The following is a 55245-nucleotide window of genomic DNA, read 5'->3' on the forward strand; positions in this document are numbered from 1 at the left end:
CGGATTACCTAAAGTTTCCTGCAAAGCGGATCATTCATGGTTGTCGTCCTCGATACTGTTTCCGCCAATCCCGTCAGGCCGCGCCATCCGGAAAAGGTCAACCGGCCCGATGCGGTGTCGCCGCCGAAGCCGGACTGGATTCGCGTGCGTGCGCCGAACACGCGCGGCTATGCGGATACGCGCCGGATCGTCAAGGAGAATGGCCTTGTCACGGTCTGCGAGGAGGCGGGCTGTCCGAATATCGGCGAGTGCTGGGACAAGAAGCACGCCACCTTCATGATCATGGGCGACACCTGCACGCGCGCCTGCGCTTTCTGCAACGTCAAGACCGGAATGCCCGGTGCGCTCGAATCGTCCGAACCCGAATATGTGGCCGAAGCGACGCGAAAGCTTGGGCTGGCGCACGTCGTCGTCACATCGGTCGATCGCGACGACCTCGATGACGGCGGCGCGGAACATTTCGCGCAGACCATTCGCGCGATCCGCGAGCGCTGCCCTGCGACGACCATCGAAATCCTGACGCCGGATTTTTTGCGCAAGGACGGAGCGCTTGAGAAAGTCGTGGCGGCGAAGCCGGACGTCTTCAACCACAACCTCGAAACCGTGCCGTCGCGCTACCTGACGGTGCGGCCGGGAGCGCGCTATTTTCACTCCATCCGCCTCTTGCAGCGGGTGAAGGAGATCGATCCGACGATCTTCACCAAGTCGGGAATCATGGTCGGGCTCGGCGAGGAGCGTCACGAAGTCTTGCAGGTGATGGACGATCTGCGCTCGGCCGATGTCGATTTTCTCACCGTCGGGCAGTACCTGCAGCCGACCCGCAAACATCATGCCGTGATGCGCTATGTGACGCCGGAAGAGTTTTCCGGCTACGAGACCGTCGCTTACACCAAGGGCTTCCTGATGGTGTCGGCGAGCCCGCTGACGCGCTCGTCGCATCACGCCGGCGAGGATTTCGCCAAGCTGCAGGCCGCGCGCGCCGCGCTGGTGCGCTAGTCGCGCGTTTTATGCAGCGCATCCTCGTCATGGGATCGTCAGGGGCCGGCAAATCCACGTTCGCGCGCAAACTCGCGGCGATCACGGGTATTCCCGCGATCTCTCTGGACGCCCTGTACTGGAAGCCCGGATGGATGCCGTCCGAGGCCGCCGAATTCGATGCGCGCGTGACCGATGCGGCGAATGCGCCGCGCTGGATCATGGACGGCAACTATCTCTCGCATGCCGGCAGCTTGCGGCGGGATCTCGCCGACACGACGATCTGGTTCGATCTGCCGTGCAGGACCTGTATGATTGGCGTCATGATCAGAATCACGACCAGCTACGGACGAGGGAGGCCGGAGATGGCGCCGGCATGTCCGGAAAGATTTGATGCCAGATTCCTCCATTATGTCTGGACCTTTCGTCGGAAACAGCGGCCGCGGCTGGCAGATTTTCTTGAAGGCTTACGCTCCGATCAGACTCTGATGCGATTCACGCACCGGTCTGATGCGGATCGTTATCTGCATGATCTTTCCGCATCAGGGAGCGTTCACTGATGCCGACGTTCTCCAGCAAGCGCCGTGTGGGATACAGTTCGGAACAGATGTTCGATCTTGTCGCCGATGTCGAACGCTATCCGGAGTTCGTGCCGCTGTGTCAGTCGCTGAAGGTGCGGCAGCGCACGCCCGCGGCCGACGGCACGGAAGTTGTGGTTGCCGATATGACCGTATCGTTCAAGCTGGTGCGCGAGACTTTCACAAGCAAGGTGACGCTCGATCGGCCGAACCTCAAAATCCTTGTCGAATATCTCCGGGGGCCGTTCAGCCATATGGAAAACCGCTGGACCTTCGATCCGAAGGCGGATCAGGCCTGTGACGTCGGGTTCTTCATCAGCTACGATTTCAAAAGCCGGATGCTGGCGATGCTGATGGGTGCGATGTTCGATGCTGCGTTCCAGCGCTTCGCGTCGGCATTTGAAAAGCGTGCGCATGTCATTTACGGCGCACCGCATGTCGCGAAATAAAGGGCGTCGTCTCAGGTTTTCTTTGGAGAAGGCTTCAGCGGCCGTGTAGTCCGGCGCCGCTCGGCCGCGCGACGCAGCGGCGCTCGCGCCGCCCGCGGCCGCAAGCGGCTCGCGCTTTCGCGCCGGACTTTTGTGGGTGGCTTCGGACCACGCGCCAGTTCCATCAACATCCGCAGAGCTTCAACGACTGAACGTTGCCGCACCGAACTGCGGCCGATCGCGCCGAAGCGGCATTCGCGATGAGTCAGGCGACCGTCCCGTGCCGCGGCCGCGAAATGAACAAGGCCCACGGGCTTGCCCGGCGTCGCGCCTCCTGGCCCTGCAATTCCGGTGATGGCGACGGCGAGATCGGTGCCGGCGCGCTCAAGCGCGCCGATCGCCATGGCGGTTGCGGTTTCCTTGCTGACCGCGCCAAAACTGTCGAGCGTGCTGGCCTTGACGCCCAGCATCGCGCGCTTGGCGTCGTTGGAATAAGTGACGAAACCTCGATCGATCACGTCGGAGGAGCCGGGAATCTCGGTCAGCGCGCCGGAAACCAATCCGCCGGTGCAGGATTCGGCCGTTGCGATGGTGAGCTTGCGCATCCGGCAAAGATCAAGCAGCGAACGCGACATGGCGCGAATGTCGCTGCCGCTCATGTCAGGCGCTCCCGCTTTTTTCGTTCCAGGGCAGGCGAATGGTCGCGCTGGCGGTCGCAGCGATTCCTTCTTCGCGACCGGTGAAACCAAGACGTTCGCTGGTGGTCGCCTTCACGGCGACTCGCGACATCGCCACACCTGTAATTTCCGAAATGCGCGCGCGCATCGTCTCGCGCAAGGGGCCGATCTTGGGTCGCTCGCAGATCATCGTGACTTCGAGATGAGCGACGCGGCCGCCGCGCGCCACGACGCGCTCGATGGCGTACTTGAGAAATTTGTCGGAAGCTGCGCCTTTCCACTGCGGATCGCTCGGAGGGAAATGCGAGCCGATGTCGCCATCCGCGAGCGCGCCGAGAATGGCATCGACCAACGCGTGCAGGCCGACGTCGCCATCGGAGTGAGCGAGAAAGCCGCGATTATGCGGCACCTTCACACCGCACAGCATGAGATGGTCGCCGTCGCCGAAGGCGTGGACGTCGTAGCCGGTGCCGGTCCTGATGTCGCCGAGCGCCGCTGCGAGGCGCGCTTCCTCGCGCACGAAATCTTCCGGAGTCGTCAGTTTCATGTTGGCAGCATCACCTTCAAATGTCGCAACCGTCAATCCCACCCATTCTGCCAGCGCGGCGTCGTCGGTGAAATCGTCGCGACCATCGCGCGCCGCGCGGCGATGCGCGTCGAGAATCACATCGAAACGGAACGCCTGCGGCGTCTGCGCTATCCGCAACATTGCGCGATCCGGCGTCGCGTTGACGGCGCCGGACGCGTCGACCTGCTTGATGGTGTCGGTCACGGGAATGACGGGCACCGCCGCGCCGGTGATGTTGGCGGCGTCGATCGCGCGCCTGATAAGCGCCTGCGTCGCGAATGGCCGGGCGGCATCGTGAATCAGCACGATGTCCGGCGCGTCGGCGGCCAGCGCCTCGAGGCCGGCATGGACGGACGCCTGGCGCGTGGCGCCGCCATTCGCCGGGGGCCGGTAGCGAAACCCGGCGACGGCCTGATTGAACATTTCGATATCATCGGGGTTCAGCACCGGCTGGACCGCGAAGACGTCCGGGTGATCGCAGAACGCCTCCATGGCTCGCGAAATCACGGTCCGTCCGCCGACGGTCCGGTATTGCTTGGGGCCGCCGGCACCGGCGCGAAGTCCGCGCCCTGCTGCAACAATGATGGCGGCCGTTCGTTGTGAGGTCGGCATTGAATTGACGAGCACGAAGAGGGTTATGAGGAGGACAGGAATCCGTTCAAGGTCACTGCCCTTACCATGCTCGGAACAAAATCAGCAGATTCCTCAAGGGGTCGTCACCGAATATTTGTGTTGCATTGCACTTGCAACATGCGAGGAATTGGCTAAACTGTAGGCATTAGATATCTTTGCCCAAATAATCGACAGTTTGAGGGCGGCTGCGACGGCTCCAAGAGCTTATGACATCCAACCCGACCCGCCCCGCACCAGATCAAAAGCCGCTCAGGATCGGAACTATCCCGATCGCAACCCGGGTTCTTCTCGCGCCGATGTCGGGCATTACCGACCGGCCGTTTCGACGTCTTGCGGAATCGCTCGGAGCGGGCCTCGTCGTCTCCGAGATGACCGCCAGCGACGATCTCGTTCGCGGGCGCCCCATGTCTGTGCTCCGCTGCGAAGCAACCGGCGGCGGACCGCACGTCGTTCAGCTCGCGGGCTGCGAGACGCACTGGATGGCGGAAGGCGCGCGGATCGCCGAGGCGGCGGGCGCCGATATCATCGACATCAACATGGGTTGTCCCGCCCGCCACGTAACAGGCGGCCAGTCGGGTTCGGCGCTGATGCGCGATCTCGATCATGCCTTGCGGTTGATCGAGGCGACGGTCGGCGCTGTGAAAGTGCCGGTCACGCTCAAGATGCGGCTCGGGTGGGACGATCGCTCGCTCAATGCGCCGGCGCTCGCACACCGCGCCGAATCCGCCGGCGTGCAGATGATTACGGTTCACGGCCGCACGCGGTGCCAGTTCTACAAGGGTTGCGCCGACTGGCAGGCGGTGCGGGCGGTGAAACAGGCGGTTCGCATTCCCGTCGTGGTCAACGGTGACATTACCTCGTTCGAAGCAGCCGTCGCAGCGCTGGAGGAATCGAGCGCCGATGCCGTGATGGTGGGGCGCGGCGCGCAGGGCCAGCCATGGATGCCGGGCCAGATCGGACGCCGGCTCGAAACAGGTATCGCCGAACCGCAGCCGTCGCTCGCCAACCAGTTGGCGTATATCCGCGCGCTTTATGACGATCTGCTTCGGCACTACGGCCTTCGCATCGGGCTTCGTCATGCGCGAAAACATCTCGGCTGGGCGCTCGGGATCGCGGCCGCAAGTGGAAACGTTTCCACATCCGTCCTCAAGACGTGGCGCGGAAAAATTTTAACGGCCGACGATCCGGCTGGCGTGCAACGCTCTCTTGTGGATGCATTCGAGGATTTTGCATGGAGCGCCGCAGCATGACGTCGCTTGCGGAACGCGCGCGGACGGCGCCATCCGACGGCGAGGCTGTTCTCAACGCGCTCCCAAATCCGGTGCTGCTGGTCGCGCCTGACGACCGGATCGTCGAAGCCAACGCGGCCGCGGAGTCTTTCTTCGAAATGTCGGCGCAGTTCCTGCAGCGGCAGCCGCTGAAGGAGGTCGTCCCGTTCGGCAGTCCGCTGCTTCCGCTGATCGATCAGGTGCGGAACGCCGGTTCGCCAGTGAACGAATTCAGGGTCGATCTCGGCACGCCGCGGATCGGCCGCGACCGCCAGGTCGACCTGCACGTCGCGCCGCTGACGGAACGGCCCGGCTACGTCGTGGTGATGATTCAGGAACGCACCATGGCCGACAAGATGGATCGGCAGTTGACCCATCGCAGCGCGGCGCGTTCGGTGACGGCGCTCGCGGCCATGCTCGCGCACGAAATCAAGAATCCACTGTCCGGCATTCGCGGAGCTGCGCAGCTTCTCGAGCAGGGAGCATCGTCGGAAGACCGGATGCTGACCCGCCTGATCTGCGACGAAGCCGACCGCATCGTGACGCTCGTCGACAGCATGGAAGTGTTCGGCGACGAACGGCCGGTGACGCGAGGTCCGGTCAACATCCACTCGGTGCTGGATCATGTCAAACGGCTCGCGCAGTCCGGGTTTGCGCGGAACGTCAGGTTTATCGTGGACTACGATCCGTCGCTGCCGCCGGTTCTCGCCGATCGGGATCAACTGATTCAGGTCTTTCTGAATCTCGTCAAGAATGCCGCCGAAGCCGTCGCCGATCTCGGAGGCGATGGAGAGATCCAGTTCACGACCGCGTTCCGTCCCGGCCTCCGTCTGTCGGTGCCCGGCAACAAGTCACGTGTGTCGCTTCCGTTGGAGTTTTGTGTCAAGGACAACGGCGTCGGCGTAGCCGAGGACCTGTTGCCCAACCTGTTTGATCCATTTGTAACCACGAAGCCGGCCGGCAGCGGGCTCGGACTCGCGCTGGTCGCCAAGATCGTCCGCGATCACGGTGGCATCGTCGAGTGCGATTCCCAGCCTCGCAAAACCACCTTCCGCATCCTGCTTCCGATGTTCGACAAAAGCCCAAAACACCGGCCAGTCGCCGCCGACGCGCCGGAAATGCCATCAAACGCCTCACGCGATCCAGGATGAGGACGAAACATGCCCGCAGCCCACATACTGGTGGCAGACGATGACGCGGCCATCCGCACCGTGCTCAATCAGGCCTTGTCGCGCGCTGGATATGAAGTGCGCCTCACGGGCAACGCGGCGACGCTGTGGCGGTGGGTCAGCCAGGGCGAGGGGGATATCGTCATCACTGACGTCGTGATGCCGGACGAGAACGCCTTCGACCTGCTTCCGCGCATCAAGAAGATGCGGCCGAACCTGCCGGTCATTGTGATGAGCGCGCAAAACACGTTCATGACTGCGATCCGTGCCTCCGAGCGTGGTGCCTATGAATATCTTCCGAAGCCTTTCGACCTCAAGGAACTGGTCGCGATCGTCGGCCGCGCGCTCGCCGAGCCCAAGGAGCGCGCCGCCAGCCGCAGCAGCGAGAATGAATTCGAATCCATTCCGCTGATCGGACGTTCGCCGGCCATGCAGGAGATCTATCGCGTGCTGGCGAGGCTAATGCAGACCGACCTGACGGTCATGATTTCCGGCGAGTCCGGCACCGGCAAGGAACTGGTGGCGCGCGCGCTTCACGAATACGGCAAGCGGCGCAATGGTCCGTTCGTCGCCGTCAACATGGCGGCGATTCCCCGCGACCTCATCGAATCGGAGTTGTTCGGCCACGAGCGCGGCGCCTTCACGGGCGCCAATACCCGCGCCTCCGGTCGTTTCGAACAGGCCGAAGGAGGGACCCTGTTCCTGGATGAAATCGGCGATATGCCGATGGAGGCGCAGACGCGTCTACTGCGCGTGCTGCAGCAGGGAGAATACACCGCTGTCGGCGGACGCACTGCGATCAAGACCGATGTCCGCATCGTCGCAGCCAGCAACAAGGATCTTCGTGTCCTGATCCAGCAGGGCCTGTTTCGCGAGGACCTGTTCTTCCGCCTCAATGTGGTGCCGCTGCGCTTGCCTCCATTGCGCGAACGCATCGATGACCTGCCGGATCTGATCCGGCACTTCTTCGCCCTGGCCGAAAAGGATGGCCTGCCGCCCAAGAAGCTCGATGCCCTTGCGCTGGAGCGCCTGAAGCGCCATCGCTGGCCCGGCAACGTCCGCGAACTGGAAAATCTGGCGCGCAGGCTCGCGGCGCTCTATCCGCAGGATGTCATTACCGGCGCCGTGATCGATGGCGAACTTGCGTCGCCTCCCGTTGTCTCGGGAAGCAGTGGGCGACAGGGCGTCGACAGCCTCGGCGGGGCCGTCGAGATGTACTTGTCATCCCATTTCTCGGGTTTCCCGAACGGCGTTCCGCCGCCGGGCCTGTATCATCGCGTCTTGCGGGAAATCGAGGTCCCGCTCCTCACTGCGGCTCTGGCGGCGACCCGCGGCAATCAGATTCGGGCGGCCGACCTTTTGGGTTTGAACCGCAATACGCTGCGCAAGAAAATCCGCGATCTGGATATCCAAGTTTACCGGACCGGCGGGTAGCAGCGCCCGCATTCGGCCGATTTTCGCTTATGATTCAGGTCGAATCGGCGCTTATCCAAAGCTTATCCACCCGGCGCGAAGAAATGCGCCGCGGAAATGTCTCAATTGCGCAACATTGTTGTAGGATTGCATCAGGTTCGCTCTCGGGTATCGGCCGGATTAGCCAGCGATCCTTCGAACGCTCAAACCTTTTCCCAGGATGACTAGCGCAGACACGCGGGGCCCATCCCACGATCCGTCATTTGCCGAGCCGCGCGGCTGGACCCCGCGTCGGCTGCTGGCCGCGGTTGCGATCGGCCTCGCGCTATTGTCTGCTTTCCTGACCTTCGTGGTTCTGGTCGGCCTCACGCCGATCGAGCCGACCCACCGGGTCGTCGTCACCTTTCTGCTGATCGACGCCGGCGCCATTCTTCTGCTCGTCGTCATCATCGCCCGCGAAGTCTGGCAGGTGGTTCAGGCGCGCCGGCGCGGTCGCGCCGCAGCGAAGCTTCATATCCAGATTGTCAGCCTGTTCTCGGTGATCGCCGTGTTGCCGGCGGTCCTGGTCTCGGTGGTGGCCAACATCACCATCGATCGCGGCCTCGATCGTCTGTTTTCGGGTCCGACCAAGGAGGTCATCCAGAACTCGCTGATTGTCGCCAATGCCTATCTGCACGAGCACGCTCAGCTCATCCGTGGCGATATCATCGGCATGGCCAACGATATCTCGAACGCGCGGCCGTTGTACGATCAGGACCGAGCGACATTCATGCAGCTCCTGACCTCGAACGCGAAGGCCCGCAACCTGCCGGGCGCGATGCTCATTGACAAGGACGGGAATGCGCTGGTGTCTGCGCAAACCGGCATCGAGCGGACCTACACCACGCCCAATCCGGATTTCCTCAAGGACGTCGGGGAGGACGAACCGCAGATCGCGGTCTTTCCGGAGGCGAACTATGTCGCCGCCGTCATCCGGCTTCGTGCGTTCGACGATAAATTTCTTTATGTGGCGCGCCTGCTCGATCCTCATGTCGTCGCGCAGCTGAAACAGACCGAGGCGAGCGTGGCCGAATACGCCACGATCGAGGCCCGGCGCCTCGGCATCCAGGTGGCGTTCGCACTGATGTTCGCGGTGATCGCGCTGACGATCCTGATGGCGTCGGTTCTGCTGGGCCTGAATTTTGCCGACCGCTTCGTCGCGCCCGTCCGTCGCTTGATGAATGCAGCCAATGTCGTGTCCACCGGCGACCTGAACGTACAGGTGCCCGTCCTCAAATCTGAAGGAGATCTCGCCCGGCTCGGCGAAACCTTCAACAAGATGACGGCCGAGCTGCGCACTCAACGCGACGAACTCGTCAGTGCGAGCGGCCTGATCGACAGCCGGCGGCGCTTCATAGAGGCCGTGCTGTCGTCGGCAAGCGCTGGCATCATCGGCGTTGACGGCGCCAACACCATTGGCGTCCTCAACCGTTCGGCGGAGAAATTGATCGGCCATTCCGAATCGGAAACGCTGGGGCACCCGCTGTCCGAAGTGATTCCGGAGCTGAACGATCTCATGCGCTCGGCGAGGGAAGGGACCCAGCAGCTGGTGCAGGGCCAGATCACCATCAACCGGGACGGTAACGAGCGCAACATTTCGGTGCGTGTCAGCGCCGAGCAAACCGGTCAATCGCGCGACAGCTATATCGTCACGCTGGACGACATCACCGAACTCGTGACCGCGCAGCGCACGTCAGCATGGGGCGACGTGGCCCGCCGGATCGCGCATGAGATCAAGAATCCGTTGACCCCGATCCAGCTTTCCGCCGAGCGCATCCGCCGCAAATTCGGCAAGGTGATCACCGACGACAAGCCGATCTTCGAGCAGTGCACCGATACGATCGTGCGCCAGGTCGAGGACATCAGGCGGATGGTCGACGAGTTCTCGCGTTTTGCGCGGATGCCGAAACCGGTGATGGAAGGAGAAGACGTCGCCGATACGGTACGTCAGGCGGTGTTCCTCATGCGAGTCGGGCATCCCGAAATCGACATCGAGGCCGACATCAAACACGATCCGATGCGCGCCCAGTTTGACCGGCGACTGATCTCTCAGGCGCTGACCAACATCATCAAGAACGCGGCCGAGGCCATCGACGCGGTCCCCCCGGAAATACTGGGAAAAGGACGGATCGACGTTATTGCCGCGCAGGAGGGCGATGACGTCGTTATCGACGTCATCGATAACGGCATCGGCCTGCCGAAAGTTGCACGCGCGCGGTTGCTGGAGCCCTACGTCACCACGCGCGAGAAGGGCACCGGTCTCGGCCTCGCGATCGTGGGGCGCGTGCTGGAAGATCACGGTGGAAAACTCGAACTCAACGACGCCTCCGCCATAAGACCGGGAGCACGCGGAGCCTGGATGCGATTGCGGTTTGCGGTGTCCGGACGCGCGAAAGGTGAAACCAACGAGGGCGACGGAGCGACTAGCGCCGATACGTCGACCGGCGATGAAACGAAAGCAGAGGTTGCAAGCGGCAACTGACGAGGCGGATCCAATCCATGGCACACGATATTCTGATAGTGGACGACGAGGCGGATATTCGCGATCTCGTTGCAGGCATCCTGGAAGACGAGGGTTTCACGACCCGAACCGCGCGCAACAGCGATGAGGCGCTTGCAGAGGTTTCAAGCCGGCGTCCGCACATGGTGTTCCTCGATATCTGGCTGCAAGGAAGCAAGCTCGACGGACTGCAACTGCTCGAAATGATCAAGCAGGACAGTCCCGACATGCCGGTGGTCATGATCTCCGGCCACGGCAACATTGAAACGGCCGTCGCGGCGATCAAGCGCGGCGCCTATGATTTTATCGAAAAGCCGTTCAAGTCCGATCGTTTGATTCTGGTGGCGACGCGTGCGCTCGAAACCTCGCGCCTCAAGCGCGAGGTCAGGGAATTGAAGCAGCTCGCACCGGCGGCCGGTACGCTTATCGGCCGTTCGCCTTGCATGAACCAGCTTCGGCAGACTATCGAGCGTGCAGCGAAGGCCAACAGCCGGATCTTGATCGTCGGTCCCTCTGGGTCCGGCAAGGAACTGGCTGCGCGAACGCTTCACAATCAGTCGAGCCGCTCGGAGGGACCGTTCGTCGTCATCAACGCGGCGGCGATTACGCCGGAGCGAATGGAATTCGAACTGTTCGGCATCGAACAGACCGACGGCCAGCAGCCTCGCAAGACAGGAGCGCTGGAAGAAGCGCACGGCGGGACGCTGTTCATCGACGAAATCGGCGATATGCCGCGCGAGACTCAAAACAAGATCATGCGCGTTCTGGTCGATCAGACTTTCCAGCGCTCCGGTGGGGTGAACAAGATCAAGGTCGATGTCCGCATCATTTCGTCGACGGCGCGAAATCTGGAGGAGGAGATCGCCGCGGGACATTTCCGCGAGGATCTCTATCATCGTCTGTCGGTCGTGCCGATCCGGGTTCCGCCGCTCTCCGAGCGTCGCGAGGACATTCCCGAGCTGATCGAATTTTTCATGGATCATATCTCTACCGCGAGCGGGCTGCCCAAGCGCAGGATCGGCGACGACGCGATGGCCGTACTGCAATCCCACATCTGGCCTGGCAATGTCCGGCAGCTTCGGAACAACGTCGAGCGCGTGATGATCCTGGCCGGCGGCGGACCGGAAGTGATCATCACCGCGGATATGCTGCCTCAGGATGTCGGCTCGATGGTTCCGGCGATGCCGACCGGCATCAACGGCGAGCACATCATGGGTCTGCCGCTGCGGGAGGCTCGCGAGGTGTTCGAGCGCGACTATCTGATCGCCCAGATCAGCCGCTTCTCCAACAATATCTCGCGGACAGCGGAGTTCGTCGGCATGGAGCGCTCGGCGCTGCATCGCAAGCTCAAGGCGCTCGGCGTCAGCTAGATGTCGCGAATTGCTTACGTCAACGGCCGCTATCGCAATCTGCGCGACGCCTGCGTCAACGTCGAGGATCGCGGCTATCAGTTCGCGGATGGCGTTTATGAAGTCTGCGAAGTGCGCGGACGAAAGCTGGTGGATTTTCCCCGGCACATGGCGCGGTTGCAGCGATCGTTGCGCGAATTGCGGATCGCCGAGCCGATGCCCCTGTCGGCGCTCGGCATCGTCATGCGCGAGGTCGTGCGACGCAACCGCGTGATCTACGGGCTGGTCTATCTGCAGGTGACCCGTGGCGTGGCGCGGCGCGATCATGCGTTTCCGCCGACTACGGTAAAGCCGAGCATCGTCGTAACGGCGCGGCCGCTCAACTACGCGAAGAACCAGCAAACCGCTGCTAACGGCATCAAGGTCGTCACCGTGCCCGAAAATCGCTGGCCCCGGGTGGACATCAAATCGGTATCGCTGCTGCCCAATGTGCTGGCAAAGCAGGAAGCGCGTGAAAAGGGGGCTTACGAGGCCTGGTACGTCGGGAGCGACGGATTCATCACCGAGGGCGCCTCGAGCAACGCCTGGATCGTGACGAAAGATGGCCGGGTCGTCACCCGTTCCGCCGAGAGCGGCATTCTGGCGGGCATCACCCGGGCCGTCCTCATGGAGGTCATGGAAGCACTTCAGATCAGGCTGGAGGAGCGTCCGTTCACGCCGGCGGAAGCGCGCGAGGCCGCGGAGGCCTTCGTCACCTCGGCCTCACAGATCGTCATGCCCGTCGTGGCGATCGACGGTCAGATCGTGGGAAATGGCCGCCCGGGCGCCGTTGCCAGGCGGCTGCGGGAAGAATTTCACCGCTTTTCAGCATTTTCCTGATTGTTTTTGCCCATCCGGGCGAACCCGCGGCCCGAACCGGCTTGCCTAACCTCATGCTCTGCCTTCTAATCAAAAGCGCCGGGTCTCACGAGGAGGATCTCAGAGGGGTCCTGGCGGCCAGGAGACGCTCCGGGGAGAGCTGTGTCCGGTTCCAAAAGAACAAAACGAAACTGCGGGATAATAAAAATGGCGATAGACCGCGCACAAAACCTTCAGGACACCTTCCTCAACCACGTTCGAAAGACCAAGACGCCCTTGACCATCTTTCTGGTGAACGGAGTCAAGCTGCAGGGAATTGTCACCTGGTTCGACAATTTCTGCCTGTTGCTCAGGCGGGACGGTCATTCGCAGCTTGTTTACAAACACGCAATTTCGACCATCATGCCGGGCGCTCCGATCCAGTTATTCGAAGGCGGCGAGGACGCTCCGCTTTGAGCAATATGAAAGTTTCCTGATTGGAACCCCGGCATCCCGAGGGGGGCATCGACCGTTCAGGGCCGATGCAGGGCAAACCGACCGGGCGGGCGATTGTTATCGGCCCTTATCTGCGGATGCGGCGCACTGATGCCGACGTGCCGCAGGGAGGACATGCCCTGCGCGATACCGCTGCCCGGCTGGATGAGGCTGCCGGCCTCGCGCGCGCGATCGATCTCGAGGTTGCCAAGGCGATCATCGCGCCGGTCAACCAGATCAGACCCGCGACATATCTCGGCAAGGGCAAGGTCGAGGAATTCACCGGCCTGATCACCGCCGAAGGCGCCGATCTCGTGGTGATGGATTGCGCGCTGTCGCCGATCCAGCAGCGCAATCTGGAAAAAGCCTGGAGCACGAAGGTGCTCGACCGGACCGGCCTGATCCTCGAAATTTTCGGGCGCCGAGCCAAGACGAAGGAGGGCGCGCTGCAGGTCGAACTTGCCCACCTCAATTACCAGCGCAGCCGCCTGGTGCGGTCCTGGACCCATCTCGAACGGCAGCGCGGCGGTTTCGGCTTCATGGGGGGACCCGGCGAAACCCAGATCGAGGCCGACCGCCGCCTGATCGGCGACCGCATCACGCGGCTGGAGAACGAACTGAAGAAGGTGCAGGCGACGCGGCGGCTGCATCGCGCCGGGCGGAAGCGCGTGCCTTATCGCGTGGTCGCGCTGGTCGGTTATACCAATGCCGGGAAGTCGACGCTGTTCAACCGGATGACGCGCGCAGACGTCCAGGCCGCCGACATGCTGTTCGCGACCCTCGATCCGACGCTACGTGCGCTGACGCTGCCGCATGGCGGCAAGGCCATGCTGTCGGACACCGTCGGCTTCATATCCAATCTGCCGACCCAGCTTGTCGCTGCGTTTCGCGCGACGCTGGAAGAGGTGATGGAGGCGGATGTTATTCTCCATGTTCGCGACATTTCGCACGAAGACGCGGAGGCGCAGCAGCACGATGTCGAGGCTGTGCTGCGTCAGCTCGGCATCGATCCGGAACACGGAGTCCGTATTCTCGAAGTCTGGAACAAGATCGATCGCTTCGACGCGGATCAGCGCAAAAATCTGCAAAACATCGTGGCGCGCCGCTCGACCGAAGTGCCGTGCTTCCTCGTCTCCGCCGCAACCGGCGAGGGACTCGATAAGCTGCTGGCGGCGATCGAGGACCGTCTCGCGGCGACCCGAACCACGCTGGACCTGTCGGTCGATGCTTCCGACGGTGCGGCGATCAGTTGGCTGCACCGCAATTCCGAGGTACTCGCCAAGGAACTGCGCGACGGCCGTTACGACATGACCGTCCGCGTCGATGAGACCAAGCGCGACATTCTCGTCAACCGCTACGCCGCGATACCGCACCCGCTTGGATGAGATGCGTAGTCCCGCCGCTCCCGCAAGGCCGGCCCGCGCTGGACGGACTTGACCGGCAAGGTGGCGCATTATTCGATGCGATCTAAATCATCGCAGGAAACTCCCAGGAGATGCCCGTGAGCTATCAGAACACATCGCTGCTGATCGACGGCAAATGGCGTCCCGGTGCATCCGGAAAAACCCTCGCCGTGCTCAACCCTGCTACCGAGGAACAGATCGGCACGGTAGCTCACGCCGATCGCTCTGATCTCGATGAGGCTCTCGCCGCAGCCGAGAAGGGCTTCAAGGTCTGGCGAGCGGTCGCGCCTTTCGAGCGCGGCAAGATCATGCGAAAGGCGGCCGGCTTGCTGCGCGAGCGCGCCGACAGCATCGCAACGCTGATGACGATGGAACAGGGCAAGGTTTTCGCCGAGGCCAGAATCGAGACGCTGGTGGCGGCCGACGTTATCGAATGGTTCGCAGAAGAGTCCCGTCGTGCCTATGGCCGGGTGATTCCGGCGCGCGGTCCCGGCATCTACCAGATCGCGATCAAGGAGCCGGTCGGACCGGTTGCTGCCTTCACGCCGTGGAATTTCCCGATCAATCAGGTCTGCCGCAAGCTGTCGGCCGCGCTTGCTGCCGGCTGCTCGATCATCGTCAAGGCTCCAGAGGAGACGCCGGCGTCTCCGGCCGAACTGCTGCGGGCGTTCGTCGATGCAGGCGTGCCTGATGGAGTCATCAATCTCGTGTTCGGCGTGCCAGCCGAAATCTCCGAATATCTGATCCCGCATCCGGTCATCAGGAAGATGTCCTTCACCGGCTCGACAGCGGTCGGCAAGCAACTCGCCGCGCTCGCCGGTCAGCACATGAAGCGCGCGACGATGGAGCTTGGCGGCCATGCGCCGGCCATCGTGTTCAACGATGCCGATATCGCAGGCGCGGTGAAGATCATCGCCGGTGCCAAGTTCCGCAACGCCGGCCAGGTCTGCATCGCGCCGACACGGCTTCTGGTGCAGGACAAGGTCTACAAGGATTTTGTCGGCAAGTTCACGGAGGCCGCCAAGGCGATCAAGGTCGGCAACGGACTCGACGCCGATTCAAAGATGGGCTCGTTGGCGAACGCGCGTCGCGTCGCCGCAGTCGAGGGCTTTGTGCAGGACGCGATCGGCAAGGGCGGCCAACTCGCTGCCGGCGGACATCGCATCGGCAACAAGGGTTACTTTTTCGAGCCGACGGTCGTGACCGACGTGCCAAAGGATGCCCGCGCCATGAACGAGGAGCCCTTCGGCCCGCTGGCGTTGATCTCGCCCTTCTCGACCTTCGACGAAGCCGCAGAGGAGGCGAACCGCCTGCCGTATGGGCTCGCGTCCTACGCCTTCACAAGTTCGACCAGGACCGCGACCGCGATTGGCGCAGAGATCGAGAGCGGCATGGTGGCTATAAATAACGTCGGTCTGGCTTTGCCGGAAAACCCGTTCGGAGGCGTCAAGGATTCCGGCTACGGCTCCGAGGGTGGCATCGAGGCCATGGAGGCTTACCTCATCACCAAGTTCATCAGCCAGACGGGAGTGTGAGCGAGGCCCGTCACTCTGAATGCTTAAACCTGTTCCCGGGCTTTGGCCTCATTCCATAATGCGTCCATCTCGGCGAGAGACGCATCCTCCAGCGAGCGGCCCTTCGCGATAAGGGTCTGTTCGATATAGGCGAAGCGCCGCTCGAATTTCGTGTTCGCTCCGCGCAGCGCCATTTCAGGATCGGCGTCGACATGACGCGCGAGATTGACCAGCGCGAACATCAGATCGCCGGTCTCAGACGCGATGTCGGCTTTGTCGCCGCGATCCAGCGCAGCTTCGATCTCGTCGGCTTCCTCGCGGATTTTGGCGAGCACGGCGCGGGGATCGTTCCAGTCGAACCCGACGGTTGAAGCCTTCCACTGCAAGGCTATTGCGCGCGCCAACGCGGGCTGTCCGGCCTTGATGCCCGCGAGCAGGCCAGAGGCGAGCGCTTCTTTCATCGGTTTGCGCGCGGCGCGTTCAGCCTTTTCTTCCGCCTTGATGCGTTCCCATGTTCCCTTCACGTCCGATGGTGCGATGACGCCTGAACTGTCGGGAAAGACATGCGGGTGCCGCCGGATCATCTTGCGTGTGATGGCTTCGACCACATCGCCGAATGAAAAAGCATCCTGCTCCTCCGCCATGCGCGCGTGAAAGACCACCTGCAACAGCAGATCGCCGAGTTCGTCGCAGAGATCGACCAGATCATTACGCGCGATCGCCTCCGCGACCTCATAGGATTCTTCGATGGTGTAGGGCGCGATGGTTGCGAACGTCTGTTCCAGATCCCACGGGCAGCCGGTGCCGGGCGTTCTCAGTTGCGCCATGATTTCGATCAGGCGTGAAATATCGCGGGAAGGGGACATCGGCTCACCGGTATCGAGGAGGTTCGCTTTCTCTATGCCGCAAGCCGCGGCGCGCTCCCAGCAAAAATCGTATTATGAGGCAGGCAATCCCCACTGATTGGCGCGTAAAGGCGATGGGTGCTATTGACGTCGTCATGATCCAACAGTCGGACTCTCGAACCGCATTAGTGCTGTTTTCCGGAGGACAGGACTCCGCGACCTGCCTCGCCTGGGCGCTGCGCCGTTTCGCGCGGGTCGAGACGCTGGGTTTCGACTACGGCCAGCGCCACGTCATCGAACTCCAGTGCCGCGATAACCTGCTCGCGGGCATAAGGTCGTTGCATCCGGACTGGACCGGGAAGCTCGGCGAAAACCATACGCTTGCCGTTCCGACGCTCGCGGAGATTTCCGACACGGCGCTGACCCGCAACGTCGCGATCGAAATGGGCGAGGACGGACTGCCCAATACATTCGTGCCCGGCCGCAATCTCGTGTTCCTGACTTTCGCGGCGGCGCTGGCCTACCGGCGCGGTATCTCCGATATCGTCGGCGGCATGTGCGAGACCGATTACTCCGGCTATCCGGATTGCCGCGACGACACCATCAAGGCGCTGCAAACCGCGCTTAATCTCGGGATGGGCAAACAGTTCGAACTGCACACACCCCTGATGTGGCTCGACAAGGCAGCGACCTGGTCGCTTGCGCATGAACTTGGCGGTTCAGGACTTATTGATCTGATCCGCGAGCACTCGCATACCTGTTATCTCGGCGAACGCGGCGTGCGACACGACTGGGGCTATGGCTGCGGCGAGTGCCCGGCGTGCCGCCTGCGCGCAAAAGGCTGGCGCGAATATGCGGCGCGGACGGCTTGAGAAAACTCTTCTGGCGGACATGGCGGCAGCTCATTTTCCCGCGCAGCGACCAGCCTATCCTCCTCGCGACCCGTCGGACGTGTTATAGTGTTGCAGTCGACTCGAGAGGCGCGGGCGTGTTAGACAAACATCGCTGGCTTGGGACGAAGTAGGCCATTGACCTTCACTTCTATCAACGATCGATCTGTTCGCCTGTGCGCCGCGCGCAGCAGGATCGCGGTCATGTTTCTGATCGTGGCTTATTTGTTGTCCGGCGCCCTGCATCGATGCTTCGACATCGACGTGACCGCTCCCGGGGGCCGGATCGTCGTCGCGATGACGCCGGACCATACGGATACGAGTGGCCCCGGAATGGTCGCGGAACACCACTGTCACGGTTGCTTTCCTGTTTCGTTACCCAGTCCGCCGTTGCTCGCCGTCACAATTGCACCTGAGGTTGCTGGGCTTCCACGGGTTCTTTCTCGTGCCTCCGATCTCGTGCCCGGCATCGACACTCCGCCACCAAAACGCCTGACCTGAACGTGTTCGCGGGCGCATTGACGCCCTGATTCCGCCGTTCGTCAGGATCTTCCATGCTATCGAAATCCGCCGCGCGTCTTGCGGGAGCGATTGCACTGCTGGTCAGCCCGTGGCTGACGGCAACGTCGCACTCGCAAACGCTCACATTGAAGACCGCGCTTCAACGCGCGCTCGCCGCCAACCCGCGTCTGACCGCCGCCGAGCGCGATGTCGGAATCGCAACCGGCCAGCGCATTCAGGCGGGCGCGCTGATCAATCCCGAACTGTCCTATGAGCAGGACAATTCGTTCGGCTCCGGGCGTTATCGCGGGACGAAATCGGCAGAAACAACGCTGCAGATCAGCCAGCTCTTCGAGCTTTTCGGAAAGCGCGATGCACGAATTGCCGTCGGGCAGGCCGGCGTCGAGGCCGCCGCCATCCAGCGCAAGGCGGTGCGCCTCGAGGTTCTGTCGGAGACGGCCGTCGCCTTTCTGAATGTCCTTGGCGCGCAACGCCGGATCCGAATTCTGGACGAGCAGATCGCCGCGATCGACAAGCTGGCGCCATTGCTGCACCGGCGGGTGGACGCCGGCGCTTCGTCACCGGCCGAAATCGGCCGGGCGGAAGTCGCGTCCGCACTGGTGAAAGCGGATCGCGAGCGAGTCAGTTCGACGCTCGCCAGCGCACGGCGCGAACTGGCGGTGCTGATGGGTGACGCCGCTGCGAAATTTTCGGCGGTTGCAGGGCGACTGGATGATCTGGGGAGACCTCCATCTTTTCGAGCTGTCGTGACGGCGATCGATTCAAATCCGCAACTGATGCGCTGGACTGCCGTCTACGCGCAGCGCAACGCCGAACTGCTGATCGCCCGGTTGAAGCCCTATCCGGACGTTCGCGTTAGCGCCGGCTGGCGTCATTACGACGCGACCGGCGATGACGCGGTCAGGCTCTCATTGTCCGTTCCCATTCCGGTTTTCGACCAGAACCAGGGCAACATCCTGTCCGCTCAGGAAAGCCTCGCGAAAACGAGGGCGGAGCGCGAAACCAATCGCAACACGCTGATCGTGCTTGCCGGCCGCGCCTACGATTCGCTGCAGGGCTCGTTGCGCGAGTTGAAAGTGCTGCGCGATGTGGCGATCCCGAAATCGCGGCAGGCAGCCGACGCCATCTTCGAGGGATACGGGCAGGGACGCTTCACGCTGCTCGAAGTGCTCGATGCGCAGGCAAGCGTCGCGCAGGCGCGCCTGCGCGAACAGGAGGCCCAGCAGAATTTTCATGTTGCCGTCGCCACCATCGAGGGATTGGTGGGGAATCCGTTTGCGCTGGCGCGGGAGAGCGCAAGATGAGAACGCTTCCGATCGTTATTGCGGTTGCCGCGGCTCTCGCGATCACAGCCATCGTCTATTGCACGATGGGATCGACGAAACCTACTGCGCCGGTTGCGCGAATAAACCATCAGAGCGAGAGAGCTGCAAATGGCCATGTCGAACAGGACGAGCATGGCGCCGACCGCATTCTGATCAGCGACGTCAAGCTCGCGGCCGCCGGTGCGGTGCTCGCCGAAGCGGGTAAGGCAACGCTCAGCGACACACTGTCCTTCAACGGCGTGCTGCGCGCCAACCAGGAGGCGGTGGTTCAGGTGACGCCGCGTTTTCCGGGCATCGTCCGCTCGATCAGCAAACGGATCGGTGACACCGTCGCCAAGAATGATCAGCTTGCATCGATCGAAAGCAACCAGAGCCTTACCGTCTACGATCTGAAGGCGCCGATCAGCGGCACCGTGATCGACCGCCAGATCTCGCTCGGCGAATATGCTTCGGAACAGAAGCCGTCCTTCGTCGTCGCTGACCTGTCGACGATCTGGGTCGATCTGTCGATCTATCGTCAGGATCTGAATCGCGTCCGGACCAGCGACGAAGTGTTGATCGATCCGGACGACGGTGGCGCTGACATCAAGGGCCGCATCTCTTACGTCGCGCCGGTCGGATCGAGCGACACTCAGACGGCGATCGCCCGGATCGTTCTGACAAATTCCGATGGACGCCTGCGCCCAGGACTGTTCGTCACCGCACGGCTTGTGCTGGCGAAACGCGACGTGCCGGTTGCCGTTCGCGTGGGTGCGATACAGACGCTGGAAAACAAGACCGTCGTGTTTGTGCGGGAAGGCGGGGACAAGATCGAGGCTCGTCCGGTCGAACTTGGAGAATCCGATGCGAAGTTCGTAGAGATCCGTGCGGGGCTTTCGGCGGGAGAACCCTATGTCGCGGAAAACAGCTTCGTCGTGAAAGCGGAGATGGGTAAAGGCGAGGCCCAGCATGATTGATGCCGTCCTTGGCTTTTCAATCCGTCAACGCTGGCTGGTGATCCTGTTTGCCCTGGGCGTCGGAGCGGTCGGAGCCTGGAATTTCACCCGGCTGCCGATCGATGCCGTGCCGGACATCACCAACGTCCAGGTGCAGATCAATACGCGCGCGCCGGGCTACTCCCCGTTGGAAACCGAACAGCGCATCACGTTTCCGGTCGAGACGGCGATGGCCGGTCTTCCGAAGCTTGATTATACGCGATCGAGTTCGCGCTACGGCTTGAGCCAGGTCACGGTCGTCTTTCTCGATGGCACCGACATCTATTTCGCACGGCAGCTTGTCAACGAGCGCATCCAGCAGGTGAAGGACCAGTTGCCTCCCGGCGTCGAGGTCGCGATGGGGCCGGTGTCGACCGGGCTCGGTGAGATATTCATGTACACCGTTGAGGCTCGGCAGGGTGCGAGAGCGCCCGGCGGTAGTGAATACACGCCGAGCGAGCTGCGCACGATTCAGGACTGGATCATCAAGCCGCAGCTGCGCACCGTTCCCGGCATAATCGAGGTCAACACCATCGGCGGATACGAACGCCAGTTTCATGTGTTGCCGGATCCGGGTCGGCTGATGGCCTACAATCTGGGATTCCGCGACGTGATGACGGCTCTCGCGGCCAATAACGCTAACGTTGGCGCGGGCTATATCGAGCGCAACGGCGAACAATATCTCGTTCGCACGCCGGGGCAGGTCGCCAATATCACCGAGATCCAGGACATCGTCATCGGTTCGCGCGCAGGCATTCCCGTCCGCATCCGCGACGTGGCCGACGTGCGGGAGGGCAAGGACCTGCGGACAGGAGCCGCCACGCTGGACGGCAAGGAGACCGTCTTAGGCACGGCGATGCTGCTGATTGGCGAGAACAGCCGTGCGGTTGCAAACCGCGTCGCGGCCAAGCTCGGCGAGATCGCACGATCACTTCCCGACGGTGTGATCGCGCGAACCGTTTATGACCGGACCGACCTGGTCGATGCGACCATTAGAACCGTGCAGAAGAACCTGATCGAGGGGGCGCTTCTCGTCATTGCCGTGCTGTTTCTCATCCTCGGCAACATCCGAGCGGCAATCGTGACGGCGTGCGTGATTCCTCTTGCCATGCTTTTCACCATCACCGGGATGGTCGAGGCGAGAGTCAGCGCAAACCTGATGAGTCTCGGCGCTATCGATTTCGGCATCATCGTCGACGGCGCTGTCATCATCGTCGAGAATTGCCTGCGGCTTCTTGCCGAGGAGCAGCGCAGGGCGGGGCGGGGTCTGTCGCTCAACGAACGTCTGCGGACGATTCTCGACGGGTCCCGCGAGGTGATCAAGCCGAGCCTGTTCGGCACCATGATCATCGCGGTCGTGTACCTGCCGGTGCTGACGCTCACCGGCGTCGAAGGCAAGATGTTCACGCCGATGGCGCTGACCGTGCTGATGGCATTGCTGGGCGCCGCAATTTTCTCCGTCACTTTCGTTCCCGCGGCCGTTGCGATTGTGATGACCGGCAAAGTCTCGGGGAAGGAAAACCTCTTCATGCGCGGGGCGAAGCGAGCCTACGTGCCGCTGCTCGATGGTGCGATCCGGCATCGGAGTCTGGTCGTATCGGGCGCTGTCGTCATCGTGCTGGCAAGCGGCATGGCCGCGATGCGCATGGGCGGCGAATTCATTCCGTCGCTTGACGAGGGAGATATCGCCATTGCGGCGATCCGGATACCCGGGACCAGCCTGACCCAGTCGCTCGACCTCCAGATGGCGCTGGAAAACCGGATCAGGAAAATTCCGGAAGTGAAGGATTTTTTCACGCGGACAGGTACCGCGGAGATCGCTACCGATGCGATGCCGCCATCGATGTCCGACGGCTACGTCATGCTGAAGCCACGCGAGGAGTGGCCCAACCCGTCGAAGCCTAAATCCGAACTGGTGGAGGAAATCGAGAAAGCCGCGAACGAGATTCCCGGGAGCGCCTACGAAATCTCGCAGCCGATCCAGCTACGGGTCAATGAACTGATTTCGGGTGTACGCAGCGATGTCGGCATTAAGATCTTCGGTGACGATTTGGATATTCTCCAGGGCGCGGCGAAACAGGTGCAATCCGCGATCACGAGCGTTCCCGGCGCAACCGACGTCAAGGTCGAGCAAGTAGCCGGGCTTCCAATTCTGACGGTCAGGCTCGACCGCCGTGCATTGTCGCGCTACGGCCTCAGCACTGCCGATGTCCAGAACGTCGTGGAGATTGCGATCGGCGGCAAAAGCGTCGGCAAGCTGTTCGAGGGCGACCGACGTTTCGACATCGTGGTCCGTCTTCCCGAAAATCTTCGAGGCCGTCTGGAGTCGATCCGCGCCATCTCCATTCCCTTGCCTCCGGCCGAGAATCCAGCGGTGAAGAGATCGAAGGTCGCATTGGCGGCATCGTCTGCGCTTCAGATGCGGTACGTGCCGCTGTCATCGGTGGCAACCGTCGAGGTCACGCCGGGCCCGAACCAGATCAGCCGTGAAAACGGCAAGCGTCGCATCGTTGTCACCGCCAACGTTCGCGAACGCGACCTCGGATCGTTCGTGGCCGATGCGCAGCGGGCGGTTGCGGAGAAAGTCAAGCTGCCGCCGGGCTATTGGATCGGCTGGGGAGGGCAGTTCGAACAACTCGTGTCAGCAACCAAACGCTTGACGATTGTGGTGCCGGTCGCGCTGACGCTCGTGCTGCTGCTGTTGTTCATGAGCTTCGGATCGCTCGCCGATGCGCTGCTGGTATTCAGCGGCGTGCCGTTGGCCCTTACGGGTGGCGTTCTGGCGCTGCTGCTGCGCGGCATCCCGCTGTCCATCAGCGCCGGCATCGGCTTCATCGCGCTGTCCGGCGTTGCAGTGCTGAACGGCATCGTCATCATCGCTTTCATCGAACGGTTGCGGCGGGAGGGACTGCCGGTGTTCGATGCGGTCCATCAGGGCGCCTCGACCCGGCTGCGGCCGGTCCTGATGACGGCGCTGGTCGCATCCCTTGGGTTCGTTCCAATGGCCATCGCGACCGGTGCTGGCGCCGAAGTACAGCGACCCTTGGCGACCGTCGTGATCGGCGGCATCATCTCATCGACGATCCTGACGCTGCTGGTGTTGCCCGCGCTGTATGTTCTGTTCCGCAAAGACCCTGAGCCGGCGCCGGCGTCCGATCTGTCCGCAGCCGCGCCATCGTCAGGGGTTGCAGGCTAGTCGGTTGGAGTACAACTGAAACAATGCGTCGTCCTCGAAATGTCCAACAAAGGGAACCGTCGGCAATCGGACCGCTAACTGGCTTTCTGTCCTGCAGCCAAACTCGCCTGTAATTCGCATAAGGTATAGTATGGAATATCTATTGTATAAGAGATCGCAGTGACTTAGCTGACTTTTATACGAACTGCGCTGAGATCAACGTTTCAATTCGGTGCTGGAAATGAGCCCTTGCAGAATAAGCGCCGCACGGAGATCTTGGCCTGCGATTGCGCGAAGAGCTTGACCTAAAAACCGCGAAGTGATGACCAAGCGCGGCACGTCGTATCGTGAGTTGGGTGCTGGCCAACAACAAACATCAGGAGACGGTTCAGATGGGCCTTTCGCGTCGTACAATGCTGAAGGCGTCGGCGGCGACGATTATCCAGGGCGGCGTCGGAGCGCCATTCGTGGCGCGCGCCCAGAAAGCCGAGTTTTCTTACAAGTACGCCAACAATCTGCCGGAGTCGCATCCGCTGAACATCCGCGCCAAGGAAATGGCGGCGGCGATCAGGACCGAGACCGACGGACGGGTCGATTTGCAGATTTTTCCCAGCAACCAGCTCGGTTCCGATACCGACGCGCTCAGCCAGATCCGTTCCGGCGGCGTTGAGTTTTTCACCTTGTCGGGCCTGATCCTGGCGGCGCTGGTGCCGGCAGCGTCGATCAACGGCATCGGCTTCGCGTTTCCAGATTATGCGACGGTCTGGAAGGCGATGGATGGCGAACTCGGCACATATATCCGCGGCGAAATCACCAAGTCCAATCTCGTCGTGATGGAGAAGATCTGGGACAACGGATTCCGGCAGACCACGTCGTCGATCAGGCCGATCAACGGGCCGGGCGACTTCAAGGGATTCAAGATACGCGTGCCGGTTTCGCCGCTCTGGACCTCGATGTTCAAGGCGTTCGATGCTTCGCCCGCCTCGATCAATTTCAACGAGGTCTATTCGGCCTTGCAGACAAAGATCGTCGAAGGTCAGGAAAATCCGCTCGCGCTGATCGCGGCCGCCAAGCTGTATGAGGTGCAAAAATACTGCTCGCTGACCAATCATATGTGGGACGGCTTCTGGTTCCTGGCCAATCGCCGCGCCTGGGAAGCGCTGCCGGTCGACATCCGCGCTATCGTCGCGAGGAACATCAATGCAGCGGCGGTCAAGGAACGCGAGGACATCGAGAAGCTGAATACGACGGTCCGTGCCGACCTCACCGCCAAGGGGCTGATCTTCAATCAGCCTGAACTCGGCCCGTTCCGCGACAAGCTGCAATCCGCCGGTTTCTATTCCGAATGGAAGGGAAAATACGGCGAACAGGCGTGGTCGCTGCTGGAAAAATCGGTAGGCAAGCTCGTATAAAGCCGGCCTCGGACGCAAAGGAGTCGCGATGGCTCGCGCCGAAGGCACGGAAGCGACGGCGGACCTGGAAACACCGAATTTCGCGCGCCTGCGCTCGCTGGCCGCGTCGCTCGACGCATGTCTCGGATATCTCGTCGAAGTGCCGGTCGCCGCGCTTGTCGTTACGGAAATCGTCGTATTGTTCGCGGGCGTGGTTTCTCGTTACCTGCTTCACCGGCCCCTGATCTGGTCCGATGAACTGGCGTCGATCCTGTTCCTGTGGCTGGCGATGCTGGGCGCGGTCACCGCATTCCGTCGTGGCGAGCACATGCGCATGACGGCGCTGGTCGCGCAGGCTCGCCCCGCACAACGCGCCTTCCTTGATACGGTCGGGATCTGCGCGGCCCTCGCCTTTTTGATCCTTATAGTCGGGCCATCGTGGAATTATGCCTATGAGGAAAGCTTCATCACCACGCCGGCGTTACAGATTTCCAACGTGTGGCGCGCGGCGGCGCTGCCGGTGGGCATCGGCCTGATGGCCGTCTTTGCACTGCTGCGGCTCGTGCGCAGCGGCAATATGCGGACCGTGCTGGGCGCCGCCGCGACTGTTGCAGTTGTAATTTTCGCATTCCGGCTGATGCAGCCGTGGCTGCTGCCGTTGGGCAACGTGAACCTCGTGATCTTTTTCGTCGGCGTGGCCGGACTCTGCGTATTCGCGGGCGTGCCGATCGCTTTCGGATTTGGCCTTGCGATCTACGGATATCTGGCGCTGACCACGCGGACGCCGCTGATGGTGCTGGTCGGGCGGATGGACGAGGGCATGAGCCATCTCATCCTGCTCGCCGTTCCGCTGTTCGTTTTCCTCGGCCTGCTGATCGAAATGACCGGGATGGCACGCGCCATGGTGGCCTTCCTTGCCAGCCTGCTCGGCCACGTTCGCGGCGGTCTGCATTACGTGCTGGTGGGTGCGATGTATCTGGTGTCAGGTATTTCCGGGGCCAAGGCGGCCGACATGGCGGCCGTGGCTCCCGTGCTGTTTCCGGAGATGAAGAAGCGCGGAGCCGAACCTGGCGATCTTGTCGCCCTGCTCGCGGCGACCGGAGCCCAGACGGAAACCATTCCGCCGAGCCTGGTGCTGATCACGATCGGCTCGGTGACCGGCGTATCGATCGCGGCCCTGTTCACCGGCGGATTGCTTCCGGGCGCCGTGCTGGCGATTGCGTTGTCCGCGCTGGTGTGGTGGCGGCACCGCGGCGACGACCTGAGCCACATCGAAAAGGCCGGGGCCGGCGAGATCGCCCGGACGTTCGTCGTCGCCCTGCCCGCGCTGGCGCTGCCGTTCGTGATCCGCGCTGCCGTCGTCGAGGGAATTGCGACCGCGACGGAGGTGTCGACCATCGGCATCGTCTATGCCGTTCTCGCCGGCCTGTTGCTCTATCGTCGTTTCGACTGGCGCAGGTTGCTGCCGATGCTGATCGAAACCGCCTCGCTGTCGGGTGCGATCCTGCTCATCATCGGAACGGCAACCGGCATGGCCTGGGGACTGACCCAGTCCGGCTTTGCCCGGACGCTGGCGGCCACGATGACCGACCTGCCCGGCGGCGGCGTCACCTTCATCGCCGTTTCGATCGTCGCCTTCACCGTTCTGGGCAGCGTGCTCGAAGGTATTCCGGCGGTCGTGCTGTTCGGCCCGCTGCTGTTTCCCATCGCCAGGGCTGTCGGGATTCACGAGGTCCACTACGCAATGGTCATTATCCTGGCCATGGGCATGGGGCTGTTCGCGCCGCCTTTCGGCGTAGGTTATTATGCCGCCTGCGCCATCGGTCGCGTCGATCCTGCCGAGGGGATCAGGCCGATCTGGAATTACATGCTGGCGCTGTTGATCGGCTTGATCGCCGTGGCGGCGTTCCCATGGATTTCGATTGGATTTCTGAAATAAATAACAGAGAGTTGGTCAGCCTTTCGTCTCCATTTTTTGATATAGATAGAGCGGAAAATAAAAAATCCTTCGCAAGATATTGAAGGGTAAAAGATATGGTCGAAAATCAATACGATACTGGTCTGGACAAAAATCCCGCCAACTTCGTGCCGCTGTCGCCGCTGAGCTTCCTTGAGCGAAGCGCGGCGGTATATCCCGGCCTGCCGAGCACGGTCTACGAGGGACGCACCTTCACCTGGGCTGAGACCTATGCCCGCTGCCGGCGCTTTGCATCGTATCTCGCAGGACGTGGAATCGGGCGCGGCGATACCGTGGCGGTGATGTTGCCGAACATCCCCGCGATGAACGAGGTCCATTTCGCGGTGCCGATGACCGGCGCCATACTCAACACGCTCAACATTCGCCTCGAGGCGGCCTCCCTCGCCTTCATGCTGGACCATGGCGGCGCCAAGGTCATTCTGGTCGATCCGGAGTTCTCCGCCGTCATCGCCGCGGCGCTGGCGCTGATGACCGGCCCAAAACCCTTCGTCATTGACGTCGACGACGCGGCTTTTTCGGGCGGCGAGCGCATTGGCGAAATCGAATATGAGGCGGCGGTCGCCGCGGGCGATCCGGGTTTCGTCACCGTGCCGCCGCATGACGAGTGGGACGCGATCGCGCTGAGCTACACCTCCGGCACCACGGGCAATCCGAAAGGCGTGGTTACGCACCATCGCGGCGCATACCTCAATGCCGTCAGCAATATTCTGGCTGGCGGACTGGGGCAGCACCCGTCCTATCTCTGGACCCTGCCCATGTTCCACTGCAATGGCTGGTGCTTCACGTGGAGCGTTGCCGCAGCGGCTGGCGTGAACGTCTGCTTGCGCAAGGTTGACCCCGCCAGGATTTTCGAACTGATTCCGAAGCACGGCGTCACCCACATGTGCGGCGCGCCGATCGTCTACAACACCCTGATCAACGCGCCCGGCGCGCCCAAGGGCAAAGCCGCCCGGCCGGTCGTCGGCCTGATCGCCGGCGCTGCGCCGCCGGTCGCCGTGCTCGAGGGCGCGGAAAGCATCGGTATCAAACTCACTCATGTCTACGGGCTGACGGAGACCTACGGTCCCGCCGCGGTCTGCGCCGAACAGCCCGGTTGGGACGACCTCCCCGGCGATCAGCGCGCCCAACTCAAGCGACGGCAGGGTGTTCCTTACCCGCTCGAGGAAGCCATCACCGTCCTTGACCCGGAGACGATGCGCGAGGTGCCGCGCGACGGCGAAACCGTCGGCGAGGTCATGTTCCGCGGCAACATCGTGATGAAGGGGTACCTCAAGAACGAGAAGGCAACGAGAGAAGCTTTCGCCGGCGGATGGTTTCATACCGGCGATCTCGGGGTGCTCGATGAGGACGGCTACGTCATCATCAAGGATCGCTCCAAGGACATCATCATTTCCGGCGGCGAGAACGTCTCCTCGCTCGAGGTCGAGGACGTTCTCTACAAGCACCCTGCCGTGCTGTTCGCCGCCGTGGTCGCCAAACCGGATGCCAAGTGGGGCGAAGTGCCTTGCGCTTTCATCGAACTGAAGGACGGCGCGCGCGCGACCGAAGCGGAGATCATCGCCTTTTGCCGCGAGCACATACCGGGGTTCAAGACGCCGAAGGCCGTGGTGTTCGGGACGATTCCGAAGACCTCGACCGGAAAGATCCAGAAGTTCCTGCTGAGAAGTCAGGTCAATTCGGCGAAGGCGATCTCGGCTTAAGCCGTTTCCTGTCCGCCCCGCTATTCGAGCGTCGAGATAGGGCCGGGATCGCCGATCTGAAGCCGCATCCCGTCATAGGCCGGCACGACATTTGCCGGCAGCTCGTGGCGCAGCACCTCGTAATCCAGATCGGCGTGCATGTTGGTGATGACGGCGCGCTTCGGCTTGAAGCGGTCGATCCACGATAGCGCGTCTGCGACGCTGAAATGGCTGGGATGCTGCGCGTATCGCAGTGCATCGATGATCCACAGATCGAGACCTTGCAGCGCCTGCCAGCTTTCATGCGGAATGTCATGCACGTCCGGGGTATAGGCAGCGTTGCCGATCCGGTAACCGAGCGACGGAATGTTGCCGTGCTGCACGAGAAAGGCCAACAGCGTGAGGGGACCGCCCTTACCATCGATTTCCTGGCTTTCGCCCGCTTCGATGGAGAGGCTGTCCAGGATCGGCGGATAGCCGCTGCCCTCGGGTGATACGAAACAGTAAGAGAAGCGCGCCAGTATTTCCTTGGATGTCGACTGATTGAGATACACCGGAATCCGCTGGCCTTGATGCAGCACGATGGAACGCAGGTCGTCGATTCCGTGCGTCTGGTCGGCGTGTTCGTGCGTGAGAAACACCGCATCGATGCGATCGACGTTGACGTCGATCAACTGCTCCCGCAGGTCCGGCGACGTATCGATCAGGACACGTGTGGTCCCCTGCTCCGACGCGCGCTCCACCAACAGCGAGCAGCGGCGGCGGCGGTTCCTCGGATTGGTGGGATCGCAGGCACCCCAGCCCAGCGCAGGACGCGGTACGCCGGCCGACGATCCGCAGCCGAGAATGGTCAGCGTCACCGTCATGCGATTACCTCCCCGCGCGGCACTTTGGAGAACAGCCGGAAGAAATTCTCCGTGGTCTGCCGCGACATTTCCTCGAGCGAAACGCCGCGCACATCGGCCAGCACCCTGGCGGTCTCCACGACATAGGAGGGTTCGTTGCGCTTGCCGCGAAACTTGCCGGGCGCAAGATATGGCGCATCGGTCTCGACCAGAATGCGATCTTCGGGCAATTCGGCAGCGAGCGCACGCAGCGTATCGGATTTCTTGAACGTCAGAATTCCGGTGAAACCGATATATAGCCCGAGCGCGACAGCCTTCATCGCGAGTTCGCGGCCGCCAGTATAGCAATGCAGCACGGCGCGAAACGACCCCTTCGCCATTTCATCATCGAGAATGCGTCCGCAATCCTCATCCGCCTCGCGGGTGTGAATCACCAACGGCAGACCGGTGGTGCGGGCAGCGGCGATGTGAGCGCGGAATCCCCGCGCTTGCGCCTTGGGCGAGCCGTTTTCGTAGAAATAATCGAGCCCCGCCTCCCCCAGCGCCACGACTTTCGGATGCCGCGTCTGCGCGGCGAGTTCGTCCGACGTGATGCCGTCCTCTTCATCGGCGTGATGCGGATGTGTGCCGACCGAGCAGTAGACATTTGAAAACCGCTCGGCGATCGCGAGCAGTTTGGTTTGCTCCCTCACGCGAGTGGAAATAGTCACCATGCGCTCCACCCCCGCCGCCTCCGCACGCGCAACAACGGCGTCGAGTTCATCGGCGAAATCGGGAAAATCAAGATGGCAATGGCTGTCGACAAGCATCTGATTTTGCGGTCAGGTCACGGATGGTTCGACATAGCGCGGAAACACAGGGGCCGGCGGAGGCAAAGTCATGCCCGGCTTGATGCGGACGTGACCGCCAAGCATTGCGAAATTCCGTTCGTCCGGGGGAACGCCAAGAATGTCGAGCATCTTGGCGCATGCGGCCGGCATCGCGGGCTGCGCTAGGATCGCGATCTGGCGCACCACCTCGGCGGTAACGTACAGCACCGTCTTCTGTCGCTCAGGATCGGTCTTGGCCAGCACCCAGGGCGCCTCGCCTGCGAAATAGCGGTTGGCTTCGGCGACGACGGCCCAGACAGCGTTGAGCGCCTGATGAATCTGCTGCGCATTCATCGCCTCGCGCGCAAGCACGATCATTCCGTCGGCCTGCGCAAGAATCGCCTTGTCGGCGTCGCTGAAATCGCCGGGCTCGGGCAGTACGCCCTCGTGCTGCTTGGCGATCATCGACAAGGAGCGTTGCGCAAGATTGCCGAAGTCGTTGGCGAGATCGGCATTGATGCGCGCAACGATGGCCTCGTGATTGTAGCTGCCGTCCTGTCCGAACGGTACTTCGCGCAAAAAGAAATAGCGCACCTGATCGACGCCGTATTGCGCGGCGAGGTTGAAGGGATCGACGACGTTGCCGACCGACTTCGACATCTTCTCTCCGCGATTGAACAGAAAGCCGTGCGCATAGACACGCTTCTGCAACGGGATGCCCGCCGACATCAGGAAGGCAGGCCAGTACACGGCGTGGAAGCGGATGATGTCCTTGCCGATGATGTGAACGTCGGCCGGCCAGTAGCGCCAGTTCCCGTCGTTCTCGTCTGGAAAACCGACGCCGGTGATGTAGTTCGTCAGCGCATCGACCCAGACATACATGACGTGCTCGGGATCGTCCGGCACCTTGATGCCCCAGTCGAAAGTGGTGCGCGAGATCGAGAGATCCTTCAACCCGCCTTTCACGAAGCTGACGACTTCGTTGCGGCGGGAATCCGGACCTATGAAATCCGGCTGGCTTTCGTAAAGCGCGAGCAGTTTGTCCTGATAGGACGACAGCTTGAAGAAATAACTTTTTTCCTCCACCCACTCGACGGGCGTGCCCTGCGGACCGCGCCGCACGTTGTCTTCGCCGACGACCGTCTCGTCCTCGGCGTAATAGGCTTCGTCGCGTACCGAATACCAGCCGGCGTAGTTCGACAGATAGATGTCGCCGTTTGCCGCCATGCGCTTCCAGATTTCCTGCACCGAGCGATGATGCGCGGATTCCGAGGTGCGGATAAACCGATCGAACGAGATGTCCAGCGTCTCGTCGAGCTTGCGCAGCAATTCGGCGTTCCGTGTGGCGAGTTCAAGCGCCGATATGTTTTCCCGCTGCGCGGTTTGCACCATCTTCTGGCCGTGCTCGTCGGTGCCGGTCAGAAAGAAGACGTCCTTGCCGTCGAGCCTCTGGAAACGCGCCAGCGCGTCGGTGGCAATCGCCTCATAAGCATGACCGATATGCGGCGCGCCGTTCGGATACACGATGGCTGTCGTGATATAAAACGTATTGGCATGCGCCGTTTTCGTACTCAGAGGCGCCGTGGCCACTGCCGCATCAGACCGGGCCGGCGTCGCGGGCTTTGCGGCCCTCGCCGGACGCTTCGTCGCCGGCCGTTTTGCCACGGGCTGTTTTACTGCTGATTTTTTTGTCACGGCTCGTTTCGGAGTTTTGTTTTTTGCCGCTGCTTTTTTTGGGGCTTTTGCCGCCGATTGCTTTTTGGCCGTTCGCTTGACCGTCTTTTTCTTTGCCGCCTTTTTGGCCTTCTTCGGCGCGCGCGCTTTCGTCGTCGCTTTCGCGCCCGTCTTTCTGCGTTTGCTGATCTTCCTAGCGCCAGCCTTCTTGCTGCGCGCTTTGGTGGCAACGACGCGGCGCTGTTTGCGCGGCTTCACGCGGGCTTTTTTTACCGTTTTTTTCTTAGCGGGAGCCACCACAAATTCCTTATGAGTCTCAGGCGAGGTTTTGAAAAACGATCATGGGCGGAGCGTTATTATCGCGTTGCTTCTGCCAGAAGCCCGAACACCGAAAAAACCAGCGGCTTTCGCTCGAGATTATAGGTCTCCGTCTCGCGCGCGGCGTTGTTGATCTTTTCCCATACCTCCGCGAGCCGTGCAAGACGAGGAAGATCGGCGTTGGCATCGCCGACACGGAGGCGTTCGCCGATCCAGCGGTCGACACTGTCGACGAAGGCGCCGAGCGCGGCGCGGTCGCTGCCCCCGAGTGCATCGCCCAGCGTGTGCAGTTCGCGCGGGTCGACCTGTGGAAGGTTGTCCAGCAACATGGTCGTCCGCTGATGGAGCTTCAGCGCGCCGCCCCCCATTAGCGTCAGCGCCCGCGCCACGCTTCCCTCCGCCGCGTCAGCGGCCTCCCGCAACGATGTATCGTCCGGCGCGATCAGCGCCGCTTCGGCTCCCGCCCGAATCACATCGGCGGTCGCGAGCGGCCGTAGCATCAGCTTGCGGCAGCGCGATTGGACCGTCGGCAGCAGTCGGGCCGGCGCGTGACTGACCAGAAAGAACAGCGATTGCCGGGGCGGTTCCTCGAGCACCTTGAGCAGCGCATTGGCGGCGTTGGGATTGAGTTCATCGACGGTATCGACGATGCACACCCGCCAGCCGCCGACGGCCGCGGTCGAGCCGAAAAAGGCGATGGTCTCCCGCGTCTGCTCCACACTGATCACCGTGCGCATTACGCCCTTATCGTTGGGCGTTCGCTCAAGGATCAGGAGGCCGCCATGCGTGTCGGCCGCGACATGGCGGGCAACCGGATGCGTCGGGTCAAGTTCGAGTGTCTGCGCCGATTGCACGTCGGACAGTGTGGAATCGCCATGTGCAAGCACAAATCGCGCCATACGGTAGGCTAGCGTCGCCTTGCCGATCCCGGGCGCGCCCCCGATCAGCCACGCGTGCGGAATACGACCGCCACGATAGGCATCGAGCAACGTTCGCTCCGCCTCACGGTGGCCGAAAAGCGCGGTCGTCTCGCGCGGATGCTTGACAGACATCTCGGCGGCAGTGGAGCGGACGATCATGCGCGTGTGACTTCTTTGGCGGGATTCGCAGTCAGCACGCGATCGCGCAGCGCCGTCCACACGGCGGCGGCGACGGTCGCGACGTCGGCATTGGCATCGATCACCACGCAGCGCTGCGGGTCGCTGGCGGCGATGTCCCGATAGGCGTCGCGAAGTTGCCGGTGAAACGCAACGTCCTCGGCCTCGAAGCGATCCGGCGCGCAACCGCCGCGGCGCGCTGCGGCGCGCTGCATCCCGATCTCCACCGGGATGTCGAGGATCACGGTCAGGTCGGGCTTGAGATCGCCGATCGTGACGCGCTCCATCGCGTTCAGCACGCCGGGCAGCACGTTTCCCAGCCGTCCCTGATAGGCGCGCGTCGAGTCCGCAAACCGGTCGCAGAGCACCCAGACGCCCTGCTCCAGCGCGGGCTTGATGACAGTATGAACATGATCGTCGCGCGCGGCCGCAAACAGCAAGGTTTCGGCATCAGTACCGAGCAGCTTTCCCATGCCGGACAGCACGAGGTGACGAATGATTTCAGCGCCCGGCGAGCCCCCGGGCTCCCGCGTCACGATGGTGTGCAGCTTCGCAGCGTTCAGGCGTTCCGCGAGGATCTTGATCTGCGTCGATTTGCCGGATCCCTCGCCGCCTTCGAAGGTGATGAAGCGCCCGCGCACCGGGCCCGCATTGGCCGCGGCCTCGATCATCAGAGTCTCTCGGCGCCCGAGCGCACCATTCCGATGACAAGCTCGATCGCGCCGTCCATCGCGCGGCGCATCGTCGAGCCGACGCCCACGGCGTTCGTGGTATGAACTGGCGTTTCAACCGCGACTTCCTTGCCGCGCCATATCTTGATCAGGCCGATGGATTGCCCCGGCGCGACCGGCGCATGGACCGGTCCCTTATAGACGATGCGCGCGAGCAGTTTGTCGTTGCCATTCTTCTGGACCATGACCTGGACCGGCTCTGACGCGGCGACCCCGACAGTGCCGCTCTCGCCGCCGAATACCTTGGCGTAGCCGATCGGCTGTTCCGCGGCGAACAGGGTTCGGACCTCGAAATTCCGAAACCCCCATTCCAGCAATTTCTTGGCTGCGGACGCGCGGTCATCAGCGCTCTCAAGACCGTTCACCACGACGATCAGCCGCGTGCCGTTCTGAACGGCCGAACCGACCATGCCGTAGCCCCCCTCCTTGGTGTAGCCGGTCTTGAATCCGTCCGCTCCGTCCATCGTGGTCAAAAGCGGGTTGCGGTTGAACTGGCGAATCTTGTTCCAGGTGAATTCACGTTCGCCGAACAGCTTGTAGAATTCCGGGTACGTCAGGATGATGTGGCGCGCCAGAATCGCAAGCTCGCGAACCGACATCTTGTTGCCGGGATCCGGGAGACCGTTGGAATTGGCGAAAGTCGAGCGGGTCATGCCCAATTCACGCGCCCGCGCCGTCATCTTTTCCGCGAATGCGCTCTCATTATTTGCGATGCCCTCCGCCAGCGCCATGCAGGAGTCGTTGCCGCTCTGGATAATCGCACCGTGCAGGAGATCATCGACCGAGACACGGCTGTTGATCGCCGCGAACATGGTTGATCCCCCGGCGGGCGCCCCGCCCTTGCGCCAGGTGTTCTCGCTGATGAGGAACTCGTCGGTGAGCTTGATCTGCCCTTTCTTGATGGCGTCAAACACCACCTCCACCGTCATCAGCTTCATCATGCTGGACGGCGCCCGCAGTTCGTCGGCGTTCTTTTCGAACAGCACGCTGCCGCTATTGGCTTCGATCAAAATCGCGGTCGGGGCGCCGGTCTCAAAGACGTCTTCCTTTCTGGCACCCTGCACGCTGTTGTTGGCGGCAAGCGCAACGCCACCAATCCCGATCGCGAGGATGACGACGGCCGTCAGACCGAGCCACGCAAATCCCCGGCGTCTGCCATTCGTGAAAGCTCTGGTTGTCATGCGCCGCGTTCCGAACAGGTCGTTCCGGAGTCTTTTCCACTTGTGACGGACTCAGAAGCAGGATGACTGCGGTTTTGATTAACGCGCTTTGTCCGCGAGAACCGGTATCCATCCTCAGGTCAAGCCCGAGGACATGCTTCGCTCGAAAACGCTATAACAGTCGGCAGCATCCTGAACAACACATGCGCCGCCCGGCAGCACCACGGAACGTCAGGACCGCTGGTTGCATGCAGGCGAACAGCGTCTAGTAGAGTCCACGTCCCGAAAGCAGTTCGCTCGGTCCACGCGGATCGACGGGCGCATAGGCTGAAACCGGCCGGCTTTCCGTCCCGTCGTCGCCGCTGGCGTAAGAGACCGCCCGCGGATTATCCCGCACCTGTGGGTGTGACCGGACGCGGCCAGACGCCGACATTTCGGATGTCGCGTTGATCGAGGCGACGTCCATCGAGGTATGTCCGAGCGTATAAGGCCGCCCGTTCGGCGTCGGGACGTCGCCGCGAATCGCGCGTCCGGATGGTTCGAGATCAGGTACGAACGGCCGCGCCGATGCGATCCTGACTGTGGATGGCGACGGAGCCGGTTCGCCGGTTCGCAGGGTCGCCATCAATTGCCGATCGTCCGAACCTTCAAGAGGCGCCCGCCCGACGTATTCGACCTTCACTCGCGCGACGCCGTTCCGTTTGAATTCCAGCAACTCCGCGGCTTTGTTGGAGACGTCGATCAACCGGTTACCGTGATATGGCCCGCGGTCGTTGACGCGAACAATGAGAGATTTGCCATTGCCGAGGTTGGTCACCCGCGCGTAACACGGCAAAGGCAGCGTCGGATGTGCGGCGGAGAGCGAGGTCATGTCGAAAACCTCGCCGTTCGCGGTCAGACGGCCGTGGAAATCGTCGCCATACCAGGAAGCGAGCCCTTCGGCACGGTAATGGGTATTTTCCTCGGGGACGTAGACGCGCCCGGCGACCGTGTAAGGTTTGCCGACCCGGTAAGTTCCGCCGCCCTTCGGCACCGGTTCGCCGAAAGCGACGACACGGGGGCTGCTGGAAACTCCATATTTGGGATCGATCCGGCTCAATTTGCCCGATGAGCTGCAGTTGGCCAGCATCAGGCACGCACTTGCGGCCGCTACAGCGCCTACAGCACGTCGAATCCTGTCTGAATCTGCTGTCCCCATCCGTCCCCAAGGCCCGTTCCCGAGCGCCATCCCCCGTATCCGGGCGCCGGTCGGCATGATACGGCCCATGCCCGCATCAAGCCAGCGAGCATATCTCCGCGCAAAGACGGCGGAAATGGGGAGAGCCAGCGGCAGACCAAATCCGTGGTAAATCAAGGCTTGCCGCCGGGCACGACCGGGCCGCCCTCCGGACCGGACTGATCGAAGGCAACTCCGACCCGGTTCTTCTTGATCCAAATCACCCGACAGCGACGAATCACGCGATCCTTCTCGGTCATGAGCTGGAAATCCGATGGGATAAAAGTCGGATCCGGGACTTCGAGCGCAGCCCCCTCGGCGGATACATTCAACAGCCGGCACCGCATGCTCAACCCGCCTGCGGAAATATAAGCCTGTTCGTCGATCTCGACGCGCGGATGTTTGCGGCGATCTTCCATCAGTGTTTTCATCGTCTGTAGAAATGCATCGCGTTCGAATCCACGCATGACCATGACGGGGCGCGGCCTTAATATTCCGGCAAAATTAATTCTATCGCGGCCAGCCTAACGAAACGCAAATGCTCACGACCTTCAGGCTGCGCCGGTTTGCACTTTCATCGCCCGCAAAAGCGCCGTCCGCGCCTCGACGGTGATGCTCCCAGCCGAACGTCTCGGCGGTGAGAGAAATGCAGAAATCGAGCATGGCAGCTCATCAAGACAAAACTTAGAACTGTTATGCATGTCACTGTAAAATCTTCTATTTATGCGTGTAAAAGGAATATCAATATTGGAAGAGGAATCTCGGAGGGCGTTTGGTTCTGGTGAAGCGCACTGATTTTCGAGCTGTTCCGTCCGCGTCGCCGAACAGAGTGTCGTAACTTCCGCAGCCATCCGGCGTTGCAGAAACCCATCCGCATTGCGCTCCGACGGGGCGTGCGCTAAGCGATCCCATCTCACGGGACGGAAGGGTGGCCGAGTGGTTTAAGGCACCGGTCTTGAAAACCGGCGTGCCCGCAAGGGTACCGTGGGTTCGAATCCCACCCCTTCCGCCAGCGTCGGACACCGGCGAAATGGCAGGCCGGTCTTGTGTACGGGCACTCGGCGGCATGCCTTCCTGGCCCATGTTTCCTTGCTCCGGCCGCGACCGCCAACTCCGATATTGCTCTTTCCGCCTTCCGCGATCTAGAGTTCTGTCAGAAAGATCACCCTTCATGGCAGGCGCGATCTTTTGTTTCGCGGTTGGAGGCACGATAGCACCATGCCCCTCTTGATATTTGGCGCGATCATTGGTTGCGGCCTGCTCTTTTATGCCAGCTATCGTTACGTGCGATCTCACCCGACGCGCAAAGAGGAAGAGGCGCCGAGAGAGATTGCGAGAGAGGTCGCGAAAGACGATGAGCAGCCGCGCATCTGAGGACGCGGTCGAAGATCATTCGCGTTTTTGACTGAGGGAAACGCGACAATCTTCGGGAACGAATTTTTCCCTGTTCAAGCCCCTGTTCAAGCGGCTTCCGATGAGAACCGGTATCCACTTCGCTCGAAAACGCCGTGGTGGTGCGTGAAACCGATTCGTCCCCATCAATGTACGGTGCCGACGAACCGCGCCCTCGCAAAGACAAAAAACCGCCCATTTGAGTCTGGATACATGCACCGGGATACGCATGGGGACGGACGGTCAGCAATTTGCCGGCTCGCGGCCGTGCCGCCCCCATTTCAATTGGGGAGATAGCGGGTGAGCGCAAGCGATCAGACCGATGTTCTCGAAGCGGTTGCAACCCTCAGCGACAAGCCGGAAATTTCCGATGAGCGCGATGCCGGTTACGCATCCGAATCAGAAACGACAGACCAGCCTGAATTTAGTGCGGTCGAAGAAATACTGCCGACGTCGCCGGTCGCGCCCGAGGCTTCATCCAGTGTCGATGTCCCACAAGACGACGCCTATACGAAGTTCGGGCCCGGCCCGCTGACTGCCGTGCGCTTCAAGTGGACGACGCGCCGCGATGACAACGGCGACTATTTCGTTCACGAAACGATCGGAGAAAGTTCGTACCCGCTCGTCAGCGGACCAATGACAAAAGAAGCCGCGATCGAGTTTGTCGACGACCGCGAGCGCGAGGCCCGCCGGCGGTTTGAAGAGCTACGAAGCGAGATGGCCGGCGGAGAAATCGGCCGGCGCGCCGACGAATAGCGCCCTCCCAACTGACGAGATAATGCTTTTCGAACGGGCACTATTTCCGCTCGCGAGCGCGCGCGCTCCTCGTCATGAATGGCAGGCTACGATAACGGTTGATCGCAGAGTGATGTGAATCACACTCCAGTGACCTCGGCGCGGATAAGGTCGGCACGACAATCCGAACCCGACTGGAGGTCCCATGAAAAAGCTCGCCGTCGCCGCTGCGTTGCTGCTGACCGTCTCGACTGCCCAGGCCGGTCAAAACTATTCTTTTGAGATCGGCGGGCGCACGGTGCGAATCCACGCGCCGCGCGGCTGCGATTCCCCCTCTTGCATCTCGATCTCGATCCCGGGCCTCTACGACTCCGGGCGCAGGAATTTTGTCGATGACGCGTCTGATGTGCGGGATCCGGCTCGGTCAGGTGCACCATCAACTCCTGCGCAAGCCGCCACGCCGGCGATTCCTCCTCCCGCAACCTCTAACGCGGATGCCCCCGCCGTCGCGACGCCGGCGCCCGTTCCACAGACCGCAACACCGGCGGCACCTCCTGCCGCGGCTGGCGCCATCGTTCCGGCCCAGTCCAACCCGACAACGCCGCCAGCCAGGGAGCAGGTGAACACGACTGTCGTCGCCGCCACCGCCCCCGCCACGGAACCGGTTCAAGCGCCCCCGCCCCCGGTTGCCGAACCTGTCGGACCGCTCGGTGTATGGCTTACCGAGAAAAAGGAAGGGCAGGTCCGGATCGAACAGTGCGGGACAAACCTCTGCGGATATTCGGTGGATTCCCGCACCGGCCGGAACAAGGAAAAGATTTTGATCAACATGAAGCCCGCCGGCTCCAGGTGGAGCGGGAAGATCTACGATCCGAAAAGCGGCAGCACCTACAGCTCCACCGTGGCGATGAAGGGCAAGGACGGCTTGCGCGTCCAGGGCTGCGCATTCGGTGGGATGTTCTGCGGCGGCCAGACCTGGACCCGGTTGAATTGATCGATCAGGCTGCCGCGTAGCGACGACGATGAGAGCCCTGCCCGCGTTGGCGGGACCGCTTTTCGTCAGCCGGTTTTGCCGTTGTATTGCGCGTCGGTGACCTGTTCCATCCAGGTGACGGCGCTTCCGTCAAGACACTCATGCACCGCGATATGCGTCATGGCGGTGTTCGGCGCCGCGCCGTGCCAATGCTTTTCACCCGGCGGAATCCACACAGTGTCGCCGACACGTATCTCGCGGACCGGCCCACCCTCGGTTTGCACCAACCCGATGCCGGATATGACATACAGGGTCTGGCCGAGCGGGTGGGTATGCCATGCAGTGCGTGCGCCGGGATCGAACGCGACGCTCGCGGCGAGGACGCGGGAGGGCGCATTCGCGGTAGCGATGATCGGCTCGACCATGACCGTGCCTGAAAAATATTCCTTCGGCCCAGGTTTCGCCGGCCGCGAACCTGCTTGATGGATATCCATATTGACCTCCTGAGTTGCCGCGCGAGATACAACGGCGCACTGTTGGTTCTACTCCTGCGAGGAGCCTCGCACGTTTCCGCCGATTACAACATCCTGTGAACTCGCCATCAATAATTCATTGGATGTGCCTACACTGTTCCCACGATGTCACCCTGTTGCTGATGAAACCATCGATCGGTCATGACCGCGCCTTTGCCCCCGCCCCGCCTTCTGCCAAGCGGCGATGCCGCCATCACGGTGGAGTTTGGCCGCGCAATCGACGAGTGGGCGAACCGTCGCGTGCTCGCACTCGATCGCGCGCTTGCGGATACGCCGATCGACGGCGTCACGGAAACCGTGCCGACCTACCGATCGCTGCTCGTTCACTACGATCCGGTTCGGATCGGTTTCGATGAACTTGGCGAACGCCTGACGGCCCTCGCCCGGTTGCCCATACAGCCGACAACCGAAGTCCGGCGTTGGCGTATCCCCGTTGTTTACGGCGGCGAGTATGGCATCGATCTCGAAGACCTCGCCAGGACGTTGAACTCCACGCCTGACGACATCGTCGCGCGTCATGTCGCCGGCGACTATCGCGTCGCCATGATCGGATTTACGCCGGGCTTTTCTTATCTGAGCGGCCTCGACGATTCCCTCCAAATGCCACGACGACAGAACCCGCGCTTGCTCACGCCTTCCGGCGCAATCTCGATTGGCGGCCGTCAGACCGGCATCCAGTGCCTTGCCGGACCCAGCGGTTGGCATCTGATCGGCCGGACCGCCGTGCGCACTTACCAGCTTCACCGCGATCCCGTTTTCCTGCTCGAACCCGGAGACGCCGTCACGTTTCATGCGGTCGACAGCAGGCAGTTTATCGAACAGGATCGCGCCGCCGCGCGGGGCGAGTTCGTCGCAAAACTGGTGACGCCATGAGCAAGCTCCTCGTCACCTCCGTCGGACCTGCGACGTCGGTACAGGATGACGGACGCTACGGTGCGCAGCGTTACGGCCTGACGCCGAGCGGTGCGGTGGATCGTCTTGCACTGACTGTGGCCAATAGTCTGGTCGGCAATCCGCCCTTTGCGGCTGCGATCGAAATCGGACCGTTCGGCGCCGTCTTTGTTGCCCGCGAAGGCAAGGTGCGCGTTGCGCTCTCCGGCGCCGAGAGGAACGCCGAGGTTGCGGGCCGACCGGTGTCGTTCAATGAATCCTGCACGCTCGGCGACGGCGACACCCTGACGCTCGGCATCGCGCGCGGCGGCACCTTTAGCTATCTTGCCATAGAGGGCGGAGTGAGGGGCGAGCCGATGTTCGGCAGCCTCGCCGTCAATGCGCGCGCCAGCCTCGGCAGTCCGTTTCCGCGGCCGTTGCAGGACGGCGATGCTCTCGATGTCGATGCGGCAAAGGCGGGGGCCGAGCGGCGGATCGACCTTCCCGCCATAGCCGTCGATCCGATCCGCGTGGTGATGGGTCCGCAGGACGACGAATTCGGTGAAGCGACCGATCAGTTTCTTGCGAGCGAATGGAAGATTTCAGCAATGAGCGACCGCATGGGCTATCGCCTTGAAGGTCCGACCATCGCGCATCTGCACGGCCACAACATCGTCTCCGATGGCACCGTGAACGGCAGCATTCAGGTTCCCGGCAATGGGCAGCCGATCGTGCTGATGCCGGATCGCGGCACCAGCGGCGGCTATCCCAAAATCGCAACCGTCATCTCGGCCGATCTGGGCCGTTTCGCGCAAATCCCCGCCGGCCGCAACTTCCGCTTCCGGGCAGTCACGGTCGCGGAGGCGCAGGCCGAGGCGCGCGCGATGGCGGAGTTGTTGCGATCATTGCCGGACCGGGTGCGGGAGGTGCGCGATGCCGACATGACCGACGCGCTGCAAAACGCCAATATCGCCGGCTCTGCGGTGAATGCATTCGACAGCGGAACGTGACAAACTTGGCCACCTGCGAAATCCGTAGCAATCCGCTCTACATCGGAACAGAAACTCATGACGATCGACCTCAACTGCGATCTCGGCGAAGGCTTCGGCGTCTGGCCGATGGGGAACGATGCCGCGATGCTTGACCTCGCGACCTCCGTCAATATCGCCTGCGGCTTTCACGCCGGAGACGCCGACACGATGAAGAAGACGGTCGATCTCGCCAAGGCACGCGGCGTCAGCATCGGCGCACATCCCGGATATCGCGACCTCCACGGTTTCGGGCGGCGGCCGATCCTCGGTCTCACGTCGTCGGAAATCGAGAACCTGGTCGCCTACCAGATCGGCGCCTTGCAGGCGATCGCCACCATGGCCGGGCACCGGGTCACGCATGTGAAGGCGCACGGCGCGCTCTCCAACGCCGCTTGCGAGGACGACATGACCGCGCGTGCGATCGCCTCCGCGATCAGGGCGGTCGATCCCGATCTGGTCTTCGTGGTGCTCGCGAATTCCCGCCTCGTTGCCGCCGGCGAAGCCTTTGGCCTGCCGATGGTGCACGAGGTGTTCGCCGATCGCGCTTATGAGGACGACGGATCGCTGGTGTCGCGCGCTAAATCCGGCGCCGTCCTTCACGACGCCGACGCTATCGCCCAACGCGTCGTGAAAATGATTCAATCGGAAGAAATAATCTCGATCTCCGGCAAGGCGATCAGGATGAGAATGGATACCGTCTGTATCCACGGCGACACGCCGGGCGCGGTCGACATAGCGCGGGTGCTGTGCAAGGCGCTCAGAGAAAACGACATCGCGATTGCGCCATTCAAGACGGCGAAATAACCCGCTTCGATCAAAACGGATGGATCGACAGCGAGCCGAATACCACGGCAGCGATCAGCGCCAGCGAGCCATATAACGCAAGGGTTTGGAGGCGCAACATCGTGCGTTCGGCCACACTACGAGCGGCCACGTTAATGCGGGTCTCGTCGGATGGTTGGTACATTCTCGGTCTCCGGCTCAACACGCGCTACAATGAACGACGGTTCCCGCCGGCGGCAAGATCGGCGACGAAATAACGATGGGATTGTTCAAAACCGCTGATTTGCGGACGGAAATTCTCCACCAGGCATGTCCGTGAAAAATTCTGTTCGCGAGCATTCCGTCCCGTTTCGGCTACTGCGGCTTGAGGATCGCGGCTCCCGTTGTCAGGCGGCCTTCAAGGTCGGCATGCGCTTTCGCCGCATCTTTCAGGGCGTAGGCGCGATTGATCGGAACGTGAAGCGTTCCGTTGATGACGGCGGCGAACAGCGTATCGGCTCCTTCAAGCAGTTCTCTGCGCGTCGCCACATAGTCGTTCAGCTTCGGCCGCGTCGCGAACAGCGATCCGTGATTGTTAAGTTCAGCCAGCGCGAACGGCGGCACCGGCCCGGAGGCATTACCGAAGCTGACGAACAGGCCGCGCGGCCGGAGACAGGACAACGAACCGGGAAACGTGGTCTTGCCGACGCCGTCATAAACCACGTCGCACAATTCGTTGCGGCTGATCTGCTTCACGCGCGCGACGAAATCCTCTTCCTTGTAAAGGATGACGTGATCGCAACCATTGGCCTGAGCGAGATCCGCCTTGGCCTTCGAGCCGACAGTGCCGATGACGTTTGCGCCGAGCGCCTTTGCCCACTGACAAGCCAATAGGCCGATCCCGCCGGCTGCCGCATGAATCAGCACGCGATGACCGTGCTCGACCTTGAAGGTCTTGTGCAGAAGATACCACACCGTCAGCCCCTTGAGCATGAGCACCGCGCCCTGCTCGTAGGTGATGTGGTCCGGCAGCTTCACCAGCTTGTCGGCCGGAATGTTTCGCTCGGTCGCATAACCGCCGAGATTGAAATAGTATGCGACGCGATCGCCGGGATGAAAGTCGGTGACGCCGGGCCCCACAGCTACGACCTCGCCCGCGGCCTCGTTGCCGACGACGAACGGCTTCGACGGCGCCTTGTAGAGGCCGGTGCGATAATAGACATCGATGAAATTCAACCCAGCGGCATGTTGCAGAATGCGAACTTCGCCCTGCCCCGGCGCCGGTACGTCCACGGCTTCATAGACGAGCGCCTCGGGGCCGCCCACCTGATGAACGCGCACCGCCTTGGCCATCGGTCTCTCCCTGCCGCTTCCGCGCTACCGGAAGCGAAAGGCATTGAACCTGCGTTGTCAACATGACCGCCGGAAAAAACTCAGCGGCCGGGCTTGCTGCGGTTGCGCCGGGCGAGCACGTTGAACAGTTCGACCAACGCGGAGAACGCGATCGCGAAGTAAATATAAGCACGCGGTATGTGGAAGTGGAAACCGTCCGCCACGAGCGCGACGCCGATCAGCACCAGGAACGCCAGCGCCAGCATCTTGGTCGTCGGATGCTCGACGACGAAACGCGCCACCGGGCCCGACGATACGTACATGATGTAACATGCGATGATAACAGCGGCGATCATGATCTCGAGATCCTTCGCCATGCCGATCGCGGTGATGATCGAGTCGAGAGAGAACACCAGGTCGATGATGATGATCTGCACGATGATCCAGAAAAATGCGCTCGTTTTCGATGTGCTCGTCTCTTCGGGTTCTCGCGCCTCGACCTCGCCGTGAATCTCGTGCGTTGCCTTGGCGATCAGGAACAGTCCGCCGCCGATCAGGATGACGTCGCGCCAGGAGAATGCAAATTCCTTCACCGTAAAGACTGGCGTGGTCAGTCCGATCAGCCAGACCAGTATGCTCAGCAGAAGAATGCGAAAGATCAGCGCCAGCGCCAGGCCGATCTGGCGCGCCCTCTTCGCTTGCGCCGGCGGTATCCGCGATACGATCACGGACAGGAAGATGACGTTGTCGATTCCCAGCACGATCTCGAGCGCCGTCAGCGTCAACAGCGCAGCCCATGCTTCCGGACTGGACAGCAGTTCGATCATCGATTTTCCCACCTCAGGAGACGGATCGTGGCATCGCCGCAGACAACATAAAGTGCAATGGCGCACAGCGCTGCGGTGACCGGCATCGCCACATCGAAATCCCTTGCGACGGTCACGATAGCCAGCGCCGCCCATACAGCGATCAGAGACAGGTTGAGGCCACGCAGCCGCTTCACCCGCACAGGATGCAGCACCTTGATGGGTACGAACGTCAAAACGATGAGCGCGGCGATACCAAGCGTCGATATCGCTGGCGGCGGGTGCAGCAGGAACAGGTAGAATGCGGCTGCGTTCCACAGCGCCGGAAAACCGCGAAAGTGATTGTCAGCCGTCTTCATTCGGCGGTCGGCGAAATAAAGCGCGCCGCTGATGACGATGCCTACGCCCAGCAAGGGCGCCGCGATCGGCAGCAGCAGGCCGCTCGCGATAACGGCGTAGGCGGGAACGAAAACGTAGGTCACGAAATCGACAACGAGGTCCAGCACCTCCCCCGACCAGTTCGGCTGCACGGCCTCGACGTTCAGCCGCCGCGCGATCGGTCCGTCCAGGCCATCGATCACGAGCGCAACACCGAGCCAGGCGAACATGGCTGCCCAGTGCTCCCGCACGGCCTCAAGCAGCGCAAGCAGTGCAATCCCCCCGCCCGCCGCCGTAAAAACATGAACGCAGAACGCAGCGGTGCGCGACGTTCGGGGTCTGGGTAGCGGATCGTGCCGGTTTGGCTGGCTCATTGACCCATCTTGCTATCAGGAATCGCGCCGGTTTGCATAACGGGTCTTGCGGCGTTACGCCGCTTGAATGACAGGGAACATGACCGGCCAACGTTAACAATGTTCGCCGGCGGGCTTGAAAATGTCGCTCCGAATGCCGATTGTCGATTGATGAACGAGAGCACGAAGACGGATGCCGTTTACGACGTCGCGGTGGTTGGCGGCGGGCCTGCCGGATTGGCGGCGGCGATCGCGCTATCCGATGCAGGCGCCCGCACGGCGCTGATCGCCAGGCACGTCGCCTACGGCGATAACCGGACAACGGCGCTGCTCGGTGGATCGGTCGACTTCTTACGGCAGCTGGACGTATGGGCTCGTTGCGAAGCTGATGCTGCGGCTCTCCGCGTCATGCGGCTCGTCGACGATACCGGACGTCTTATCCGGGCCCCTGAGGTGCGCTTTTCGGCCGACGAGATCGGACTCGATGCATTCGGCTACAACATCGAAAACCGCGCGCTGATGGCGGCCATGGAGGCACGCGCCGCGGAAGCCGGCAACCTCACGCGGATCGACGGCGAGGCCGAGCATGTGACGCCGGGCGATGCTGCGGTCACCATCACGACGCGGCAGGGAGAGACGTTGATCGCACATCTCGTCGTCGGAGCCGACGGGCGGCAGTCGCTTTGCCGCAAAGCCGCCGGTATCGACGTCACGCGCCGCGCACTCGATCAGGCTGCATTGACGTTCAACGTCGCTCATGCCCGGCCGCACAAGAATGTCTCGACCGAATTTCACACGCCGCATGGCCCCTGCGTTTTTGTGCCATTGCCGGGGGACCGTTCCAGCGTCGTGTGGGTCACCTCTCCCAAGGAGGCGGCGCGGCTCAAGGAACTCAGCGACGATGACCTGGCCGAAACCGCCGAACGGCAATTGCATTCGATTCTGGGACGGCTCAGTGTCGAACCGGGCCGGAATCTGTTTCCCCTCGCGATAGAGCGACCTGCGCGCTTCGCAGACAACCGCATCGTGCTGGTCGGTGAATCCGCCCATGTTCTGCCGCCGTTCGGCGCTCAGGGTCTGAACATGGGTCTGCGTGATGCTGCTGATATCGCAAATGTCGTCCGCGGCGCACTGTCATCCGGCGAGGACCCCGGCTCGCCTCGCACCCTCGCACGATTCGAAACGGCGCGGCGCAGCGACGTGCTGAGCCGGACGCTGGCGATCGACCTGGCCAACCGGTCGCTGCTGAGCGAGTTCCTGCCGCTTCAAACCGCGCGCGCGCTTGGGTTGCACCTGATCGGGGGGATCGGCCCGCTCCGGCGTCTTGCCATGCGCGAGGGTCTCGCGCCGTCGTGGCGGCAACCTCCCTACAGCGAAACGCGATCCGGCCGGTCCTGAACAGCCGTGCCGGTCGTCCGTACGGATTACCGATGCGACACGGCCAGTGTACCCCGAACGGGAAGCCCGATTCCTCAAGCTTGCCTCTAGCTTCGGCCGCAATCCTAGTCTATTCGACGAGGATGGGAAAAGCGCGCACAGCCAGGTTTCAAATCGGCCAGATCGTTCGCCACCGGGTTTTTTCATTCCGGGGCGTGATTTTCGATATCGATCCGGTCTTCAACAACACCGAGGAATGGTGGCTCTCGATCCCTGAAAGCGTCCGACCACACAAGGACCAGCCGTTCTACCATCTGCTCGCCGAGAATGCGGATTCCGAATACGTGGCCTACGTGTCCGAGCAGAACCTGTTGCCCGACGATTCCGGCAAGCCGATCCGCCACTCGCAGGTGGCGGAGATTTTCGTCAAGGACAAATCCGGCAGCTATCGTCCCCGCAATCCGTCGTTCAACTGAAGCGGTTTTCATCCGCTACGGATCGACAAAAAAGGCGCTCCATCGAGCGCCTTTTCCGTTTGCCTTCCCAAATGCTGTTATTGCTTGGCGGCAGGGGTTGAGCCTGCGTTCTGCTGGGTGGCCTCGAGCTTCGCGCGCGCTTCGGCGGCCCGCTTTTGCAGCTCTTCCTGCAGCTTCTTCTGGGTCTCCTCGAAGACCTTCGGGTCGGTCGGCGGACCGTCGTAAGCCTTGGCGAATTCGGCCAGCGGCAGCGGCAGCGTCAGCGGCGCGCCGTTGGAATTGATCGCCTGAACGATCAGGTTCTGGCCCTTCTTGAGGTTCGCGAGCATGTCCGCTGTCAGTTCGTAATCGGACATGCAACCGTTGGCGAAGCAGATCACGTAAGGGCTCTGCTGCGGCGGATTGTTGTCGATGATGATGCGTGTGCCGTGAACGAGCTGCATGCCCAGCGGCAGCGTGACTCGCAGGATCTTCTTCGGCTCGCCTTCGGGCTCGATGATGACCGCCGCGATCACCGGCTGGCCGGATTCGATTCGTCCGTCCTTGCCTGTGAAGCAGACCTGCTTGGCCTTTGCGTCCTGGCCCTTCAGGCAGAACTTGGTCCATGGCGCATAAATCAGTTGCACCTGCTGGTCGGCCGGGGCTGCCTTTGGCGGCGCGGCGGTTTTGCCCTTGGGTGAATTCTGGGCGAGAGCGTCAGACATGAAAGGTGCAGCCGCCAGCGTCGCTGCGGCCAACAGGGCAAAGGCCCGTCCGCGCGGCAGGGCCGTCGCAGCCAAGAGGCGAGAATTCATTGCGGAAACCCTTTCTGAACGATGGCGCCCGAACGCCGCGACGCAGGCACCGACACTCCGATCGTTGGCGGCTGTCTCTTAGCGAAATGAGGCGGTTACGTGACAGATGGCCCTATCACGTTCAATTGCCCGCATTCAATACGAGGGCAGTTGAAAAGAGCAATGATAACAGATGTTTTTGGTCTTTTCCGTGCCCCGGCAACGGCTGTGGTAAGATTCGGCTGTGCGCCAGGCCGAATCAAACCGGATCCCACCACTGAAACCCATGCCGCACCGCCGCGACGTGATCGGGCTTTGCCTGAACGTAGCGGTCATGCTTTTTTCCACGGGATGGTCCGGCGCGGGCTCGGCAAATCCGAGCTATGCTATCGCAATGCACGGCAAACCGGCCTTGCCGGCCGATTTCAGCCAGATGCCCTATGCCAATCCGGATGCGCCCAAGGGCGGCCGGCTGGTGCAGGGAGTTTCGGGTAGCTTCGACAGTCTCAATCCCTTCATCGTCAAAGGCCTCGCTCTCCAGCAAATACGCGGATTCGTTGTCGAGAGCCTGATGGCGAGAGGCAACGATGAACCCTTCACGCTTTACGGCCTCCTGGCGGACAGCATCGACACGGACGAGGCACGAACCTACGCCACCTTCCACCTCAACCCGCTGGCGCGTTTTTCCGACGGACAACCGGTCCATGCCGACGATGTGCTGTTTTCCTGGCAACTCCTGCGCGACAAAGGTCGTCCCAATCATCGCCAGTACTATTCGAAGGTTGCAACGGCGGAAGCGATCAACGAGCGAACGGTGCGCTTCGATTTCGGAGGAGCCCGAGATCGCGAACTTCCGCTGATCCTCGGCCTGATGCCGATCTTGCCGAAACACGCGATCGACGCCGCGACGTTCGAGCAAACCTCGATGACGGCGCCGCTGGGTTCCGGGCCGTATCGCGTAACCGCGGTGAAGCCCGGAGCGAGTGTCACCCTGACGCGCAATCCGGACTACTGGGGACGCGCCCTTCCGGTCAATCGCGGTTTGTGGAATTTCGACGAGATCAGGTTCGACTTCTATCGCGAAGCCAACAGTCAGTTCGAAGCCTTCAAGCGTGGACTGTACGATTTCCGCGTCGAGACCGAACCGCTGCGTTGGCACGCGGGGTACGACTTTCCCGCCGCCCGCAACGGTCGGCTTATTCGCGAATCCATCAAGACCGGCCTGCCCGCGCCGTCGGAATATCTGGTGTTCAATACGCGACGTCCGGTGTTCTCCGACATCCACGTCCGCGAAGCGCTGACGCTTCTGTTCGATTTCGAGTGGATCAATCGCAACTATTTCTTCGGACTTTACAGCCGCGCCGGCGGCTTCTTCGCGGGATCGGAACTGTCAGCCTATGCACGCCCCGCCGACGAACGGGAACGCGCGCTGCTGAAGCCGTTCGGCTCGGCCTTGCGGCAGGATATTCTCGACGGCAGCTATCGTTTGCCGGTGACGGACGGTTCGGGCCGCGACCGCAAGGCGCTGCGCGCTGCCCTCGCCCTGCTGTCACAAGCCGGTTACGAGCTTGATGGGACGGTTCTGCGCGACCGCTCGACAGGGGTGCCCCTCGCCTTCGAGATCCTGGTGACGACGCGCGACCAGGAACGAATCGCGCTCACCTATGCGCGCGATCTCAAGCGGGCCGGGATCGAAGTCACCGTGCGTTCGGTCGATGCCGTCCAGTTCGACCAGCGGCGGCTCGCTTTCGATTTCGACATGATCCAGAACCGCTGGGATCAATCGTTGTCGCCGGGCAATGAGCAGTCGTTTTACTGGGGCAGCGAGGCCACCGACATCCAGGGAACGCGAAATTACATGGGCGCGAAGAATCCGGCGGTCGACGCCATGATCGCGGCCCTGCTCGAGGCCCGGAGCCGGCCTGATTTCGTGGATGCGGTTCGCGCGCTCGACCGGGCCCTGATGTCCGGCTTCTACGTAATTCCGGTCTACAACGTTCGAGAGCAATGGATTGCACGCTGGAATCGGATAGAACGACCGGAAGCGACCGCGTTGACCGGATACCTCCCCGAAACATGGTGGCAAAGGCCGCCGAAGCCGAGCCAGTGACGCCGTGCTCCAGAACAACACATCGCCCACGCTGGATGAACTCTTCGGCCGCATCCTCGCCCGGCAGCCGGATCAACCGGCGCTGATCGATCCGCCCGACAAGTTGCGGGTGACCGGACAACCGCCGCGGCGACTGACTTTCGCGCAGGCCGACCAGGCCGTCTCGGCATTGGCGGGCCATTTTATCGAAGCGGGCCTGCCGCCCAATTCGGTGATCGCGGTTCAACTACCCAACACCGTCGAACTGGCGCTGACCGTGCTCGCCGCATTTCGCGCGGGCCTGATCGTCGCGCTGCTGCCCCAGCTTTGGCGACAGGCTGAACTGACCGTCGCGCTCAACCGTACCGGCGCACGCGCGATCGTCGCCATGGGCCGCATCGATGGCGTCGATCATGCCGATCTCGCGATGAACGCTGCCGCCGAAGCGTTCTCCATACGCCATGTCTGCGGCTTCGGCAGTGATCTGCCGGAAGGCATGGTTCCGCTGGATATGATCGCCAGCAACTTGAGCGCCGACAGTTTTCGGCTCGCGGTTCAGGATTCGCGCCGTCCTGCGCTGGTGACGTTCGAAGCATCGGGCTCGGGTTTCCTCTCCGTGCCGCGAACCCACGTCAACCTGATCGCCGCCGGCCTCGCTATATTCCTCGAGAGCGGATTGCCTCAGGGAGCAACCATTCTCTCGGCGCTCGCGCCGTCGTCATTCGCCGGCCTGGCCTCCTCGTTCGTGATGTGGTTGCTCAGCGGCGGCACGCTGGCGATGCATCATCCCTTTGATGAGACCACGATGACGCGGCAGATCGAGACCGAACGGTGCGACACGCTGGTTGCGCCGGCGGCGCTGGCCCTGCGGATGGCGGAAGCCGAGGTTCTGTCATCGATGCGCAGCCTGCGTCACGTCGTCGGTCTATGGCGGACTCCGGAGCAGGTCGGCTCAAGCACGCTCTGGCCCCAAAACGGCATCCGGATGACGGACGTCTATCTGTTCGGCGAAGCCGGCCTTTTCGGTATCCGGCGCGCGGACGACGGATCGCCTGCTCCGGTTATGCCCGGACCTTATCGGGCGCCGCCCGAGGTCCCAGCTTCATCGACAGCAGGCGAGGTCATTCTGACGTCCAAGGGAACGCTCGGGCTGCGTGGGCCAATGGTTCCAGTCGCGGCTTACGCCGTCACGGACCGTCCGGTCGATCCCCTCGCCTCGCTCACTCCGCCGGACTATGTCGATACCGGTTACGCGGCGCGGATCGATCGCACCACGGGCGGTATCGCCATCACGGCCCCGCCCTCCGGCGTCCTCGCTGTCGGCGGCTACCGGTTTCTTGCGGATGATTTGCAGGAATGGGCGCGGCGACTGGGAGAGAACGCGATGCTAACGGCGCTTCCCGACCGCCTCAGCGGCCATCGGCTCGCCGGGCGGGCCGGCGATAACGCGCGCGCCCGCGAAGCATTGACAGAACTTGGGTTGAACCCGTTGATGGTAGAGGCCTTTCGCGACCGGCCCGTGACCAGCTGATCGAATTCGGCGGCATTCATTGACGCGACATTAACAGCGGCAAACTAGGATCGCCCACGTTGGCGAAATCCGAGTTTCGTAAGAATGTCCCAAGGTCCGCTCATCGTCGTCTCCTCCCGGCGTCACCAGCCGTTCGCAGCGTCCCTTTCCGACCTGAAAATCCTTCCCGTCATTGAAACGGACTGGTCCGAGGTTTCCAGCGCGGTTTCCCGGCTTCATCCTGCTGCTGTATTTGTCGGCACGATAGAAGGCGCAGGCGAGGCATTCGATGGTCTTGCGAGCCAGGTGGCTGCAATGCAGCCTTACGTGCCGTTGATCGTCGCCGATTCCGTCATGTCACGGCCTGACAACGCACTTCCTTACTCATCCGCGATCGGCGATTTCAACCGGCTTGGCGCGCGTCTCAACGCAGCTCTGCGCGTGCGGACCTTGCACGCGACCGTGCTTCGGCGGCTCGCGAGCAATCCGGCCGCACCGATACGTCAACCGGCCGATGACCCGATTCATGACGCAACCGTTCTCCTGATCGGGCGCGGCGCCACCTATCCGGCGCTGTCGGTTGTTTTTGGCGAACAAGTCGGGGTCGTCGGCGCGCTCAGCATCGAGGCGGCGGCGAAGCATCTCAATGCGCGCAGCATGGACGGCATCATTATCGGAGAAGGATTCACCGCGCGTGTCGTCGAGGCGCTTCTCACCGTGCTGGCGGAAGACACCCGCTTTCGCAATCTGCCGATCGCCGTCACGTCCGGAAATCTTGCGGCCGCGTATGACCTTCCCAATCTCGAACTGATGTCCGGCGAGCCGGCTCAAATTGCAAGCACATTCCTGCCGCTGGTTCGGCAACACGCCTTCGAGGCGCGTCTCTGTCGCACGCTTAAATCGCTCGATGCGGGGGGAGTGCTGGATCCACGCACCGGCCTTCTCACCGTCGATGCCTTTCACCGCGAACTCGACACGGCGATCGATCAGACAAAATCCGATGGAGGGCGGCTTTCGGTCGCGCGGTTCTCGCTCGACCAGAAGCTGGAGCGCCAGCTCTTCGATGCGGCGCGTATCCTCAGCCGGCTGATGCGGCGGATGGATTTCGGCACGCTCGAAGATGACGGATCGATCATTGTGGCTTTCTCCGACGTCGATCCGCGCAACGCCCACACCATCGCGCGGCGGCTTTCCAGTGTGATGAAGCATACGGCGCACAGCAGCAAACGAGCCCTGCGGGTCGATCCCCGCGTCGCCTTGACGGCATCCCAACCCCACGACTCCGCAAAATCGCTTCTCGCCCGATTGAGCGACGCGGCGCATCGCGCGGCGTCGTAACAGCGTTACGCCGCCTTGCGGTCTTCCGCGAGATTGGCCAGTTGGCGCATGATTTCGGTGGTGCCTATCAGGCGCTCCTCCGGCGTTTCCCAGTTCTGGAAGAACACGACCTTCATGTCGGGGCGAACTCTCGCCGCCCGCCCGTGCTGGCGAATGAAATAGACCAGCCGATCGGGTTGCGCGAACTTGTTGTCGCGGAAGGAGATCACGGCGCCCTTCGGCCCGGTGTCCACCTTCTCGACATTGGCGCGACGGCAATAGGCCTTGATCGCCGCGACCTTGAACAGGTAGCGGACTTCATCCGGCAGCGGGCCGAACCGGTCGCGCAACTCCGCCGCGAAATTGTCGATTTCATCATCAGTGTCGAGGTCGGCCAGTCGGCGATACAGCGACAGCCTCACCGCGAGATCGGCGACGTAGTCTTCCGGGATCAGGACCGGCATGCCGATGGTGATCTGCGGCGACCACCGATCGTCGTCGGCAGATTCCGTCATGCCGGTTTTCAGGTTCTGGATCGTCTCTTCCAGCATCGACTGGTAGAGCTCGAAGCCGACCTCCTTGATGTGGCCTGACTGCTCCTCGCCGAGCAGGTTTCCAGCCCCACGAATGTCGAGATCGTGCGATGCAAGCTGGAAGCCTGCCCCGAGCGTTTCAAGCGATTGCAGCACCTTGAGGCGGCGCTCGGCCTGCGCCGTGATCTTGTGCGTCGAGGGCAGCGTGAACAGCGCGTAGGCGCGCAGCTTCGAGCGACCCACCCGGCCGCGCAACTGATAGAGTTGCGCCAGTCCGAACATGTCGGCGCGATGCACGATCAGGGTATTGGCGGACGGAATGTCGAGGCCAGACTCCACGATGGTGGTGGAGAGCAGGACATCATACTTGCCGTCGTAGAAGGCCGACATGATGTCCTCGATCACCGTCGGCGCCATCTGCCCGTGGGCGACGGCGACCTTCATCTCCGGCACGTGCTTGTCGAGAAACTCCTTCACCTCGGCCAGATCGTCGATGCGCGGCACCACGTAGAAGGCCTGGCCGCCGCGATAGCGTTCGCGCAACAGCGCCTCGCGGATCATCAAGGGGTCGTGTGGCGCCACGAAGGTGCGCACCGCGAGTCGATCGACCGGCGGCGAGGCAATGATCGAGAGATCGCGCACGCCGGTCAGCGCCAGTTGCAGGGTGCGCGGAATCGGAGTGGCGCTCAGCGTCAGCACGTGGACCTGGGCACGCAACTGCTTCAGCCGCTCCTTGTGGCTGACGCCGAAGTGCTGTTCCTCGTCCACCACGAGAAGTCCGAGATCCCTGAACTTGATCGACTTTCCGAGCAGCGCGTGGGTCCCCACCACGATATCGACCGAGCCGTCGGCAAGCCCCTTCTTGACCTGTGTCAGCTCCTTCGGCGACACCAGCCGCGACGCCTGCGCGACGTTGACCGGAAAACCGCGAAACCGCTCGGTGAATGTCCTGGCATGCTGGCGCGCCAACAACGTCGTCGGCACCACGACGGCGACCTGCTTGCCGTCCAGTGCGACGGCGAAGGCCGCCCGCAACGCCACCTCGGTCTTGCCGAAACCGACGTCGCCGCACACCAGCCGATCCATCGGCCGACCGCTCTCCAGATCTTTCAGCGACGCGTCGATCGCACTCAGTTGATCTTCGGTTTCCTCGTAAGGGAAGCGCGCGCAGAACTCGTCATAAAGGCCGGATTGCACTGGCAGCTTCGGCGCTTCATGCAACTGCCGCGCCGCCGCAATCTTGATCAATTCGCCGGCGATCTCGCGAATGCGGTTTTTCAGCTTGGCCTTGCGGGCCTGCCAGCCGCCGCCTCCGAGCCGATCAAGTTCGACATTCGCCTGATCGGACCCGTAGCGCGACAACAGTTCAATGTTCTCGACCGGCAGGAACAGCTTGGTCTCGTTGGCGTAACGCAGTTCAAGGCAATCGTGCGGCGCGCCGCTCACTTCAAGCGTCTGCAAACCGGCGAAACGCCCGATGCCGTGTTCGACATGCACGACGAGATCGCCGGCCGCGAGGCTGGTCGCTTC

General features: G+C 62.2%; 49 protein-coding genes and 1 tRNA gene. 32 read left to right on the top strand and 18 right to left on the bottom strand.

Features of this window, described 5'->3' with window-relative positions:
- Positions 1–36 precede the first annotated feature (36 nt).
- From lipA to BGN91_RS15190, 3 genes are read left to right on the top strand one after another with little or no spacing between them, the layout of a single operon-like run.
- Positions 37–996, top strand: coding sequence for a lipoyl synthase (gene lipA / locus BGN91_RS15180; protein ID WP_292614535.1), 960 nt, complete (start codon positions 37–39; stop codon positions 994–996).
- 11 nt (positions 997–1007) lie between these two features.
- Positions 1008–1535 carry a DNA topology modulation protein gene (locus tag BGN91_RS15185; protein WP_292614537.1) on the top strand — a complete coding sequence of 176 codons (528 nt, stop codon included), beginning with the start codon at positions 1008–1010 and terminating at the stop codon, positions 1533–1535.
- Entirely contained in the window at positions 1535–2002 is a 468-nt protein-coding gene (locus BGN91_RS15190) for a type II toxin-antitoxin system RatA family toxin (protein WP_292614539.1), read from the top strand. The genes BGN91_RS15185 and BGN91_RS15190 overlap by 1 nt, the downstream gene beginning before the upstream one ends.
- Positions 2003–2013: 11 nt before the next feature.
- Here BGN91_RS15190 and BGN91_RS15195 read toward each other — a convergent pair whose 3' ends face one another.
- Together BGN91_RS15195 and BGN91_RS15200 are read right to left on the bottom strand one after the other, a co-directional pair.
- Complete coding sequence (locus BGN91_RS15195; RefSeq protein ID WP_292614541.1) at positions 2014–2640, bottom strand: CinA family protein; 627 nt, start codon at positions 2638–2640, stop codon at positions 2014–2016.
- Position 2641: 1 nt separating this feature from the next.
- Entirely contained in the window at positions 2642–3838 is a 1197-nt protein-coding gene (locus tag BGN91_RS15200) for a bifunctional 2-C-methyl-D-erythritol 4-phosphate cytidylyltransferase/2-C-methyl-D-erythritol 2,4-cyclodiphosphate synthase (RefSeq protein WP_292614543.1), read from the bottom strand.
- A gap of 227 nt (positions 3839–4065) precedes the next feature.
- On the opposite strand from BGN91_RS15200, the gene dusB reads away from it, so the two are divergent.
- The 9 genes from dusB (at position 4066) to BGN91_RS15245 (ending at position 15867) form a co-directional block, all read left to right on the top strand.
- The gene (gene dusB, locus BGN91_RS15205; protein ID WP_292614545.1) at positions 4066–5109 is read left to right on the top strand and encodes a tRNA dihydrouridine synthase DusB; all 1044 of its coding nucleotides are present in this window, start codon (positions 4066–4068) and stop codon (positions 5107–5109) included.
- Positions 5106–6278, top strand: a complete 1173-nt coding sequence (locus BGN91_RS15210) for a nitrogen regulation protein NR(II) (protein ID WP_292614547.1) — start codon at positions 5106–5108, stop codon at positions 6276–6278. The genes dusB and BGN91_RS15210 overlap by 4 nt, the downstream gene beginning before the upstream one ends.
- 9 nt (positions 6279–6287) lie before the next feature.
- Positions 6288–7730, top strand: coding sequence for a nitrogen regulation protein NR(I) (gene ntrC, locus BGN91_RS15215; protein WP_292614549.1), 1443 nt, complete (start codon positions 6288–6290; stop codon positions 7728–7730).
- A gap of 199 nt (positions 7731–7929) precedes the next feature.
- On the top strand, positions 7930–10230 hold the full coding sequence (locus tag BGN91_RS15220) for a PAS domain-containing sensor histidine kinase (protein WP_292614551.1): 2301 nt from the start codon (positions 7930–7932) through the stop codon (positions 10228–10230).
- Positions 10231–10247: 17 nt separating this feature from the next.
- Positions 10248–11618 carry a sigma-54 dependent transcriptional regulator gene (locus tag BGN91_RS15225; RefSeq protein ID WP_292614552.1) on the top strand — a complete coding sequence of 457 codons (1371 nt, stop codon included), beginning with the start codon at positions 10248–10250 and terminating at the stop codon, positions 11616–11618.
- Positions 11619–12476 (top strand): D-amino-acid transaminase, encoded by an 858-nt coding sequence (locus BGN91_RS15230; RefSeq protein WP_292614554.1) that lies wholly within the window; start codon positions 11619–11621, stop codon positions 12474–12476.
- A 186-nt stretch (positions 12477–12662) separates the two neighbouring features.
- Positions 12663–12911 (top strand): RNA chaperone Hfq, encoded by a 249-nt coding sequence (gene hfq, locus BGN91_RS15235; RefSeq protein ID WP_009797508.1) that lies wholly within the window; start codon positions 12663–12665, stop codon positions 12909–12911.
- Positions 12912–12931: 20 nt separating this feature from the next.
- Positions 12932–14314: a GTPase HflX gene (hflX, locus tag BGN91_RS15240; RefSeq protein ID WP_292614559.1), complete on the top strand. Its 1383-nt coding sequence runs from the start codon at positions 12932–12934 to the stop codon at positions 14312–14314.
- A gap of 110 nt (positions 14315–14424) precedes the next feature.
- A complete protein-coding gene (locus BGN91_RS15245; RefSeq protein ID WP_292614561.1) occupies positions 14425–15867 on the top strand; it encodes an NAD-dependent succinate-semialdehyde dehydrogenase in 1443 nt (480 codons plus the stop codon).
- A 23-nt stretch (positions 15868–15890) separates the two neighbouring features.
- Here BGN91_RS15245 and mazG read toward each other — a convergent pair whose 3' ends face one another.
- Positions 15891–16712 carry a nucleoside triphosphate pyrophosphohydrolase gene (gene mazG, locus BGN91_RS15250; protein WP_292614563.1) on the bottom strand — a complete coding sequence of 274 codons (822 nt, stop codon included), beginning with the start codon at positions 16710–16712 and terminating at the stop codon, positions 15891–15893.
- A gap of 134 nt (positions 16713–16846) precedes the next feature.
- Between mazG and queC the strand changes: the two genes are divergently transcribed.
- The 8 genes from queC to BGN91_RS15290 all read left to right on the top strand — a co-directional run bounded on the left by queC (position 16847) and on the right by BGN91_RS15290 (position 28646).
- Positions 16847–17563 (top strand): 7-cyano-7-deazaguanine synthase QueC, encoded by a 717-nt coding sequence (gene queC, locus BGN91_RS15255; RefSeq protein ID WP_292614564.1) that lies wholly within the window; start codon positions 16847–16849, stop codon positions 17561–17563.
- A gap of 222 nt (positions 17564–17785) precedes the next feature.
- Positions 17786–18082, top strand: a complete 297-nt coding sequence (locus BGN91_RS15260) for a hypothetical protein (RefSeq protein WP_292614566.1) — start codon at positions 17786–17788, stop codon at positions 18080–18082.
- 53 nt (positions 18083–18135) lie between these two features.
- Positions 18136–19407, top strand: coding sequence for a divalent metal ion exporter subunit IhpA (gene ihpA, locus BGN91_RS15265; RefSeq protein ID WP_292614568.1), 1272 nt, complete (start codon positions 18136–18138; stop codon positions 19405–19407).
- Positions 19404–20384 (top strand): divalent metal ion exporter adaptor subunit IhpB, encoded by a 981-nt coding sequence (ihpB, locus tag BGN91_RS15270; protein WP_292614570.1) that lies wholly within the window; start codon positions 19404–19406, stop codon positions 20382–20384. The genes ihpA and ihpB overlap by 4 nt, the downstream gene beginning before the upstream one ends.
- Positions 20377–23598: a CusA/CzcA family heavy metal efflux RND transporter gene (locus BGN91_RS15275; RefSeq protein ID WP_292614572.1), complete on the top strand. Its 3222-nt coding sequence runs from the start codon at positions 20377–20379 to the stop codon at positions 23596–23598. The genes ihpB and BGN91_RS15275 overlap by 8 nt, the downstream gene beginning before the upstream one ends.
- A 371-nt stretch (positions 23599–23969) precedes the next feature.
- Positions 23970–24989, top strand: a complete 1020-nt coding sequence (locus tag BGN91_RS15280) for a TRAP transporter substrate-binding protein (RefSeq protein ID WP_292614629.1) — start codon at positions 23970–23972, stop codon at positions 24987–24989.
- A 28-nt stretch (positions 24990–25017) separates the two neighbouring features.
- On the top strand, positions 25018–26907 hold the full coding sequence (locus BGN91_RS15285) for a TRAP transporter large permease subunit (protein WP_292614574.1): 1890 nt from the start codon (positions 25018–25020) through the stop codon (positions 26905–26907).
- 95 nt (positions 26908–27002) lie between these two features.
- Entirely contained in the window at positions 27003–28646 is a 1644-nt protein-coding gene (locus BGN91_RS15290) for an acyl-CoA synthetase (protein ID WP_292614576.1), read from the top strand.
- A gap of 20 nt (positions 28647–28666) precedes the next feature.
- Here the strand turns inward: BGN91_RS15290 and BGN91_RS15295 are convergent, their stop codons facing one another.
- Genes BGN91_RS15295 through metG form a run of 3 tightly spaced genes read right to left on the bottom strand, consistent with a single transcriptional unit; the run spans position 28667 to position 31869 of the window.
- Positions 28667–29491, bottom strand: a complete 825-nt coding sequence (locus BGN91_RS15295; protein ID WP_292614578.1) for an MBL fold metallo-hydrolase — start codon at positions 29489–29491, stop codon at positions 28667–28669.
- Complete coding sequence (locus BGN91_RS15300) at positions 29488–30279, bottom strand: TatD family hydrolase (RefSeq protein ID WP_292614580.1); 792 nt, start codon at positions 30277–30279, stop codon at positions 29488–29490. The genes BGN91_RS15295 and BGN91_RS15300 overlap by 4 nt, the downstream gene beginning before the upstream one ends.
- A gap of 12 nt (positions 30280–30291) precedes the next feature.
- Positions 30292–31869, bottom strand: coding sequence for a methionine--tRNA ligase (metG, locus tag BGN91_RS15305; RefSeq protein ID WP_292614582.1), 1578 nt, complete (start codon positions 31867–31869; stop codon positions 30292–30294).
- Here metG and BGN91_RS15310 point away from each other — a divergent pair.
- Entirely contained in the window at positions 31862–32266 is a 405-nt protein-coding gene (locus BGN91_RS15310) for a hypothetical protein (RefSeq protein ID WP_292614584.1), read from the top strand. The two genes, metG and BGN91_RS15310, sit on opposite strands and share 8 nt — an antisense overlap.
- 43 nt (positions 32267–32309) lie before the next feature.
- On the opposite strand, the gene BGN91_RS15315 is transcribed toward BGN91_RS15310, so the two are convergent.
- From BGN91_RS15315 to BGN91_RS15335, 5 genes are all read right to left on the bottom strand, one after another.
- Positions 32310–33350 (bottom strand): DNA polymerase III subunit delta', encoded by a 1041-nt coding sequence (locus BGN91_RS15315; protein ID WP_292614586.1) that lies wholly within the window; start codon positions 33348–33350, stop codon positions 32310–32312.
- Positions 33347–34039 (bottom strand): dTMP kinase, encoded by a 693-nt coding sequence (gene tmk, locus BGN91_RS15320; protein WP_292614589.1) that lies wholly within the window; start codon positions 34037–34039, stop codon positions 33347–33349. The genes BGN91_RS15315 and tmk overlap by 4 nt, the downstream gene beginning before the upstream one ends.
- On the bottom strand, positions 34039–35280 hold the full coding sequence (locus tag BGN91_RS15325) for a D-alanyl-D-alanine carboxypeptidase family protein (RefSeq protein ID WP_292614591.1): 1242 nt from the start codon (positions 35278–35280) through the stop codon (positions 34039–34041). Before BGN91_RS15325 ends, tmk begins: the two co-directional genes overlap by 1 nt.
- Positions 35281–35524: 244 nt before the next feature.
- Positions 35525–36457, bottom strand: coding sequence for a septal ring lytic transglycosylase RlpA family protein (locus BGN91_RS15330; RefSeq protein WP_292614630.1), 933 nt, complete (start codon positions 36455–36457; stop codon positions 35525–35527).
- Positions 36458–36609: 152 nt separating this feature from the next.
- Complete coding sequence (locus BGN91_RS15335; protein ID WP_292614593.1) at positions 36610–36906, bottom strand: PilZ domain-containing protein; 297 nt, start codon at positions 36904–36906, stop codon at positions 36610–36612.
- A gap of 491 nt (positions 36907–37397) precedes the next feature.
- Here BGN91_RS15335 and BGN91_RS15340 point away from each other — a divergent pair.
- From BGN91_RS15340 to BGN91_RS15350, 3 genes are all read left to right on the top strand, one after another.
- Positions 37398–37487: transfer RNA gene (locus BGN91_RS15340), tRNA-Ser, on the top strand.
- A gap of 680 nt (positions 37488–38167) precedes the next feature.
- Entirely contained in the window at positions 38168–38623 is a 456-nt protein-coding gene (locus BGN91_RS15345) for a hypothetical protein (RefSeq protein WP_292614595.1), read from the top strand.
- A gap of 184 nt (positions 38624–38807) precedes the next feature.
- Positions 38808–39596: a DUF2147 domain-containing protein gene (locus BGN91_RS15350; RefSeq protein WP_292614598.1), complete on the top strand. Its 789-nt coding sequence runs from the start codon at positions 38808–38810 to the stop codon at positions 39594–39596.
- 65 nt (positions 39597–39661) lie between these two features.
- On the opposite strand, the gene BGN91_RS15355 is transcribed toward BGN91_RS15350, so the two are convergent.
- Positions 39662–40069 carry a cupin domain-containing protein gene (locus BGN91_RS15355; protein WP_292614599.1) on the bottom strand — a complete coding sequence of 136 codons (408 nt, stop codon included), beginning with the start codon at positions 40067–40069 and terminating at the stop codon, positions 39662–39664.
- Positions 40070–40249: 180 nt separating this feature from the next.
- On the opposite strand from BGN91_RS15355, the gene pxpB reads away from it, so the two are divergent.
- From pxpB to BGN91_RS15370, 3 genes are read left to right on the top strand one after another with little or no spacing between them, the layout of a single operon-like run.
- On the top strand, positions 40250–40981 hold the full coding sequence (gene pxpB, locus BGN91_RS15360) for a 5-oxoprolinase subunit PxpB (protein WP_292614601.1): 732 nt from the start codon (positions 40250–40252) through the stop codon (positions 40979–40981).
- Positions 40978–41988 carry a biotin-dependent carboxyltransferase family protein gene (locus tag BGN91_RS15365; protein ID WP_292614602.1) on the top strand — a complete coding sequence of 337 codons (1011 nt, stop codon included), beginning with the start codon at positions 40978–40980 and terminating at the stop codon, positions 41986–41988. Before pxpB ends, BGN91_RS15365 begins: the two co-directional genes overlap by 4 nt.
- A gap of 57 nt (positions 41989–42045) precedes the next feature.
- Positions 42046–42813, top strand: a complete 768-nt coding sequence (locus BGN91_RS15370) for a 5-oxoprolinase subunit PxpA (protein ID WP_292614604.1) — start codon at positions 42046–42048, stop codon at positions 42811–42813.
- Positions 42814–42823: 10 nt separating this feature from the next.
- Here the strand turns inward: BGN91_RS15370 and BGN91_RS15375 are convergent, their stop codons facing one another.
- From BGN91_RS15375 to pcsA, 4 genes are all read right to left on the bottom strand, one after another.
- On the bottom strand, positions 42824–42976 hold the full coding sequence (locus BGN91_RS15375; RefSeq protein WP_292614606.1) for a hypothetical protein: 153 nt from the start codon (positions 42974–42976) through the stop codon (positions 42824–42826).
- A 170-nt stretch (positions 42977–43146) separates the two neighbouring features.
- Positions 43147–44124, bottom strand: a complete 978-nt coding sequence (locus BGN91_RS15380; protein WP_292614607.1) for a quinone oxidoreductase — start codon at positions 44122–44124, stop codon at positions 43147–43149.
- An 80-nt stretch (positions 44125–44204) separates the two neighbouring features.
- Positions 44205–44930 (bottom strand): TerC family protein, encoded by a 726-nt coding sequence (locus tag BGN91_RS15385; protein WP_292614609.1) that lies wholly within the window; start codon positions 44928–44930, stop codon positions 44205–44207.
- Positions 44927–45661 (bottom strand): phosphatidylcholine synthase, encoded by a 735-nt coding sequence (gene pcsA / locus BGN91_RS15390; protein ID WP_292614611.1) that lies wholly within the window; start codon positions 45659–45661, stop codon positions 44927–44929. The genes BGN91_RS15385 and pcsA overlap by 4 nt, the downstream gene beginning before the upstream one ends.
- Positions 45662–45811: 150 nt before the next feature.
- On the opposite strand from pcsA, the gene BGN91_RS15395 reads away from it, so the two are divergent.
- On the top strand, positions 45812–47038 hold the full coding sequence (locus BGN91_RS15395; protein ID WP_292614613.1) for a UbiH/UbiF family hydroxylase: 1227 nt from the start codon (positions 45812–45814) through the stop codon (positions 47036–47038).
- Positions 47039–47160: 122 nt separating this feature from the next.
- On the top strand, positions 47161–47493 hold the full coding sequence (hspQ, locus tag BGN91_RS15400; protein ID WP_292614615.1) for a heat shock protein HspQ: 333 nt from the start codon (positions 47161–47163) through the stop codon (positions 47491–47493).
- A gap of 77 nt (positions 47494–47570) precedes the next feature.
- On the opposite strand, the gene BGN91_RS15405 is transcribed toward hspQ, so the two are convergent.
- The gene (locus BGN91_RS15405; RefSeq protein WP_292614617.1) at positions 47571–48287 is read right to left on the bottom strand and encodes an invasion associated locus B family protein; all 717 of its coding nucleotides are present in this window, start codon (positions 48285–48287) and stop codon (positions 47571–47573) included.
- Between the two features lie 313 nt (positions 48288–48600).
- On the opposite strand from BGN91_RS15405, the gene BGN91_RS15410 reads away from it, so the two are divergent.
- The 3 genes from BGN91_RS15410 to BGN91_RS15420 all read left to right on the top strand — a co-directional run bounded on the left by BGN91_RS15410 (position 48601) and on the right by BGN91_RS15420 (position 53203).
- A complete protein-coding gene (locus BGN91_RS15410) occupies positions 48601–50376 on the top strand; it encodes an extracellular solute-binding protein (RefSeq protein WP_292614631.1) in 1776 nt (591 codons plus the stop codon).
- 4 nt (positions 50377–50380) lie between these two features.
- The gene (locus BGN91_RS15415; protein WP_292614619.1) at positions 50381–51886 is read left to right on the top strand and encodes a class I adenylate-forming enzyme family protein; all 1506 of its coding nucleotides are present in this window, start codon (positions 50381–50383) and stop codon (positions 51884–51886) included.
- Positions 51887–51970: 84 nt separating this feature from the next.
- Positions 51971–53203 (top strand): GGDEF domain-containing protein, encoded by a 1233-nt coding sequence (locus BGN91_RS15420; RefSeq protein ID WP_292614621.1) that lies wholly within the window; start codon positions 51971–51973, stop codon positions 53201–53203.
- A gap of 5 nt (positions 53204–53208) precedes the next feature.
- Here the strand turns inward: BGN91_RS15420 and mfd are convergent.
- On the bottom strand, positions 53209–55245 hold a 2037-nt coding region (gene mfd, locus BGN91_RS15425; protein WP_292614622.1), incomplete at its 5' end, for a transcription-repair coupling factor.

It is taken from the genome of Nitrobacter sp. 62-13 (genome assembly GCF_001896955.1).
Classification (GTDB): domain Bacteria; phylum Pseudomonadota; class Alphaproteobacteria; order Rhizobiales; family Xanthobacteraceae; genus Nitrobacter.

Bases quoted from the DNA above. Each gene is read 5' to 3' on its own strand.
- lipA (WP_292614535.1), top strand. From the start codon at position 37: ATGGTTGTCGTCCTCGATACTGTTTCCGCCAATCCCGTCAGGCCGCGC.
- BGN91_RS15185 (WP_292614537.1), top strand. From the start codon at position 1,008: ATGCAGCGCATCCTCGTCATGGGATCGTCAGGGGCCGGCAAATCCACG.
- BGN91_RS15190 (WP_292614539.1), top strand. From the start codon at position 1,535: ATGCCGACGTTCTCCAGCAAGCGCCGTGTGGGATACAGTTCGGAACAG.
- BGN91_RS15195 (WP_292614541.1), bottom strand. From the start codon at position 2,640: ATGAGCGGCAGCGACATTCGCGCCATGTCGCGTTCGCTGCTTGATCTT.
- BGN91_RS15200 (WP_292614543.1), bottom strand. From the start codon at position 3,838: ATGCCGACCTCACAACGAACGGCCGCCATCATTGTTGCAGCAGGGCGC.
- dusB (WP_292614545.1), top strand. From the start codon at position 4,066: ATGACATCCAACCCGACCCGCCCCGCACCAGATCAAAAGCCGCTCAGG.
- BGN91_RS15210 (WP_292614547.1), top strand. From the start codon at position 5,106: ATGACGTCGCTTGCGGAACGCGCGCGGACGGCGCCATCCGACGGCGAG.
- ntrC (WP_292614549.1), top strand. From the start codon at position 6,288: ATGCCCGCAGCCCACATACTGGTGGCAGACGATGACGCGGCCATCCGC.
- BGN91_RS15220 (WP_292614551.1), top strand. From the start codon at position 7,930: ATGACTAGCGCAGACACGCGGGGCCCATCCCACGATCCGTCATTTGCC.
- BGN91_RS15225 (WP_292614552.1), top strand. From the start codon at position 10,248: ATGGCACACGATATTCTGATAGTGGACGACGAGGCGGATATTCGCGAT.
- BGN91_RS15230 (WP_292614554.1), top strand. From the start codon at position 11,619: ATGTCGCGAATTGCTTACGTCAACGGCCGCTATCGCAATCTGCGCGAC.
- hfq (WP_009797508.1), top strand. From the start codon at position 12,663: ATGGCGATAGACCGCGCACAAAACCTTCAGGACACCTTCCTCAACCAC.
- BGN91_RS15245 (WP_292614561.1), top strand. From the start codon at position 14,425: ATGCCCGTGAGCTATCAGAACACATCGCTGCTGATCGACGGCAAATGG.
- mazG (WP_292614563.1), bottom strand. From the start codon at position 16,712: ATGTCCCCTTCCCGCGATATTTCACGCCTGATCGAAATCATGGCGCAA.
- queC (WP_292614564.1), top strand. From the start codon at position 16,847: ATGATCCAACAGTCGGACTCTCGAACCGCATTAGTGCTGTTTTCCGGA.
- BGN91_RS15260 (WP_292614566.1), top strand. From the start codon at position 17,786: ATGTTTCTGATCGTGGCTTATTTGTTGTCCGGCGCCCTGCATCGATGC.
- ihpA (WP_292614568.1), top strand. From the start codon at position 18,136: ATGCTATCGAAATCCGCCGCGCGTCTTGCGGGAGCGATTGCACTGCTG.
- ihpB (WP_292614570.1), top strand. From the start codon at position 19,404: ATGAGAACGCTTCCGATCGTTATTGCGGTTGCCGCGGCTCTCGCGATC.
- BGN91_RS15275 (WP_292614572.1), top strand. From the start codon at position 20,377: ATGATTGATGCCGTCCTTGGCTTTTCAATCCGTCAACGCTGGCTGGTG.
- BGN91_RS15280 (WP_292614629.1), top strand. From the start codon at position 23,970: ATGGGCCTTTCGCGTCGTACAATGCTGAAGGCGTCGGCGGCGACGATT.
- BGN91_RS15285 (WP_292614574.1), top strand. From the start codon at position 25,018: ATGGCTCGCGCCGAAGGCACGGAAGCGACGGCGGACCTGGAAACACCG.
- BGN91_RS15290 (WP_292614576.1), top strand. From the start codon at position 27,003: ATGGTCGAAAATCAATACGATACTGGTCTGGACAAAAATCCCGCCAAC.
- BGN91_RS15295 (WP_292614578.1), bottom strand. From the start codon at position 29,491: ATGACGGTGACGCTGACCATTCTCGGCTGCGGATCGTCGGCCGGCGTA.
- BGN91_RS15300 (WP_292614580.1), bottom strand. From the start codon at position 30,279: ATGCTTGTCGACAGCCATTGCCATCTTGATTTTCCCGATTTCGCCGAT.
- BGN91_RS15315 (WP_292614586.1), bottom strand. From the start codon at position 33,350: ATGATCGTCCGCTCCACTGCCGCCGAGATGTCTGTCAAGCATCCGCGC.
- tmk (WP_292614589.1), bottom strand. From the start codon at position 34,039: ATGATCGAGGCCGCGGCCAATGCGGGCCCGGTGCGCGGGCGCTTCATC.
- BGN91_RS15325 (WP_292614591.1), bottom strand. From the start codon at position 35,280: ATGACAACCAGAGCTTTCACGAATGGCAGACGCCGGGGATTTGCGTGG.
- BGN91_RS15330 (WP_292614630.1), bottom strand. From the start codon at position 36,457: ATGGGGACAGCAGATTCAGACAGGATTCGACGTGCTGTAGGCGCTGTA.
- BGN91_RS15335 (WP_292614593.1), bottom strand. From the start codon at position 36,906: ATGAAAACACTGATGGAAGATCGCCGCAAACATCCGCGCGTCGAGATC.
- BGN91_RS15350 (WP_292614598.1), top strand. From the start codon at position 38,808: ATGAAAAAGCTCGCCGTCGCCGCTGCGTTGCTGCTGACCGTCTCGACT.
- BGN91_RS15355 (WP_292614599.1), bottom strand. From the start codon at position 40,069: ATGGATATCCATCAAGCAGGTTCGCGGCCGGCGAAACCTGGGCCGAAG.
- pxpB (WP_292614601.1), top strand. From the start codon at position 40,250: ATGACCGCGCCTTTGCCCCCGCCCCGCCTTCTGCCAAGCGGCGATGCC.
- BGN91_RS15365 (WP_292614602.1), top strand. From the start codon at position 40,978: ATGAGCAAGCTCCTCGTCACCTCCGTCGGACCTGCGACGTCGGTACAG.
- BGN91_RS15370 (WP_292614604.1), top strand. From the start codon at position 42,046: ATGACGATCGACCTCAACTGCGATCTCGGCGAAGGCTTCGGCGTCTGG.
- BGN91_RS15375 (WP_292614606.1), bottom strand. From the start codon at position 42,976: ATGTACCAACCATCCGACGAGACCCGCATTAACGTGGCCGCTCGTAGT.
- BGN91_RS15380 (WP_292614607.1), bottom strand. From the start codon at position 44,124: ATGGCCAAGGCGGTGCGCGTTCATCAGGTGGGCGGCCCCGAGGCGCTC.
- BGN91_RS15385 (WP_292614609.1), bottom strand. From the start codon at position 44,930: ATGATCGAACTGCTGTCCAGTCCGGAAGCATGGGCTGCGCTGTTGACG.
- pcsA (WP_292614611.1), bottom strand. From the start codon at position 45,661: ATGAGCCAGCCAAACCGGCACGATCCGCTACCCAGACCCCGAACGTCG.
- BGN91_RS15395 (WP_292614613.1), top strand. From the start codon at position 45,812: ATGAACGAGAGCACGAAGACGGATGCCGTTTACGACGTCGCGGTGGTT.
- hspQ (WP_292614615.1), top strand. From the start codon at position 47,161: ATGGGAAAAGCGCGCACAGCCAGGTTTCAAATCGGCCAGATCGTTCGC.
- BGN91_RS15405 (WP_292614617.1), bottom strand. From the start codon at position 48,287: ATGAATTCTCGCCTCTTGGCTGCGACGGCCCTGCCGCGCGGACGGGCC.
- BGN91_RS15410 (WP_292614631.1), top strand. From the start codon at position 48,601: ATGCTTTTTTCCACGGGATGGTCCGGCGCGGGCTCGGCAAATCCGAGC.
- BGN91_RS15420 (WP_292614621.1), top strand. From the start codon at position 51,971: ATGTCCCAAGGTCCGCTCATCGTCGTCTCCTCCCGGCGTCACCAGCCG.